We start from the raw sequence: 57671 nt of genomic DNA on the forward strand, positions 1-57671 counted from the left end.
GGCCCGCGACCGCCGGCACCCCGGCCGCCATCGCCTCCGCCTCACCGACCCGGCTGTGGAACGCCAGCACCCGACGGAACCGCTCCTCCACCGCCGCGCGCATCAACCCCGCCTGAACCGCCGCCAGTCGGGCCCCGCGCACGGCTGCTGACCCGGTGTCCTCGCTTGTCAGGGCGGCGTAGAGGTCCGGGTCACGGATGTCCAGGCACAGCACCTGGTACGGCGCGACGAGCCCGAGCCGGATCGCTTCCGTCAGCCGCAGCTTGTACGCCACCGGCCCGAACACGGGGGAGTCCTCATCCATGCTCGCCACCAGCCGCGGGCTCTCCCCCTCCGCCTCCCAGATACGGGCGGTGGCGGTCATGTAGAGCCGGCGCACCGCCGGAATCTGCTGCTGGTCATGGACTGCCGCCCAAGGGCGGCCAGCATCACCACTGACGCGGTGGGCCTCATCAACGACCATCTGGTCCCAAACCGGCAGGCCAGCCTCGTGCGCACGCTGCAACACCCCCTGGCCGACCGACGCATACGTCGCGAACACCGTCACCGGATCCGGCCCCGACGTCCACGCCACCAACTCGCCGGGATCCGTCGTACACGGCACACCCTGACTCTCCTCAGCACGCAGAGAGCACACCCCGACCATCGCCCCACGCCGACCACCAGCACGCCACGCGCCGGCCATCTGCATCAGCAGGTCCAGCGTCGGCACCAACACCAGCACACGACGCGCAGAAAGACGATTCGCAGACTCCACACCGATCAGCGTCTTACCGGAACCAGTCGCCGCAATTACCTGTGTTCGCAAACCCGGGTCTTCGAAGTTAGGCGGGGTGGGTGAGCCTTCGTCCTCCGGGGTTCTCACGGAGGGTAAGCGTGGGGGTGGTCGGCTCGTGGGTGCAGGGCGTCCGTGGTCATCGGCGATCATGACTGTTCTCCGGCAGTTTGATCACCAGAAACCACGGGCTTGGACAACGATACGGCGGTGCTGCTCGACTTGGACGGCCTTGCCGTCGAGAGCGTTGAGCGGCTGATGGACGGCACCCGGCGGGTGCATCTGACCACAGCGGACGAAGCCGCCCGGGCCTGTCCCTCCTGCGGCGTGTTCGCGTCACATGTGAAGGGCCTCGTGTACACCCGTCCACGTGATCTTCCTTACGGAGAACGGGGATTGGAGTTCGTGTGGTGCAAGCGGCGTTGGTATTGCCGGGAGTCCGGATGCGAGCGGAAGTCGTTCACCGAGCAGGTTCGGCAGATACCGGCCGGGGCCCGGATCACCGGCCGGCTGCGCCGGGCTGCCGCCCTGCGGGTGCGGGATGCTGCTTCCACCGTGGTCCAGGCCGCCCGTGACCTGCACGTGTCCTGGCCGACGGTGATGGACGCCTTCCGCGCGGCCGCCCGCGAGGTCACCGAGGCGCCGCTGCCGGAAGTGGAGGTGCTGGGCGTCGACGAGACCCGGCGCGGACGGCCGCGCTGGGAACAGGATGCGGACACCGGCAAGTGGCACCTGGTGCGCGAGAGGTGGCACACCGGGTTCGTCGACGCGCTCGGGGCCGGTGGCCTGCTCGGGCAGGTCGAGGGCCGTGCCGCCGCCGACGTCCTGGCCTGGCTGTCCACCACCCCTTTGGAGTGGAGAAAGAACATCCGCTACGTCGCCATCGACATGTCAGCCACCTACCGGGCCGCGATCCGCACCGGCCTGCCCGATGCCATCGTGGTCGTTGACCACTTCCACATCGTCCAGCTCGCGAACAAGATGCTCTCTGCTGTACGGCGTCGCACCACCGCCGAGATCCGGGGCCGGCGTGGACGCGCCACCGACCCGGAATGGAAGGCCCGTCGACGGCTGCTGCGCAACCGTGAGGACCTCACCGACCAGCAGTTCGCCACGATGTGGAACGCGCTGCTGGACGAGGGGCCGATCGGGCAGACGCTGCTGACCGCCTGGATCGCCAAGGAGAGCCTGCGCACCCTCCTCGCCCTGGCCCGAACCGGCGCCGACCGCGAAGAAGTAGGCCACGCCCGATGGAAGTTCCTCACCTGGTGCGCGGACTCAGACATCCCCGAAGCCTGCACCCTCGCCACCACCGTCGACCGCTGGTGGCCCGAGATCGCCGGGTTCATCGACACCGGCCACAGCAACGCCAAGAGCGAAGGCATCAACCGCGTCATCAAGCTCGTCGCCCGCAACGCATTCGGCTTCCGCAATGCCGACAGCCAGCGCCTACGCACACGCTGCGTCACCACCCGCCGAGCCCGCGGACACCTCAACCCCGCCTAACTTCGAAGACCCCCATTACAGGGGCTTCATCACTACTACGAGCCGGTCCGCCGGCGTGCCTGGCATCGGTACTCAGTCCCTCACGGCTTCGGACCGCCCGGGACGCTCCCTTCCCCCGCTCACCAGCGGAGACGTATCCAGACCCGCCTTCTCCTGTTCCGCACGAAGGCCGCAGACCGGGCTCGCGTCGCCTGCATGCCGGACACCGCCTGGCCAATAAACGGGCACCCGCCAGACTCCTCCCGGGACTGCCTTGACACCCCGGTTCTGATGTCAACTCTACTTTTCGACACGTCAGCAGCGATTCACTTGCGTTCGCCTTCCCGATCCCCACCTGACACCGTTTTCCGGCGCCTTTTCCTCATCGTTCACCACGGCAGTCTTCAGCTAGCGCAGCATGAGGTGGTTTAAATCCTCCCCCCGCAGGGCGAATTTGAAGGGCCAAACCTTCATCCTCCGTACAGCATCGCTACACGAAGAGTTCCTACATGCTTCTCCCTTTCGCGTTCAGGACACAACAAGGCCGGGTAGTTAGCGTTTTCGCAGGTCACGCAAGCCAGTTGAAGGACTCCCGACGCAGAGCAACGGAGCTCGTTGGTACAGGCAGTCGACCAGGACAGCTTGTCCCGAAGGAGCTCCGTTGCCCCGTCATTGTGTCCTGCCGTCTCCGCTGACGGCCATCACCCGAACGGTCACCGTGGCTGCGGGCCGGTTCGCTCCAGGGCATCTGGGGGAACTGACCGCCGTCGTGCCGTTCGAGCTGGTGGACGCGGTCCTTGCGGAGACGAGGACGGTGCAGCAGCGGCTGCGTGATCTCCCGTCGCGGGTCGGGGTCTACTTCTTGCTGGCGATGTGCCTGTTCCCCGAGGTCGGCTATCGCCTCGTCTGGGACAAGCTGACCGCGGGTCTGTCCGGGATGCCAGTGGCCTGTCCGTCGGCGAAGGCGTTACGTGACCTGCGCCGGCGGATCGGCAGCGCGCCGATGCGGGCGTTGTTCGAGGTACTGGCCGGGTTGCTGGCCCGTCCGACGACGCCAGGTGTGCGTTTCGGTCCGTACCGGACGGTGTCGTTCGACGGCTGCAGTTCGCTGAGGGTGCCCGATTCCGAACGGAACCGGGCCTGGCTGGGCAGGACTTCGCATCATGGCTATCCGACACTGGAGTTGATGACGCTGGTCGAGACCGGCACCCGGGCCCTGGTCGGCGCGGTGTTCGGCCCCACCGCCGAGGGCGAGACGAGCTACGCCGGCCGGCTGCTGCATCTGCTGCGGCCGGACATGCTGGTGCTGTGGGACAAAGGATTCGACAGCAACGCCTTCCTCGCTCAGGTCACCGACACCGGCGCCCAGGTCCTGGGCCGGCTCCGCAGCAACCGGCGCACGCCGGTCCTCACCCGCCTCGCTGACGGCTCCTACCTGTCGGTGATCGGCACCGTGAAAGTGCGGATCATCGACGCACAGATCGCCGTGACCTGCGCGGACGGCACATCCTTCACCGGGTCCTACCGACTGGTCACCACCCTGACCGACGCCCGCCGTCACCCCGCCACCGCCCTGGTGGGTCTCTATCACCAGCGGTGGGAACACGAATCCGCGTACTACGCGCTCCGCCACACGATCATGAACGGCAGCAACCTCCGCTCGGGCGACCCGGCAGGCATCGAGCAGGAGACGTGGGCCTTGCTCACCCTCTACCAAGCCTTACGCACCATGATGGTCGAGGCCGCAGAGTCGCTGCCTGGCACCGATCCGGACCGCTGCTGCTTCACCGTCGCCCTCACTCCAATGCGTCGGGGGAAGGATGAGGCTCATGACCTTCTTCTGGAAGATTCCGCCGTGGGAGCGCTACGAGGACTGCAAGTACCTGGCAGTGACGTTGACGGACGCCGGTGCTGGCCAGTTCAGATTCACCTCGGAGGGAGTGCGAGGCGATGACCCGATCGAGGCGCTGGCGGATCTGCTGATGACTCCCGGATCTCTGCTGGGGCTCATGCCGTCGTATTCGGCACTCATCGGCGTTGTGGTGAGGCGCGGGATCAGCTCGGACTGGATCGCGGAGCCGCCCGTCGAGGTGGGCCGGGACGACCGTCGGCCGGTGGCAGGTCGCCATCACCGAATCCGACCTGCCGGATGTCACCGTGTTCACGCCGACGGAAATCACTGGTCTGGTCAGCCGTCTGCAGTCCCAGTACGGCCGTACCCATTGAGGCACGCTCACCAGCGACGTTCCCGAGGACTGTCGTGCACCGACCACCACCCGCATCACAGGGAGACGACTTGAACGCTATTGAGGTGCCGCTGCGTACGGATGAGCTCATGCGCGCGGGCTTTGCCTGCCACGGGGCCAGGCGATAGGGATCCGGATCGCTGACCCGGGCCGGAACTGGGCAGCCCCGCCCCGGCCCCCTTGCCGCTCCTCCGCCCTGTTCTGCCCCCGCCTCTTTTCTCAGGGGGCAGGGCAGGTTGGAGGAGCGTCAGAGGGTCGCCGGGGAGCCTGGTCGGGGCTGGTCAAGGGGTCTGACCTGGACAGATCGCACACGACCAGGTGGGGGTGCCGGTAGGGGACTTGGTAGGGGAATCGGCACCCCTTGACCCCTGCTGGCGGGCCAGGCCGGCCGGGTCGATGTCCACCGGGAACGGCGCAGCGATGTGGGTGGTGGTGCCGGCGAGGGCGGTGACCGTTTCGACGTACCGGCCGCCCTGCAGTTCGCTGACGATCAGAAGCTGTTGTCTTTTCGATCTTGAGAGATGCGCTTCGAACGGGAGTCTCGATCGGGTGATTGCGGTCGGCGCCGGGCATGAGAGCAGGGCCTCTTGGTAGCTCAGAGGGTGTCTATGCCAACGAGCGATCCAGGAGGCCCTAATTCCTTGTTAACAGCTCCAGCAGCGGGGACCGCCCGCGCCGGACTGTTCGAGTGCGGGACCGTGACGCCTTTCTGGACCCTGGCCGATGAGGCCTCCACTGAGAGCGGCGCGCGACCGTACTCGTGAGCATCTGGAGCACGACGCCTTACGTCTTCCTGGCTGCGAGCCCTCCAGGGAGAGCGGTGAGGGCCAATGATCATGGTGGTGGTCACGTGGGCGCCGGACGGACGCCTCAGCCCGGATCCACCGGCTGATGCCTGTGGATAGTTCTTCCGGATACGAAGAAGTGCCTTGTGACCTGCGATGATGGGGTTTCTCTAGGACCACATCAGGCACGATCGGCAAGGCACTTCCGAGATGCGATCTTCCCATGCCGCGGCGGCGGTCTCATCCGCGTTTGATGATCCGAACCTGATCGCGTACGGCGGGCTGGAGCCGGTGGTGCGGCTGGCCGAGCGGTGCGGTCTGCCGGCTCTGGCCGGGGAGCACATCCGTCTGCCGGCCTCGAAGGACGGCACCGGTGCCTTCCCCGCGGCGAAGCTGATGTCGCTGGTGGGCGGCATGGTCGCGGGCGCCGACAGCGTCGAGGACATGGACCGGCTGCGGCACGGCGCGATGGGCCGCCTGTTCTGCGGAGTGCGGGCCCCCTCCACGCTGGGGTCGTTCCTGCGCTCCTTCACGCACGGGCATGTGAAGCAACTGCACGCCGTGGCCCGCCGGTTCCTGCCCGAACTGGCCCGTCACACCCCACTGCTGCCCGGCGCGGACCAGGCCGCCTACGTGGACATCGACGACACCATCCGCCGCACCTACGGCTACGCCAAACAAGGCACCGGGTACGGATACAGCAAGGTCAAGGGCCTGAACGCACTGCTCGGTATCGTCTCCACACCCCTGTCCGCCCCCGTGATCGCCGCCACCAGGCTGCGCAAAGGGCCCTCGAACTCCGCACGCGGGGCGGCGGCGTTCGTGGCCGAGACCATCCGCACCGCCCGTGCCTGCGGCGCCAGTGGCCTGCTGGTGATGCGCGCGGACTCCGCGTTCTACGGCGCCGACGTCATCAATGCCTGCCGGACGCTGGGCGCCCGTTTCTCGGTCACGGTGCGGATGAACGCTTCCGTCAAGGCCGCCATCGCCCGCATCGACGAGGACGCCTGGACGCCGATTAATGGTGGAGTCGGGTATTGGAACCGTCCGAATACCCTCCCGGCGGGGAGGCGGGAACGGATCACAGCGGCGCCAGGATCATGAGGATCTCGTCGCGGTCGTCATCTGGAGCGAGCCGAAGGGCGCCAGGCCATCGTCCGATCTCCTTCCAGCCGAGACGGCCGTAGAAGTCTTCGAGCCCGACCCCGCCCCGTGCAGCGAGGTGCAGCTGCTTGAGGTTCATCTCGTCGCGGGCGATCTCACGGGCCCGGTTCATCAGCGCAGTGCCGATAGAGCGACCGCGGAAACTGGTGTGGCTCTGGAGGTGGTTGATGGTGCCCCAGTGCGCGACGACCGGGCTTATGTCGCGGCGGATGTTCAGCCAGCCAGCGAGGCTGCCGTCGATGACGGCGCGGAACCTGTCAAAGCGATCAAGGCAGGTAGATCGTTTTAACGCTGTGCTGGGATCAGTGGGCCGTCTGGTGCCGGCTGGTTGATCCAGGCCGCTGCGGGGAGCTTGGGGGGCTCGGGTGGTTTGCGGACGAAGCGTTCGGGGTGCTTCGCGTAGACCGCCTGGAGGACGTCGGCACGCATCTCGCGGAGCTGCTCGGCGAGACCGAAGTGCACGTCGTAGGGCGTGTGCAGGCCGATTCCGGAGTGCCGATGCTCCTCGTTGTACCAGGTGAAGAAGTGGGTGCACCACGCCCGGGCGTCCTCGAGGGATCCGAAACGCTCGGGAAAGTCGTGCCGGTATTTCAGGGTCTTGTACTGGCTCTCGCTGTACGGGTTGTCGTTCGACGTCTTCGGCCGCGAATGCGACTTGGTGACGCCGAGACCGGCCATCATCTGGGCAACGTTCTGCGCGACCATCGGGGACCCGCGGTCCGAGTGGATCGTCAACTGTCCTGGTTCGATACCGTACTTGGCGATCGACTCGGACAGGAACCGCTCCGCGAGGTCCTTGTTCTCGTGCGCGGCGATCATCCAGCCGACCGTGTAGCGGCTGAAGATGTCGATGACCGTGTAGAGGCAGTAGTAGACGCCCTTGACCGGCCCCTTCAGCTTCGTGATGTCCCAACTCCACACCCGGTTCGGGCCCTCGGCGACCAGCTCGGGAACGGTCCGGGGCGGGTGGACGGCCTGGCGGCGGCGTTCACGGACCTCGCCGTGCCGTCGCAGGAGCCGGTACATCGTCGACTCCGAGCACAGGTAGACACCCCGGTCCAGGAGCACCGCGTAGATCTCGGCGGGCGCCATGTCGGCGAACTCCGGGCAATGGAGCACATCGAGGACCCGTATCTCCTCCTCGGGCGCGAGAGCGCGGGGGTGTCGGCGCCGTTCTGGCCGCGGCTTGGCCGGGGCGGGGCTTCGGCGGTGTCGGCGGTAGTAGGTGGCACGGCTCACGCCGAGCGCGGCGCATGCCTGGACGCGTCCGACCAGCCCGGTGAGCTCTTCAAGAGCCTGGTTGCGGGCGGTGTTGAACGCCACGGCCGCGAACTGGGCCCCGGTCACCGGTTCTTCTCGCCGTTCCTGTTCGGGGCGCTGTCCGTGGCGAACTGGTCGAGCAGCGCGGAGAGTTTTCCCTGGACCTCGATGACGGTGCGGGCCTTCGCGAGGTCGGCTTCCAGGCGGGCCTTCTCCGCCTTCAGCTTCGCGATCTCCTTGTCCCTCGGGTCCGCCTTCGGCCGTCCGGCCGACGCGGCGAGCGCGTCCCGGGCGCCCTTGTCCCGTTGCTGCCGCCACGTCGTGATCAACGACGAGTACAGACCCTCCCGCCGCAGCAGAGCGCCCTTGTCCTTCTTGTCCAACGTCTCGTACTCCGCGAGGATTCTCGCCTTGTACTCCGCGGTATACCGGCGCGGACCGGTCGAACGGGCTTCTACCTGCGGATCAGGGGTCCCGTGGTCATTCGTGCTGGCCACCCGGGCACTACTCCTTCTCCGCCCTCGACTCAATGAATCATCCAGTATGCCTGACTCGATCTACTTTGACAGAGAGGGGCGAGGAGGAGTCGGCTGCTATCGGGATCGAGGTCGGCGATGAGCCGGTCGGCGACGGGAGTGACGTGGTCTGTGTCGACGGGCGGGAAGGGGAACCCGGCGGCCCCGCCGGCGTTGGTGACCGTGATCCAGCAGTCGATCAGTTCGCGTTTCAGTTCTGCTGTGATCTCGTGCGGGCGGACGATCTGGTGAAAGACAGGGGTGTTCGTACTGGTCATAACGGGAAGTCTCGCTTTCGGGTCGGTCAAGGTTGGGCTTTCGAGTTGTGCTGGTCACGGTTCCGCTGGGCGACGTCTGAGGCGTAGGCGGCCCAGTCCCCGGCTGATGCTTGCTGCCATTGGACGGCGACTTTGATGTGGACTCCGAGCATCCGGGCGAGGATCGCGGCGGGGACTTCGGTGGCGAGAGTGAACAGCGCGGTGGAACGGTCCTGTTTGGGCCGGATCCCAATTCGGTGAAGGCGTTTGCCGATCTGGCTGTCGGTGAGGGGGAGCCCTGGATGGCCGCCCGGGAACAGCCAGGGAACGTCGTCCGGGGTGCCGATCTTGGCCTTGCCGCGGCGGGTCGTGACGAGCTCGCGGACCAGGCTGGCCAGTGGTGTGGGGAGGACGACTGGCGAGGTGCCGAAGGTGATGGAGACGGTGTCCCCGTCGATGTGGACGTCGTCGACGGTGAGTTGGCTGATGGTGGCGATCTTCTGTGCGTAGAGGATCAGCAGCAGTCCGGCGACGCGGTCTGGGGTCGGCAGTGTGTCGTCGTTGAGGAGGCGCCGGGCGTCGGCCCAGCGTTTCTCGCTGTCGATGACGCCCTGTGGGCCTGTCCAGCGGAGGGTGCCGTAGGTGAGTCCGCGGGCATGCCGGTGCTGTACCGACCAGCGCACGAAGTGGCCGGTCTCGTCGCGGTAGCTGACCGTGGCATCGGCCATCCAACGTTCCAGGTCCGGCTGGGTGCAGGTCCCCAGCGTGAGCCCTTCGCTGTTGAGCCAGGTGAGGAAGCTGTCGGCTGCGGTGACGTGGCAGCGAACGTTCAGATCCTGGAGTCGAGTCGCGTGGCCTTCGCCGAGGCGTCGTCGGAGCCGACGCATGTGGTGCCAGACCGCGTAGCCGTGCAGGATCCGGCGCTCGGCGAGATCGGTGCGGGCCTGGACTGTCTCGGCGATCCATTTCTCGAGGGCGATAAGCCGTTCGTCACGAGGCGGGAGGGTGCCGGTCGCGACCAGGACACTGCGCAGGTGGGCCAGCACTTTGCCTGGGGGGAGTTCGTCGAGGACCTCGTGGGTGACGGGCCTTTCGTCGCGTCCTATGCGCTCGAGGAGGTCGCGGGCCTTCGAGCGGGAGACCCAGGCGATGGCGACGTCCGGGCGCTCGGCACTCGTCAATGCCTCGCGAAACGGGGCGAGTTCGGGACGGAGGGCTCCGGTGGCGTTGCCGAGGAGGTCGCGTACTTGCTGGTCGAGGACGCATCGCTGACAGGGGCGGGGACTGAGCTGCCAGGTGGTGGTGCAGACCCGGTTCGCGACCGGCATGCGTCGGCGGCAGCCGACGCACTCCTCCAGGTTGTCGGGCTGTCTGATCATGCAGTTCGGACACAGCGGCCGGCCCTCGGAGTCGCGGGTGGCGGGCTCACGCACGGCGCCGCAGCCGGAACACGGGACGGCCGCGTGGCGGGCGAAGCAGGCCCGGCAGATCCTCTTGCCCTCCAGCAGTTTGGACAGTGCCTTCACCCCGTAACAGCGCGGGCAGGCCGGCCGGACGACCTTGGTCGCCCCGGCCGCGACGAGCTCATCGATGAACCGCAGGGCAGCAGGAGTAGGGGCTTCGTAACCGGCCCCGGTCAGCAGCTCGGGGCGGGCGACGACGGCCCAGGCCAGGCGGCGCTGCCCGGCGGGCCGGACGGTGGCGCATCCGAGCGCGGTCAGGATCGCGTCGGCATCGAGTGCGGGATCGAGGTTCGTTATGAGTTCGGTGAGTTCCCGAATCGGATCGCCGTCGGTGTCGGGGCAGTTCTGGCAACGGGGCTCGCCGTTGCGGTCCCGGCTGACGACGCGTCGTTCTTCGTGGCAGCCCGCGCAGATGGCTGGCTTGTCGAAGCAGGGTGAGCAGCCCCATCGTCCTCCGGTGCTGCTGCCGACGTAGCGGCATGCGCGGCCGCACTCGCCGCAGCGGGGCAGTGCGACGTCCTGGGCGCCGGCGTCGTGCAGGGACATCAGTAGTTTTGCGACGCAGTAGGGCGCCGGTGGCTGGCCGGTCCGCAGCAGCGACGGGTCGTCGTGCAGGGCCTGGGCGAGGCTGCGGCGGCCCGCTCGTGCGCGTACGACTGTGAGGACGATGTCGCGGACACGCTCGGCGGGCAGGTGCTTTTCGACGTTCCCGACCAGCCGCACGACCAGGCCGACCGGATCCGCGACGACCTCCTCGGCAAGACCGGTCACCGGTCGACTCCGCTGATCCGGGCCCGCCGGGGCCGCAGATCGCCTACTCCTTCGGAGACCGACGTCCCGCCTGCGGCAGCCTTCTTCGGCTTCGTCGCGGAGCCGGCAGCGGCGATGGGTTCGATGAGGTCGTCCATGGTGCAGTCGAGGATGTCGAGCAGGGCCATGAGGATCTTCAGGCTGAGGCGTTCGGGCCGCTCGACGACGAGCCGGTAGACCTGGCTCGACGACAGCGTGATGCCGCGTTCCTTCAGCGGCGGGATGAGGTCGGTGGTGGAGAACATCCCGCGGTCCGCCATGACCTTGCGCAGGTGCCAGTGATAGTCGAGCTTGGCGGCCATCATCAGGTCCTTCCTCGTCAGACGCCGGCGAACGCCGGGGCCAGGGCCTTGCTCAGGGCAGTGTTCATGAAGTCGTCGCTGACGTGCGTGTAGATGGCCGTGGAGCTGTCGCACTCGTGACCGACTTGCTGCTGGATGAAGCGTCGGTCCACCCCGTCCTCGGTCAGATGCGTGACGTAAGAATGACGAATTGAGTGCGGAACTAGATCTTTTGGGAGCTTTAGGGCGTCCCGGTATGCCTCGAACCGGTCGTTGATGGAACTGGGCTGTAGGCGTCCCCCGCGTTCGGTGATCCACAGTGCTGGGTGATCGGGGAAACCGAAGCGCGGCCGGACGTTCTCGACGTAGTCCTCGACCGCCTCGACGGCCCAGTCCATCACCGACAGCACGTTCCGCCGACGTGGCGGCTGACCCTTCTTTGCCTTGCCGTAGCGGACGTTGAGCGTGCCGTACCGGCCGAACTGGCGAGCCTTCGGGTTCCGTCCGAAGTCGACCACGTCCAGCTTCGATGTCTCGGTCCGGCGGAGGCCCCAGCCGTAGATGACCTTGAAGAGGGTGGCGTCGCGGTAGGCGGCGAGGGCGCCCTTGCGCTTGGACTTCACGGCGCGTGCGACCTGGTCGTCGGCGTAGTCGAGGAACCGCTGCAGCTCTTCGCGGCTGAACGGCCGTGCTTCTGGGTCGCCTTCGTAGTCCTGCAGGTGGGGCAGGGTGTTCCACTCGTGTGCGACCGCCACAGGGTGGGCGCCGAAGGCTTCCTCGCAGGCGGGGCCCCAGCCGTAGCGGCCATCGATGAGGAACTCGGTGAACAGCCGAATGTCGCCCTGGTAGCTGCGGAGCGTGGACGGCGCCAAATGCTTCTCGCTCGTCAACGAGGCAGACCACTCGTCCATGTGGGCCGGCGTCCACTGCCACGGGTAGTCGTTCGCGAACTCGAGGAACCGGCGGACGAGCCGTTCCCTGGGGTCGATCGTCTCGTCCTTCAGCCCTCGCGACTTCTGCTGAGCCCGCCAGCCCCGCAGCATCGCGTCGAACATCGCGTCCTCCGGACGCAGCTGAACCACCCCGGACACGAGCTCCATGCGAGCCGACCCGGCCAGGACCACCTTCTGCTGATGCACCACTCCAGACCATCCCTTCTGGAGGGCAGATCATGCATCAAACGGGATGGCCTCGGCAACATGCCTGCTCAGACCGCTAGTTCGTAGTAACGTCGGAGACCGCGAAGCCGTCGCTGTGAGCTGGCGACCTGCGACTTCTCGCCCGTCTGATGCAATTCCCGAGGGTCCAAATACCCCAAGGCGGTCTGGGACGAGGAGGGCCAGTGCTGGATCTCCGACGCCGAGATAGCCGAGGTCCCCTACACCGCCTTCACTTCCAAACCGAAGAAGCAGCAGGTCACCGCCCGTCTGATCGTACGCCGCGTCAAACGCCTGAACGCCGGTGGCGTCCCCGCCGGGCAGGGCACGCTCTTCGATACCTGGCGCTACCACGCCGCGTTCACCGACTCCCCACTCTCCTTGGCCGATGCCGAGCGCGATCACCGACGGCACGCTGTCGTCGAGCAGGTGATCGCCGATGTCAAGAACAGCGCCTTCGCCCACGCGCCGTCCGGTCATTTCCAGGCCAATGCCGCCTGGCTCGCCCTGGCAGCCCTGGCACACAACCTCACCCGCGCCGCCGGCGCCCTGGCCTCCACGTTCCACGCCAAAGCGACCACCGCCACCATCCGTGACCACCTGATCAACGTGCCCGCCCGCCTGGCCCGCTCCGCCCGCCGCCTCACCCTGCACCTGCCCGAACGCTGGCCCTGGAGGGAGGACTTCGCCCAGCTCTTCAGCATCGTGCACGCACCACCAGTCCTCTGACGCTCCCTGACCGACCTGCCCGAATGGGCCCGAGACCCGTGGACAAAGTGGAAAGGCTGGGCAGACCAGCGGCCGCCCCATGCCCGAATCCGCAACTCAGCCCCGACACAGCCTGCACGACCCCGAAACGATCAACCCGGAATCAAGCCGGTGGATCCGGGCTCAGGAGGCCCTGGCGTCGACGTCTCACAACAGAGCGGCGGCGTTCGGCGTCCTCGCGGCCTCCACCATCGTCAACACTGCTTGCTTGATCACTCGTTGGTGCTGGTGGTGCGAGCCCACTACACGGAGACCTCTCGATACGCCCGAGCGCCCGAGCTCCCGCATAGACCGAGGCCCGCGTGGTGCGCTGGTGCCACGAACGGCTAGTGAGGTGGCGGACCAGCCCGATGGGCCGAGTCCTGGAATTAGGTCGCTGCGTGGCCCGCATGTGCTCGTGACCAGCACAGATACCCGTGCCATGAGGAGGGAACATCTTGATCTACTGCGGAATCGACTGGGCTGAGAAGACCCACGACGTCGCTTTGGTCGACGACAGCGGCGAGTTACGGGCCAAGCGTCACATCACCGACGACGCGGCCGGCTACAAGCTCCTGCTGGACCTGCTCGCCGAGCACGGCGATACCGAGGAGAACCCGATTCCGGTCGCCATCGAGACCTCTCGCGGCCTGCTGGTCGCGGTGCTGCGACAGGGCAAACGCCAGGTGTTCGCGATCAATCCGCTGGCCGCCGCCCGCTACCGCGACCGGCACAGCGTCTCGCGCAAGAAGTCAGACCCCGGCGACGCCCTGGTCCTGGCGAACATCCTGCGCACCGACATGCACGCCCACCGGCCGCTGTCGAACGACACCGACCTCGCCCGCGCGATCGCCGTCCTGGCCCGCGCCCAACAGGACGCCACCTGGAACCGCCAGCAGATGGCCAACCAGCTCCGCTCCCTGCTGCGCGAGTACTACCCCGCCGCCCTGGACGCCTTCGCGGCCTGGCAGAACGGCCTGTGCCGGCCTGAAGCCCGCGAGCTCCTCAAGGCCGCACCGACCCCGGTCAAGGCCGCGAAAATGACCCGTACGCAGATCGACGGCGCACTCAGGCGGGCCGGACGCAAACGCGGCATCGAGGCCGAGGCCGAGCGGATCCGTGAAGTCTTCCGCGGCGACTTCGCCCACCAGCCACCCCTGCTGGAGGACGCGCTCGGCCAGCAGATGCTCGCCCTCCTGCGCCAACTGGAGGCCGCCTGCACCGCCACCGACGACCTCGCCAAGGCGGTGGCGGAGACTTTCCCCGAGCACCCGGACGCTGACGTGATCCTGAGCTTCCCCGGGCTTGGCACCCAGCTCGGCGCCCGGGTCCTCGCCGAGATCGGGGACGACCCCACACGATTCGCCGACGCCCGCGGCCTCAAGGCGTATGCGGGCTCCTCGCCCATCACCCGGGCCTCCGGCAAGAAGTCGAGCATCACCCGTCGATGGGTCAAGAACGACCGGCTCAACCACGTCGGCTACCTCTGGGCGTTCTCCGCCATCACCGCCTCGCCCGGCGCCAAAGCGCACTACCGGCGGCGTCGTGACGACCACGGAGACTGGCACGCAGCCGCCCAGCGCAATCTCTTTAACCGAATGATCGGCCAGCTCTACCACTGCCTCCAGAAACACGAACTGTTCGACGAACAGACCGCGTTCCCAGTCCAACTTGCCCCCGCGGCTTGACACTTAGCCGCGTGAGGTGTCTGTTGTCGCAGTTCTACGCGACCGCCGAGACGGAGTCCACCCCGGTCACCCTCGCGTGTGACTGTCTGGCTCACCGGTTCGGAAACGCCACCGACAACGGGATGCGCGAGCGCCGTTACCCGACCGACATGACCGACGGGGAGTGGGCCAAGGTCCGGCCGCTGCTGCCGGTGCCGGGCTGGATGCGCGGTCGCGGCGGGCAGCCGGAGGCGTACTGCCACCGGGCGATATTGGACGCGATCCGCTACCTCGTTGACAACGGAATCAAGTGGCGCGCCATGCCGGCCGACTTCCCGCCGTGGGACCGGGTATACGCCTTCTTCCGCCGCTGGCGCGACCACGGCCTGGTCAAGGAGTTCCACGACCGGCTACGTGCGCAGGTCCGCGAGAAGGCGGGCCGCGACACGGAGCCGACGGCCGGAGTGATCGACTCGCAGTCGGTGAAGGCGGACGCGGTCGTCGGCTCCGACAGCCGCGGCTTCGACGGCGGCAAGCTGATCAACGGCCGTAAGCGGCATGTCGTGGTCGACACCCTCGGACTGCTGCTCGCGGTGATGGTCACCGCCGCGGATGTCGGCGACCGCGCCGCCGCCCAGGTCCTGCTGCGCCAAGTCGCTGACGCGCACCACCGGCTGGCCCTGGTCTGGGCGGATGGCGGCTACACCGGCAGTCTCGTCGAGCACTGCCTGGCCACGCTCGCCCTGGTCCTGGCGATCGTCAAGCGCAGCGACGACATGCGTGGCTTCGTGGTGCTGCCCAAGCGGTGGATCGTCGAGCGCCTTTTCGCCCACCTGATGCGCACCCGCCGCCTGGTGCGCGACTTCGAGCGCCGCACCACCAGCGCCGAGGCGATGGTCTACTGGTCGATGACCCTGCTCATGACCCGCCGCCTGGCCCGGTCACATTCTGCGCGAGCGTGAAGCGGCCCGGCTGCTGTTCGGCCAGCCAGCCGCGCGCGACCAGGCGTTTCGCCTTCGACCGCAGCGCCTCCACCTTCGCCGGCACCGCGTCCAGGCCGAACAAGACGGCCATCTCCTGGCAGGTCAGCGGCCCTTGATGGAGGCGATGCCGGTCCGCAAGGGCCTGCAGGATGCGCTGGTAGTCGATCGATAGCACAGACCAGGCCAGTCCCTCGCGCCACATGGGCACCTGTGACTTCGGCTTCGCGGCCCTCGATGCCGATGATGCCTCCTCGGCCGGTCCCTCGGCCGGCCTCGCCCGCTCGGTCCGGGCGTGATCTTCGGTCTCGTCCACCGGCGCCAACACCTCGCCGACCCGCGAGCGGGCGATGACCCACTCCTTCCAATCCCGCTCGGCCACAGCCAGCTCGGCCTGGACGCGGTCGGCTTCCTCCCGCAGCTCGTCCACACGACGGCGAGCACCCAGCTCACGCTGTTCCAACAGCCCAACCACCGATGGCATCCACGACCTCCCGGGCAGCGACAGCACGACAGGCCACTACTCCCACGGGATCGTCGACCCTATGCCCGACCAGCGAAAACGCAGTCTTCAACTCCGGAAAGACTGTGAGGATGATCTGGTGCCGCTTCGAGCGGTGGTCTGACTCGCGGAAAGACTGGCTTTGGTGCCTTTCTGTTGATCTGTCGGCCACCGCGCGGAGCGGCATCAGCTGCCGCCGGGCAGGGGATGTGTCCCGATAGGGGCCTTCGCGACAGGCACCGTCACAGTCTTGACCTCCCCGGCCCGGCGACGGCCACCGGTTCCGAGGCGATCAGGAGACAGGCGACCTTGCCCAGCATCACGCAGCCAGCTGCCCCGTGTCACATCCCGGCCGACACCGACGAAGAGATCCTTCTCGGCGTCGACACCCACAAGGACTTCCACGCAGCGGCCATCGTCACCGTCCTCGGCGCCGCCCTGGATGGCCGCACCTTCCCGGCCACCACCGAGGGCTATCGCCAACTCGTCGCCTGGGCACGCTCGTTCGGCGCCCTGCGCCGGGCCGGGGTGGAGTGCACCGGCTCCTACGGTGCAGCGCTCGCTCGCCTCCTGCGCGCCGAGGGCATTGAGGTGACCGAGGTCAACCAGCCCGACAAGGCGGCACGCCGACGACGTGGCAAGACCGACGCCGTCGACGCGGAAGCGGCGGCCTGCGCCGTGCTGTCCGGTCGCGCGACCGCGACCGCGAAGACGAGCGACGGCCCTGTCGAAGCGCTGCGGCTGCTCAAGCTCGCGAAAGGGTCCGCGATCAAGTCCAGGACCCAGGCCATCAACCAGCTCAAGAGCGTCCTGGTCTCGGCCGACGCCGCCTTGCGCGAGTCGCTGGCCGGGCTGAGCAATCCGCACCTGTTCAGGCGGTGTGCTGAGCTGAACGACTCGCAGGAAGACGGGCCAGCAGACACTGCCCGACACGTGCTGAAGCTCCTCGCCGGCCGCATCCAGCACCTGACCGGGGAAATCGACAACCTCAACAAGCGGATAGCCGCGGGCGTCGAAGCACACTTCCCCGGCCTGCTCGACACGCACGGCGTCGGCCCGGACAGCGCCGCCACCCTGCTGATCTCGGCCGGCGACAACCCCGATCGCCTCAGCAGCGAGGCGTCCTTCGCCGCCCTGTGCGGCACCAGCCCCGTCGAGGCATCCTCCGGCAAGACCCAACGACGGCGGCTCAACCGTGGCGGCGACCGCCAGGCCAACGCGGCCCTCTACCGGATCGTCCTCAGCCGCCTGCGCTGGGACGACCGCACCCAGGATTACCTGCGGCGACGCCTCGCCGAGGGCAAGACCCGCCGGGAGATCATCAGGTGCCTGAAGCGATACGTCGCACGCGAAATCTACCGACTCATCGCCCCCATCAGGACAGCCGCATGCCCTGCAGCACCCAACGGAACCGCAAGTTGACATCCATAGGGGCATCAACGGCTTCTCAGGCGCGGGGCGGGGTCGAACTCCAGGCGCCAGAAGTGCGGGATCGCGGCTTCGGCGTAGAGCAAGGGCTTGAGCTTTCGGTCCATCGTCTTGTTGCCCGGGGAGACGAGTTCGATGGCGAGCTGCACGGCGTCCGCGTCCGCGTCCACGCTGACGGTGTCCTGGGCAGTGGCGCCCGCGTCGGTGACCACGAGGTCGGGGACGACCAGGCCGGAGGGCAAGGTGACTTGATGGCTTCGAGGACTTCCACCGGGGCGCCGGCTGCGCGGGCGGCTGTGTCGAGGATGGCGTGGAGCCGGAAGCTCGCCCGCTGGTGACGGACTCCGGGCGCGGGCGACACTCTCCCAGCAGCTCATAGCGGGTCGTACGGTCCTCGGGCAGCGCCAGGGCGTCGGCCAGGGTCCAGGGTCCGGCGTGATCCGTGGCAACGCTCACCTGCTCCACCTCCTTCGCTGCGAACGCCATTCCCAGTGTGGCCCAGGCCGGGGCCGGCTGTCGCGCGTCAGGAGGTCTGGTCCCCGTCCAGAGGCCGGACCATGTACGGGTACTCATCAGAGTGGCGCTGCAGCCGCGCCATCATCCACGCCGTGCCTGCGTCCATGCCGGGGCCGAAGTCGGCGGCGATGCGCCGGGCCTGCCACGTCGTACGCGGAGCGAGGATCCAGCGCTCCATCGGAAAACTGACGCGCGCCGGCGCGGTCTTCGGCAGGCCGGGATTGCGAAGGGGTTCGGGGTCGCTCACGTGGCGAGTGTCGCGGCGGAAGATCTTGGAACGAGGACAACTTGCCTGCTCACCGCCCTGATGAGGGGTTCAGGACCCGCCTCGTTGACAGCACCGGGCATCGCCCGGCGCGAGGGCGGGCTGTCTTCTGCTCGTCTTGTCTCACACGGGGGTGGGATCCGTTTGCTACGAGGCCTCGTCCGACGCTCGCAACGAGGCTGAGGCATCCAGTCCCGCGAACGGACCTGTGCGTCCCGCCCTCCCCGCATCGGCGCATTTGGGCGGGCTACCCGCGGCAGTGACCAACCGGCATACTCAGGTGACTTTCAGTGATCCGAAGGGGTGGGCGTGTTCAAGGCGTGGCGCGAGGAATACCGAGCCAACCAGGCAGTGAAGCGGCAGATCGAGCTGGAGCGGTGGCAGCAGGAAAAGCAGTGGCGTGAGGACGATCGCGCGGCACGGCTCAAGATCGCGGCTGACAACGCCCCGGCCTTGGCCGAGCACAACGGCCACATGAAAACGGCCGCCGGGGTCTCGTACTTGACGCTGATTTGCCATGAGGACACGTGGACGTTCATGGCTCAACGCGCCTTCGGGCAGTGGGAGCCAGCCTGGACCCAAAGTACGAAGCCGACGAGCATGGCCCAGATTCACGAAGCCCCTGGCAGCGTCGACTCGACGAGGTTCACCGTCGATCCGAACTTGCCACCGGGGCGGATCAGGAAACTCGGAGCTGCCTCGGGCCGCAGTGGGCTCCAAGAAGTGCTCCTGTCCGGCCACAATCTCACGCAGCTTCTGGGCGTGCTGTACGAAGGAATCAAGGAGGATGACGCTGCGGCCTCCGCCCGATGCAGCCGCCTCTACAACAAGCTCGCCGACTTCGTAGAGCTGGTCGACCCGGATGCCGAGGCCGGCCAGACGACAGGAGTCTCGTTCCGCATCGACGACAGCCTCGACGCGGCGCACGTCACGCAGTAGACCGCTCTGCAGCTCGCGCCCCCGCTCAAGGCAAGGACGATCGTCCTTGCCTTGAGCGGGGTTCAGCGGCCCCACCCCGCCGAGGTGTTCTGGCCCCACCCTTCGAACGATTAGGCGACCGTCCGCTCGGGCCCCCGGCGGCCTCTTCTCGCCAGCTGCGCCTGTGTGCCGACCACCTACCGGCCCGGCACTCGAACGCTTGGCGGAGCCGCTTCTCACCGTTTCGGTTGTGCCGGAACTGCCCGTTGCAGACACCCGCCGTTTGATGCGGTGAGGCTGGGAATCTCTGCCACATGTGGCAGAGATTCCCAGCCCAATGTCTTAGAGGTCGCGCGGATAGGCGTGCGGTCACGGCCGGCGGTTCGGGCGTTCGTCCCAGCGGTGTGTTGTCCATGCCCGTCGAATCAGGCTACGCACGGTGATGATGGTGTCGGCGAGGTCGAAGAATGCGTCGATGACAGTGGCGCGCCGCTCGTAGCAGCGGGCGAGCCGGTAGAAGGCGTTCTGCCAGGCATGGGTGCGTTCGACGTGCCAGCGCCTGCTGGCCTGGATGGGCGCCTTCTCCCCCTTGTGTGCGATGCGGCCGTGCAGGCCGCGTTCGCTGAGCAGCTCGCGGGTCTTGTCCGAGTCGTAGCCGGCGTCCAGGTGCACGGTGATGTCGTCGGGTAACGGCCCCAGGTCGTCCAGGCGGTCCAGGGTCGGGGCGAGCAACGGGGAGTCGTGGCGGTTGGCGCCGGCCAGGACACGGCCCAGGGGAATGCCGTACCCGTCCGTCATGCCTGAGCGTTTCAGGCCCTGTTTGCCGCGGTCGACTGGTGAGCGACCGGCTGCCTCGCCGCCTCCGGGCGCCTTGGTGATGGAGCCGTCCACGGCGATCTGGTCGAGGACGAGGCCGACGATCCGGTCGTAGGAGTCCAGCGCGATCTTCTTGAGCTGGGCGAACACGCCGAGTTGTATCCACTCGTCGCGGCGGGTGCGGATCGTGGTGGCCGAGCAGGCCGTGTCGGCGATCGCCTCGTAGGAGCAGCCGAAGCGCAGCAGTTGCAGCATCTTGTCGAAGATGATCCGGTCACTGATGCGCCGCCGATGGCAGCCGAGTGGATGGTCCGGATGGAACTCCGGCCGCTTGGGCAGCAGAGCCACGAATTGGTCCCAGAGCGGTTCGGTGAGCCATGATGGCAGCGCGGGCACAGGTCTCCTCAGTGGTCACAGAGCGTCGCAACTCCATGATCATCGGGACCTGTGCCCGTTCTGTTGTCGGGGTCCCCAACCGCGCCTATCCGCGCGACCTCTTACGCGGCGAATCCGACGTTCGTCACGTACTCGTACTGGCCCCACTGCGAGCCGAGGTCGATGACCTGCTCCACCCACGCGTCGTCCAGCTCCTGGTCCGCGCCGGCCGCCCACGCGGCGACGATGCGGTCCCAGCGGCGCACGTTCATGTGGCGCAGGCCCATCTCGCGCTGGCGGGGCCGGTTCACCTGGGACTGGTTGAGCGGGTGGATCTCCACCCGCGTCCCGCGGCCCTCGCGGTTGAGGCGGGCGAGCAGGTAGCGGGCGACGTTCTCCCGCCGGACCGTGCGGTAGACCCGCTCGATGCGTTCCAGGGTGGCGCGGCGCGGGGTGACGCTGCCGTCCCGCCAGCTCTTCAACTGCGCCTTGGTCGGGGTGAAACCAAGGGCGGCCGCGGCGGCGCGGGCGTGGGCGGTGCGGGTCAGGTAGGTGAGGCGGGCGGCGAGGCCGCGTCGGGCGGTGATCGGGGTGGCGATGTAGCCGGCGAGGTTGTCGAGCTGGCGGGCGACGGCCTCGTGGCCTTTGATGCCGCGGGCTCCGAATTTCCCGAAGTCGATGTTGCGCTCAGGCATGGTCTCTTCCGATTCCTCAAGTCTGCGATCACTGTACGGGCTTCTGCGGGCCGATGGGCCGCCCCGGCGGGGGAATTGACGCCGGGTCAGGTGATCGGCTCTAGCCTCGCCGTTTCGGTTGGGCTGAGGCGGCGTCGCTGATCGCCAACTGTTGGGTGGCCGATGTGATTTCGGTGCTTGGGCAGGTCGGAGTCCCGGCGCGGTGGTCGGGTTCTCCGGGTTCTTTCGGGTCGTGGGCGGACGGGGGTTTGCTGGTCAGCTGGCGGGTCGGGGCAGTGCGGCGAGGCGGTGGAAGGCCGTGGCCAGTTCGTGTCTCCAGGGCCAGGTCGCCGATATTCGCAGGTGGAGGCGTCGGCCGCCGCGGGTGAGGCGGGCCGTGACGTGCAGTAGCCGGTAGCGGAGTTTCTTCGGCTCGGCGGTGGCCAGCTCCCCGTCCAGGAGGAGGACACGGGTCCAGGCGAGCAGGTCGATCGCGGCGAGGCTGAGTTCGAGCCAGACGGCGTTGACGGCGAAGTCGCGGGAGGGGAAGCGGCCGAAGCCGGTGGTCTTGCCGCACCGGATGTGGTCCTCGACAGTGGCATGTCCGCGGTGGCGGACCTCCAGGAACTGGGCGGAACCGCCACCGGAGTACGGGGTGTCGGTGAGGAACACCTGATGCCGCAGGCCCTCGTCCTGGTCGAACAGGGACAGCTGGGCTCCGGGGTGCGGCCGCTCCCGGCGCACGATGATGCGGGTGCCGGCCGGGTAGCCGTCCAGATCGACCATGCCGGTCAGCTCGGCGACCTCGGCGCCATCACGCAGAGTCCCGTCCTGGTCCAGGGCGGGATGCCAGAGGCGGTCGGGCATGGCCCGAATGGCTCGGCGGACCGGCTCGGTGATGGCGTATCCGACCGAGAAGAAGGTACGGATTCCTCGTTTCCGCACGTCGCGGACGTGGGCGAGGAATGCTTTCGCGGATCCGGCACTGTCGGTGCGGACGAGGATGTCGGTGCCGTGAAGTTGCGCGTCGGGGATCTGCGCGAGTGCCTGGTCGAACACCGTGATGTGGTCGCTCGCGGTGTTGGCACCGGCGTTTCCGGGACGGAGTCGGCCCGCCAGTGCCTCGCCGGTGTTGGCCAGGAAGCACAGCAGCGGGTGGAAGCCGAAGCCGCCTTTATAGGTGGGTGCGGCCTGCTCCTTCTCGGAGTGGCAGGTGATCAGCGTGGCGTCGAGGTCCAGGACCAGCCCGGGCAGAATGCGTCCCGCGGCCCGGACTGCGGGTATGCCCTCGCCTTGCTCGGCGGCCTGCATCCAGGCGACTTCCCGAGCTTGGGCACGCGCCGCGCGCAGAGAAGCCAGTGTCCTCTCGTCGGTGTCGGCGAGCAGTCGCCAGGCCGTCGGTGCCGAGGCGACCGAACCGAACACCCCTGCCTGGTCCCGCAGTACGGCCAGGTCCGCGATGGCCTCACCGCCGTCGGCGAGCATCACCGCCAGGTCGGTGGCGATCCGGCCCGGATCATGCCCGGTCCCGCGCGGCCGAAGTGGCCTGAGCGCGGTGGAGTACGCGGCGGTCAGCCCGGTGGCATCAGCGAGATCGGCCAGTAACCGTGCCCCGGCATGCCCGACCACCCCCGAACCATCTGCACTGACCTGGATCTTGGGACGCAACCCGATAGCCTGCACGTAGAAAGTGCCCTCCGCCTGGACCGACAGAACTCCTCAGCAAGGTTCATCGTCCCAGGTCAGGAAGGCACTTTCGCATTTCCGCCCCAAAGCCAGCCGTACCCAAGTGAAACGGCGAGGCTAGGAGGGGCCGTCAGGGGCGTTCTTGGCCTGCCGTGGATCATCGGTGTCGCTGCCGAAGGTGTAGACGTCTTTGACCTTCACCTCGGTGACGCCGCGGCCCTCGGGGAAGACGGCCCGCCAGTCGCCGATGACGTGGAGTTCGTCGGTGCCCATGGCGCGGACCACCATGAGGCCTTCGTCGTAGGCCTTGAACGCTTTCGTCCACAGGTTGGCGAAAGCCTGGGAGCGGATGAGGTGCATCCAGTCGGTGCGGTAGAGCTCGCGGTTGTAGTTCGACTCCCCCAGCGTGGACACGAACTTGGAGTACATCGCCTTCACGTACTCCAGCGTCACCACGTCGTCGTCGGCGATCGCCCGGTCGCGTGCGTCCTTGAGCGCGGTGCGGAATTTCTCCAGCAGGCCCTCTGTCGCACCGGACGTCCACGACTCGTGGATCTCCGGCGGGTCGCACAGCCCGTACTTCGGACCCGACACCCGCAGCAGAAGCCGCAGCGTCGGCTCGGTCACCCACAGCGGGCCGGGCTCGTCACGCTGGCCGACCGGGTTGGGCAGGACCGCATCGTGCTCCCAGACCGGCGGGGTGATCAGGTGCAGGCCAGAACGCTTCCTGTCGTGGTGGTTGCCCTCGCTGTGTTCGAGCTGTCCGAGCGGCAGGTGGGTCTTGAGGGCGGACAGGTAGGCGCCGTTGATGTCCAGCGCGGTCACCTCGTGTGCGCCGGCCGGGAGTTCGGCCCGTGTCCATTTGGGGCGTGCTTCCCAGACCTGGTCGGCGCCGCGTGCGGTCTGCTTGCGCAGGATGTCCGGCAGCCACGGGTGCGCGACGATGTCGTAGCGGCCGCCCTTGCGGGTGTGGTCGAGCAAGGCCATCGCGTCCGGGATCGCCCGCTTCACGAGCGCGGCGGTCGCCGCCTCCACATCACCGCCGTGCTCCGCCAGGGCACCATCGACTGCGGACCGGATCGGGTCGGGCATGTCCGCAGCGGCCTGCACGCGACGACCGACCGGAGCAACCTTCACACCGCGGCCGCCACCCCGAGCACCCTGCCAACCGCCCCGGCCAGAGCGGTCCGCCTGTGCCGGACGCTGCGGCGGGACCGCCCGCGCCGGGCGGGCAGCCCGCTCGGGCGCAGCAGGCGCGGCGGCCGGTGCGGGCGCAGCAGGCGCGGCGGCCGGTGCGGGCTGGGCGAGGCCTGCGTCGACCGTGGGTGCGGCAACGGGTGCCGGTGCGGCGGCCGTGCAGTCGCCGGGGTCCAGGTGCTGGGGGAATCCTTCGACCTGGTGGCGGGCGGGCTGTCCGCACAGCACGCACGGCTGCGGTGCGGCCAGCTCGTCGACGTCGTCCAGGACGTCGGCCTGGCCCTCGCTGACAGCCGCGTCGGCGGAGGTGTCACCGGCCGTCGAGGGATCCGCGGGCTTGGCGGCGTTCAGCTTCAGCACGGCGCCCTCGAGGAAGTACGCGTACTTCTTCCGCACCTCACCGCCCGGCTCCCGGCCCGTCTCCCAGCCGCCGACTGTCGACGCGCTGACCTTGAGCGCGGCAGCGACCTGGGCACGCGAGAGGTGGAGTTCCTCGCGCAGCCGGCGCCGTTCCTCGGCGGGTGGCAGCGGGATCTGCTCGATGGTCGCGGTGGCGAGGAGGGCGTCGATCGCAGCGTTGTCGTCCATCGTCAGTCCTTCCCGGCCGGTCACGTCTGGGCCATGTTGACGAAGCGGGAGTAGTGCATCTGTGCGGCTGCGGAGACCGTTGCGCGGGGGCCGAAGCGGTTCTTTTCGATCACGAGGTCGACCTCACCGGCGCGCGGGGATTCGGGTTCGTTCATGTCGGGGCGCTCGATTTTGATCACGACGCTTGCGTCGTTCTTGATGGCCCTCGACTCGCGCATCATGCCGTCCTCGTTCAGCTGCGAGAGGGCGATGACGTGGCAGTCGAGCTGCACGGACAGGTTTTTGAGGCCGCGTGAGACGGCGGCAACGGCCTGTTCCCGGGTGATGTTGCGAGCCTGTTCGATCTCCACCAGTTGGAGATAGTCCACGACCAGGAGGTCCAGGCCGTCGGCGCGGACGCAGGCGCGGGCCGCGGATTCGATGTCGTGCAGGGCTGCGCTGTCGGGCCGGTACACCCGTAGCGGCAGCGTCCGAAACAGCTCCCGTCCGAGGCGTTCGACTGTTTTCCAGTCGTCGGCGGTGAGGCCGCCCTGCTGGGTGAGGTGGTGCATGGGCAGCCTGCCCTCGGCTGCGGCGATCTTCTGCATCAGCTCGGTGCTGCTCATCTCCAGCGAGGAGAACATCACCTGCGCGCCGGCCTTGGCGGCAGTGACCGCCGCGTTCAGGGCCAGCGTGGACTTCCCCACGCCGGAAGCAGCCGCGATGATCGTGACGTTGCCGGGGCGCATGCCGCAGGTAACGGCGTCCAGGTCGCTGATCCCGTAGGGCAGGCCGATCTTCCGACCGTCCTGGATCTCTTCCAGCTCGGCCACGAAGTCCAGGTACAGGTCATCCACGACCGGCGGGGCGGCGTGCAGGCCCGGCATACCGGCGACGATCGCGGTGAACTCCTGCTCGACGAGGCTGCGGACGTCGTCCTCGTCGCCTTCCTCGCTGTAGGCGTACTGGAGAACCTTCTGAGCCGACTCGATCGCCGCGCGCCGGTAGGCCTTGGCGCGGACGATCTCCGCGTAGTGCGCGCCGTTCGCGACCGTGGGCACGGCCTCGACACAGGCGTGCAGGTACGCGGCTCCGCCGGCCTTGGCCAGCTCGCCGCGCTCGGTGAGCCGCGCGGCAACGGTGACCGGGTCCACCACCTCGGTCTCCTGGTGAAGGTCGCAGATGGCCCGGTGGATCGTGGTGTGGGCGGGCCAGTAGTACTCCCCGGCGGTGATGCCGGTCTCCAGGGTCTCCGCGAAATACCGTGCGGCGGCCCCGGTGCTGGACATCAGGGTGCCCAGGACGGCCTGCTCGGCTTCGAGGTTGTGCGGCGGCGTGCGCAGAACCTCACGGCTCCGGTTGGCACCGCCCTGCTCGCTGATGTCGGGCGGTGCGGAGCGGCTCTGTGCGGGAAGGTCCCGGGTGCTGGACACTGGGGGTCTCCTGTTCGGATGCGTCGGGCAGGGGATACGGGTCGGACCGTTGCAGCGGTCCGGCCCGCCGTGTTTTAGGCCGTGATGCAGGGAATGCAGCGATTCCCCGCCCGGTAGGTCGGGTGCTTGGGGCACATGCCGTCCGTTGTCGCGCCCGGCGGTCGCGCGGCTTCCGCCTCAGCCGCAACGACGGCGTAGCGGGGCAGATTCGGGATGCGGTCACCCGCCAGCAGCCGGTACGGGTTGCTGACCTTGTGCGGATTCTTCGTCAGCTGCCGGATCAGCAAGCCGCGATCAACCACACCGATCTCCGGCCAGCCCTGAGCAGCCATCACCGTCAGCAGCTTCGGCGCCAGCTTGCCCGCGTTCAACCTGCCCTGCGTCCACGGCGCAGGAAGCAGCTCCAACACGTCCGCCGCAACCCGAAGGTCGTCCTCGGAGCAGACAGCTCCCTCCCCCTCCTCCCGTGGTGACGGCAACCCCGTGGGACCCCCGGTGTTCGTGAGGGGGTAGGGGGAGGAGGTAGTTACCTCCTCCGGGGGGTGTGGGGGGGGAGAAGCGGATCGCGGGTTTTCCGCGTTTCGGCTCTGACCTGGCGAAACGCGGGTTTCCAGATCGCGGGTTTCCCGCGATTCGCTTCCGGACTGCGGGTTTTCCGCGTTTCGGCTCTGACCTGGCGAAACGCGGGTTTCCCGCAGTCCGTGGGGGAGGGGATCGCGGTTTTCCCGCACTTCGGCGTTGACCTGCACAGATGCCGCGATGCCCAGGTCGACGTACTGAGTGTTGTTGGCAGGGTTCCGGTACACCCGGGTGACCCACGTAGGGCGACTGGTGGCCTCGTCGAAAGCGGGGACACGAGCGAGGTGGCCGGCGTCCGTCAGACGTTTCGAGATGGCGTTGTACCGGTCCTTGCCCATCTTCCAGCCTTGCGCCTGGAGGTCCCGGCGGATTGCTTCCATGGTCGACGGCAGGCGGGGGTCGCGCAGCAGAAGTTCCGCAAGGACACCGAGATCCTCAGGCTGCAGACCGGGCGTGCGGACAAGCTCACGGCGAAGGACCACCTCTTCAGGCGCCTCCCAGGCGCGCTCGAGGTAGCTGGAACCGAAGTCATCGGTGCTCATGCAGCACCGTCCAGGGTGACGAGGTCCTGGGTATGCAGGAAGTCCAAGGCGCGGCGTACGTCATCGATACGGACAGGCAAGCCGTCATCGCCGCGCATCGACTTGTTAGTCAGGAACGAGTACAGCGCCTCGGCGTCGCGAGGCTGGCCATCCAGCTCGTGGGCCCGGAAGGCCAGAAGCACCACCAGGCGCAGCGGCTCCTGGCCGCAGACCGAGAGTTCCTCGTACGAGATAGGGATGCCACCCTCGGCTGGCGGCTCGAAAGCAAGGGTGTACTCGGTCTCATCGTCGATGTTGAGACCGTCGGACATGGATGAGTCGAGCGGGTTGTGCTGGCTGTGCACTGGGTCATCTCCCCAGGTAGGGGAGCCGCGAAGGGCGCTGTGACCTACTTCTGAACCCGGAATAGTGGCGTTGCGCAGATTCCTGCGCATACTCTGGGTATAGGTGACCACGCGAGCCCAAGGGCTCACGGGTATCACCCGGCAGACGAGGTCACCTCGCTGCTACACGACTCAAGGACTTGTCAGGGTGCTGAGTCGGACGCTGTGAAGCGGTCCCCCGTTGTGGCGACGGAGGGGCCGCTTCGGCGTTTCAGCAGAGGTTTCGGTCGGTGTCAGTCCTGGCGGGTGCCCTCCAACTTTGCTGCGAGTCCGGCAAGGAGCCGCGCGTACGTCTGTCGGTGCGGCTGCCGAGGCTCCGCCCTGCCGGTCTCCCAGCGGGCCACCTGGACCCGATGGACGCCGAGGGCGTCGGCTACTTCGGCCTGCGTCAGATTTCCGGCGAGTCGCAGCCGGGCCCTCTCGGCGGGAGCCGGAAGGGCAACGGCCCTGTTCAAAAGGGACTCAACGGGCGCGGGAAGATCGTGCGTGGTCGACATGCGCCTCCCATCAGTAACTGGCGTCCTGAACGCTACACGAAAGAGATCGACTGTGGGGCCTACGCGAGGACTTGACGGCGTGTCGAGCCCGAGGAGGCCAGCATGCTTAGGCTTGCACCCATGCGGCTCGCCCTTTTCGATCTCGACAACACCCTGGTCAGTCGCACAACTGCTCTTCGCACAGCCATCGATGACCTGTGCAGCGACCGTGGGTACGGTCAGGATGTCGAGGCCTGGCTGCTGACGGAACTGGCTGAGCGAGCTGCTCCCGCTACCTTCTCCCGGCTGGTCACGACGTTCCGGCTGGCTGGCGACGGGCCGCAGCTGTGGGGCGCGTACGTCGATCGCATGGCGGCCGCCGTCACCTGCCGTCCCGAAGTACTTGAGAGCTTGGCGCGCTTGCGCGCGGCCGCATGGACGATCGGTGTCATCACCAACGGGGCCAGCGACATCCAGCGCGCCAAACTCGCCGCGACAGGCCTCACTGACTTGGTCGACGGCATCGCAGTCTCGGGCGATCTGGAGATCCGCAAACCTGACCTGCGCCTGTTCGAACTTGCGGCCGCCAACTGCGGTGTCAGTCTCGCGAACGGCGGCTGGATGGTCGGCGACAACCCGGCCGGAGACATCGGCGGCGGACACCAAGCCGGTCTGCGCACCATCTGGTTGCGTGGCCGCCCCTGGCCCGACGGACTCCCCGCTGCGAACCACGTCATTGATGACGTCACCGACGCCATCACCATCCTGCTCAACGAGACGGAGTAGCCCTGTGACCGTGGACCAGCCGACCGTCGGCATTCTCCACCCCGGCAGCATGGGCGCCGCGGTTGCCGCCTGCGCCTCAACCAACGCGGCCGCGGTCCTGTGGTGCGCGACCGGGCGCAGCCCCGCGTCCGTCGAGCGCGCTGCCCAGTTCGGGCTCGCGCCCGTGGCCACGCTGGCCGAACTGCTGGACCGCAGCGACATTGTCATCAGCCTCTGCCCGCCGGCCGCTGCCGAGGACCTGGCCCGCGACGTCGCCGGGCATCGCTTCGCCGGGGTGTACGTCGAGGCGAACGCGATCAGCCCCGAGCGCACGAATCGGATCGCCGCGCTGCTTGAACCTGACGCGACCATCGTGGACGGAGGGGTCGTCGGTTCCCCGCCGGTCGGCGGCAAGACGCCGACCCTGTACCTGTCCGGCCCCGCCTCCGCGACCGAGCACATTGAGGCTCTGTTCGCGCGCACCGACGTCCGGACGACGGTGCTGGGCCCGGAGGTCGGAAAAGCTTCCGCGCTGAAGCTGGCGTACGCGTCGTTCCAGAAGACGAGCCGGGTGCTGGTCGCGCTCGCGGTCGGCATGGCACGCGAGCACGGCGTCGACCAGGAGCTCGTCGACATCGCTTCCCGGCGCACCGACTCGTACCTCGCGGAACCCACGTACGTTGCCAAGGCCGCAGCCCGCGCCTGGCGCTGGGGGCCGGAGCTGGAGGAAGCCGCCGGCATGCTCGCGGCCGCCGGCCTCCCGCAGGAGATGCTGCGCGCGGCCGCGTCCACGCTGGCACGGTGGAACGACGTCAAGGACGACAGCGAACTCACGCTCACCGACGCCCTGGACCGACTCGCCCACCCATAGCCCGCCCTCATGCCGTCGCTGCCCCCGCCTGCTGCGCCAGCAGTTCGTCGACGAGCTGCGCCGTGTACTGCGGAGACGCCGACGTGGTGTCCACAGTCAGATCCCAGGTCATGTCGGGGTGCGCGTCCAGGTCGTCGCGGGTCGCTTCCCACGCCGTCAGGCGTGCTGCGGTGTCGCTGTCACCACGTTCCGCGGACCGCCGCGCGGTCACATTGCGTGGGCACCACAACAGCACCGCCAGCCAGTCGGCCGCGTAGCCGTCGACCAGCGCCTGGACGCCGTCCACCTGTCCGAGGTGCGCCACCGGCACACCGGCCGCGAATGCATCGTCCAGGCCGGGACGGTCGATGACGTATGTGTTGCCGTACCGGGTGTTCGCGTATACGACGTCGCCCGTGGCTTCGAGATCTCCCAGCTGCTCGGCTGTGCCCATCCGGTAGCCAGCAGACTTGCCCGTCCCGACCTTCAGCCGCATGAACTGCGCGTACTTGGAGTCGAGTTCGCTGAGCGCGGCGGTGACGGTGTCCTTGCCCGATGCTGGCGGGCCGTAAAGGATCACTCCCTGAGACAGGCGGCGATCTGGCTCTTGAGCGCTCACAGCGGCATCGCCCCGATCGCCTGCCGGGCCTGATCGGCGAGCGAGATGGCCGTGCCCAGCCTGTTATCCACCACCAGATGGGGGACTGCGGGACGCAAGTCCACGTCGATGGTCTGCAGGTACTCCTCCCAGCGTTCCAGCTTCCACGCATCCCGAGCAGCTCCGCGATGCGAGATGTACTCGTGCATCGACTCCACGTCGCACCGCACCCAGATCGGAGCGACATCCACACCCTGAGCTGAGCACTTGTTGATCAGCCTCTGCATCCACTCCTCATCGGCCAGTTCTGCGATGAAGGGGGCAGTCACGACAGTGGAGATACCGCAGTTCACATTCGAGTACAGGGCCTGCATCAGAGCTGCATATTCGGCTGGACGCACCTTCTGGCGGTAGATATCCGTGTGCCGATCATGTGCCTGCGATCCCAGTGACAACAGGAGGGGCTCCACCAGCGGGCGGGTCAGCGGGTCCTTGTCTACGAGCGGCCATCCGGTGAGATGCGTCAGGAACCGCGCGAACTCGGTCTTCCCACTGCCGGCGAAGCCGCCCACGAGCACGACACACGGCCTATGCGGGTCACCGCCGGTACGGCGCCGTTTCCACGCCTCCATCACCCGCTGCTGCCACTGGTAGCTGTCGAAGCCCCCGCCATCGGCAATCCGGGTCAACGCTCGTTCCACCGCGATGACATGGGAGCCGTTTCTCTGCTCCGGCAGCGGCGTCACATCGAACTGCGAGGTCTCTTCGCCCGGCAATGCTGGCCGGAACCCCAATGAGGGCTCCGTCGCGCGATAGAGGAGGCAGTAGACCCGCCGGTACGGGGGGCCCGGATAGCTCTCACCCGTCTCGTGCATGCTCAGCGTCTGAGGATTCGCAGCTGGCACCTCCAGCCCCGCTTCTTCCGCGATGAGACGTAGCCGCTCCCCAGTCTCCTCGAGTGTCAAGCCGTGAGCGGAGCGATGCTCGCGCAGCTTGTCCGGACGCCACCCCGCGCGTCGTCGTCCCACCCCTTGACCCTCCGTAAGCACCATGCTCGGGACCCTAAGTGCGAGGCCCCAAATCCCGTGTGTACGTACTCGTTGAAAACGCGTTGAGGAACTTCTGCACGGACTTGACGAGCTATCCGTGATGTTCTCCGACGCCTATTGCCGATGTGATGACCCCCACACAGCAACCAACTGGAGGGGAAGGTGGAAGTCAATGTGGACCGCCACCTGCGGGACGGGCTCGGTGAAGCTGCGCAAGTACGTGCTCCGTGTTTCCGTCGTACACGATGTGCGGTTCATCGTGGGCTGGAGGATGGAAGCGCCCTGCATGTCGAAGCAGATCTTCCTCGCTGAACGAGATGCTGTTCGCGTCAACCAGCGACTTCGCGTTGCGTTCACGGATGCGCTCCCAGCGCACCTCGTGAGGTGCGGGCAAGTAGATGAGCACGGGATCACCGCCAGCCTCCATCACGGTAGCCGCCCAAAGGGCACGTTCTTCTGGAGTCCAGAATCCGTGGTCGACTACGACCTCGTGACCGGCCGCCAGGAGCTGTTGTACCTCAAGGGCGATGTCCTTGAGAACGGGCGCCTCCCGGACGAGGAACTCGCCGCGAGGAAAGTCACGACCGTAGTGCCCGTAGCGGCGGAACATCTCCTCATCAGGACAAAGACGCGTGAACCCCGCCTTCTCCAAGGCGCGTGCCAGGGTCGTTTTCCCGGCACCCTGCAGGCCTGTCATGAGGATCCCGCGGGGCGCCGGCCCCGGCCGTCCGGCCAGAGCTTCGGAAATGCGGCTGATCTCGAATCGTCCTTCCAGAGTCAGGGTGTCATTGCATTCTGCCCGCATGAGTTCTCCGAGGCGGCGTTCAAGGCAGCGCACGAGGGCGTCGTCCAGAAGGACGGTGTCGCCCGCGCTCACTGGGTGACCTCGGTGAGGGCCCGACGGGTGCGGCCTGGCGCGCCTAGGTCCACGCCGTACTCCAGCAGTTCACCGTCGGCATCCAGGAATTGCGACGTCAATACGAGGATCGCGGCCACGGTGTCGGACTCCAGCTCAAGAAGCTCGAGGTCCCGGGCCGTTGCGATGCGGGCCCCTTCTTCGTCCGCCCGCTTCACTGCGTGGCGCCCGGTAGCCCGAGCGATCAGGTCGAGCGACAGCCCACCTTTGAGGCGCTCGCTCCGGATCAGCTCGGGGAGCACCTGCGCGAATTCAGCAGGGATCCAAGATGTGGAGTGGGAGACGATCCCATGAGCGTCACGGTATACACGGCTACGGCGAATCACGTCGTCACCGGGCGAAATGCCGAGCACGTGGGCAACATCCTCTGGGGCTCTGAGTATGCCGGCCGTGTGGCCGGACGATTTCTCGCCGACCCCCCATGCCGACTGAGTCTTGCCGCTTCGATTGTGGCGCTCCGAACCCGAAGCCAACGAAATGGGGCGGCCCACCACTTCAGTGCCGACACCCGGGATGCCTTGCACGAGTTTTTCTTCACGCAGCACTCGCATCGCTCGGTCGGCGGTCGCTGTGCTGACCTCCCATTCGGTGGACAGCGCCTTGATGCTGGGCAAGAGGTCACCCGGCGAGAGTTCCCCGGAGCTGATCAGGTCGCGGTAGTGGCCCGCGATGCGCGCGTAAGGCGGCCGGTTGTCGGCTCTGGGTGGCCCTGGCATGTGCCTTCGCCCTCCTTCAACTCTCTCTGGGTGCCTCACTATACCGCTTGACACCTGAGGGTACCTGATGCAACCTGATGCATGTCAGGCCTCGGCGATCCTCCGGGACACCGAGTAAGCACCACCGCTTAGCCGCAGGAAGCACTTCCCCCTGAAGAGGGGGAGGGCCAGGGTCGATGCACTACCAAATCCCCTGGGCCGGTCACCTGGCCGGATGCCTCCTTTGCACGTCGCAGCGCTGATGCGCTGTCCGATCAACCAGGCGCCGGCCTCGGTCGCGCCTGGTGGTCGGAGAGCACACCCGCGACGCAGCCCGCCCGCCTGCACCACGAGGAGCCCCCATGTCTGCGACTCTCGCGACCACCGAACAACCGACTGCGCGTAAGCGCCGCCGTAAGCCCCGCACCAAGGCAGTCAGCCCGTTGCCGGCGATCGTCGCGTCTGACCTTCCGCACGCCGAGATTGATCTGACGCCGGGCCGGGAGCACCTCGTGTGCCCCGACTGCAAGCGGTGGACGCCGATCACCGGCGTCCTGGGCACTCCCAAGCTCGTTCCCCACCACACTGAACGAGCGAAGTCCCGCACCGAGACGCTGCGCCGCTGCAGCGGTACCAACCGCAAGGTCGTCATCGACATCGCCATCGAGGACTGGCACAGCGAACGCACTCAGGCGGTAGCGATCGCGGAGGCGACCGCCGCCACCCGCCGCGCCACCAAGGTGCTGCCCAAGAAGTCCGCCGTCGTGCCGACGCCGGTGCAGCGCCTGGCGTCCATGCCCGCACCGAGCAGCCGTCTGCTGGCGGCGCAGGCCATGGCCCGGACCGCCGTGAATGAGCACCGCGCCAAGTGCAAGGTGTGCCGGACCGGTCAGACTCGCTGCCCTGACGGCCGGGAGCTGGAAATCCGGATGGGACACACGGACGGCTCGGTGCGACTGGCCATCGAGCAGCACGAGAGCGCGCTGCGAGCAGCTGCCGCGCCGTCGATTCCGCGCACCCAGCAGTGGCGCCGGGTCGACTCCCGGGTATCCCGCGTCGACACCCGCCGTCACGCACTGCCCGCTGAGATCACACCGCTCACCGACTTCCGTGGCCCCGACGTCCCGCTACTGCCTCAGGACCCGGACGCCCACGACCGGCGGCAGGCCGAACTCGGCATGAACCACGCCCGCAAGGCCGCGGCTCCGTCGGCCTGACCCACACCGAGACACAGGGAGACCACATGGACGACGTCACGTTCGAGGAGATGTGCGCCGACTACGAGGCCATGGACGACAAGGAATACGAGCAGGTCATGGCGGAGCTGGACGCCAGCAACGCCCGCCAGAACGACTAAGACGCAGCCTGCGCTGCGCGCCGCGTACCTCCACGACACGGGAGGTGCGCGGCGCAGTGCGCAGGACGCACTCCCCGCCCCGATCGGTGGCGGGGTCGCAACGCGACGAACCCCCAGGGGGCCATCCCTGGGGGTTCTTTGTCGCAGGTCCCTTCGCGAAAGGACTGACCTGCATGCCCAGCATGACAGCACTGATCAACCCTGCCGGGGCCGCCTCCCGTCCGGAGCTGCCGCGCCGTCCGATTCCGCACGAGCGGACGCCGGACCGGCTGACCCCGTCCGGTGGCCGACCGCACCCGCGCACCGCCCACGCGGCTGACCCGACGATCCTGGAGGCCCTGCGCCAGGTCGTCGAGCAGCAGATCGGCCCCCGCGAGCCGGGAGCGATCTACCAGAACAGCGATGGCGCGTTCGAGGTTCTCTCCGTCACCCGCAGCCCCGAGCGTGCCCGGGGTCTGCTCAACCGACGCTGTGCGCAGTGGGCGGTGATCGTCCGTGACGTGTTGCGCGCGGATGCTCAGCCGTTCGCGGTCGGGTCGGTGTGGACGTCCAGTGATCGTCTGGTCCGGTCGGCCACGGCGAGTCGGGCCCGGATGGCGGGTGACGCCTGCGGGTTGTGCGGGCGTTGGAGCTGCGACCCGAGCACCTGCCCGCCCTCGTCTGTCGTGCCGGCGACCGCCGCGCCCACGATGAGCGGCAACTTTCAGTGCGACATGTGTGGCGGTTGGTTCGGCGTCACCGGCGCCAGCCCTCAGGTCGGTGTGGTCACCGCCTGGACCTGCGGGGCCTGCCAGCGCAATCAGGCCTGAGGTTGTCGCACCTCATACGGGCGGCCCGGACGGCACAGCACCACGCCGCGCGGGCCGCCCGCTCTCTCGGCCCAGCTCACCCGGTCGCCCGCCGTCTCCTCGCTGTCGCCGCGGTGACGGCTGTTGGGGCCTGGGAGGCCGGCCACCTGGTCCACGACATCCACCCCCGCACGAAAGACCGCCGTGCCTGACGATCTGTACCGCCGCTACCAGGACGCGCACACCGCGCACCAGGAGCACGCCCGCACCTGCACCACCTGCACCGACACCAGCCACTGCCCCACCGGACAGCGCCTGTACGAGGCGTTCACCCGTCTCCAGGACGCCTACCTCAACCGTCAGCGCGCTCAACGGCGTTGACGATGCCCGGCCTGGCACCGCCACCTCTGCCAGGCCACCGACCCGCCGGCCCGGCCCCCGCGCGCAGCGTGCAGGGGCCGGGCCGGACGGTGTCCCGGAGCCAACTCACCCTGCCCTTTCCTCCGGAGGACTGCATGCGCACGATCCCGCTACAGGCCGCGCTGGACGACACCGGCCTGCACCACCGCCAGCCCCCGGCCCTGTGCCGTCACACCCCGGCCTGCCCGGCCGCCGACAGCAGCGACCGCGAGGCCGCCCGCACCGTGGCCGGCCACCCCGGCTGGAGTCTGCTGTGCAACGGCGTCCTGCTCTTCGACACCGGCGAGCTGCTCCCCACCGGGCAGATCATCGCCCCGCACCGGCCCGCCCCCGTCTACGACGTGCCGCCCCCGCGCCTGCAGCGTGAGGACTACGCCCGTGTCTGACGACTTTCAGGACCGTATGTTCCTGGCCAGCCAGGCCGTCTACGAGGCCATCGAGCGCGGCGAGGTCACCGACGTGGAGGCCGCGCTGATGGACGCCCACGCCGCGGCGTCCGAGGAATGACCGCTTCGCCGCGCACCCCTGCAGGGCGATACCGCCCTGCTCCCCACACATCCCGTACGGACAACGGAGACACCATGAACAAGGAGCAAGAGAAGGAAAAGTGGTACCGCCGGCGGCCCACCTCGCGTGGGCTGGTGCTCAGCATCCTGGGGATCGTCACCCTGGGAGTGGCCATCCTGTCGGTGGCGGTCAGCTACCAGATCCTCGAACCGCGGTTCGGAGGATGGGCGGTGCCGACCGTGGGCGCCCTGGACGCGCTGTGGGTGGTGTTCCAGGCAACGGAAATCCTGTCCGGCAACAACCGCAGCCGCGCCCGGCGCGTGCAGGTCGCCGGGCTGGCCCTGACCGTGGTCAACGCCGCCATCCCCACCGCCGATCTGATCCTGTCCAGGTCCGGCGCGTTCGATCTCGCGATGGTCCTCACGCCGATCGCCATCGTCGCGACCAAGGGCGCCTGGTGGATCGCGCTGCCCTCGCTCGGACGGAAGGTGTCGGCCGACACCCTGCAGGCCATCGCGACCAAGCGCCAGCAGGTCTCCGACCGCCTGGAGGCGATGGAGGCGGAGGCCGCGCACCGGATCGAGCTGCTCGAGCTCGCGACCACGCTGGAAGAGCGGGTGGCGAAGGCGGAGACGGCCTACCGCAAGTCGCAGCTCAAGACGCAGCAGACCATGACCGAGGAACTGCACGGCCAGGCAGAGGCCACGGCGAAGACCGTCGCGGACAAGGTGCTGCCCGCCACGGTCGCGGCGATCGAGCTGCCGGAACTCGGCACGTGGACGCCCACGGCGCCCGCGCTGCCCGTCACGGCAGGCCGTGACGCCTCCGGCCGTCAGCTGCCTGCCCTGCCGGGCGGGCGTGACGGATCCGGCACAGCCGGGACCGGCAGTCACGCTGGTCACGGCGATCCGGACGGAAACCGTCACGGTGTGGGTCACGGCGGGCGGGACACCGGCCGTGACGCCGTCACGGCCGCGCACCTTGCGCAGCTCGCGGCCGTCACGGGCGTGCCCACCCCCGAGCCCGGCGAGACGCTCACCGACGGACAGATGGACGTCGTGCTGCGGCACCTGCGCTACCGGGACGACCCGCCGGCCTCCTACCGCCAGGCCGTCGGCGACTACCGCGAATTGGGTTTCGTGGGCAGTGAGAAGCGGATCCGGCACGCCTGGGGAGCGCTGCTCTCCGCAGAGGAGACCGACACTCCGGCCGATGTCCCCGCCGACACCGAAACCGAAGAGGCCAAGGAGGAAGAGCCCGAGGACGCCGCCTGACCAGCCGTCCGGCACCACCAGTGAGGGCCAGCCCGTGATGTGCGGGCTGGCCCTTGCTGCGACTGCCGGAACCACAGCAGCACGCAGTCGACGCGGTGCAGACCCGGTGAGTGAACCGGCGAGCGAGACCACCAAGGTCTCGCAGACCCGGCAAGCAGACCCGGCGAGCACTGCCGAAAAACACAGGAAATCGAATACGCGTGCGAGTAATCTCGCATGTTCGCGATCATGGAATGGGGCGGGATGGGAAAGGGAAAACAGCAGGCCAGTGGCACCAGCGACGACACGTGGGGGCAGGCCGCGGGTGCGATCGGCACCCTCGTGATCGCGTTCGGCGTGCTCGCCGCGATCAAGGACAAGCTAGGCCTGTCCTGGCCGGCAACAGTTCTGGTCACCGGCGGATTTTTGGTCGCCATCGGCTACGCGGCCTGGCGCGTGCGGGTCCTCCTGCTGACCTGGAAGGCAGGCGGGAAGCCCGCAGCAGCCGAGAAGAGGCCCGCGGCCGCCATGGCGCAGGAAGCACCGGGCGGCGCCCAGGAGATGCCCACAGCGATGGGCCGGCTCCTTCAGCGCCTCGAAGTGCCCGTGGAGAGCGTGGAGTCTGTCCCGCACCCCACGGGTGAGGGGCACCTGGTCCGTGTCGCTGCACCGCACACGACCGCGTCTGTCACCCGGCTGAGGGAGTCCATCGCCTCAGAGCTGGACCTCACCCAGGAGCAGGTGAATTTCGCAGCGGTCGAAGGCAGCATCCGCAACGTACGGATGCTGATCGGCACCCCGTACACGCACATTCCGGAGCTGCCCGACCTGACAGCCCTGGACCTGGACGCCGACATTCCCCTCGGCTACGACCTGTGGGGAAACATCCTCACGATGCCGTCCCCTATCGGCAAGCACTTCCTGGTCGCAGGGGAGACCGAGGGCGGCAAAACATCGTTCCTGAAGTTCCTGGCCTACCTGTTTCTTCAGGCCGGGGGCCGCCTGGTCATCGTCGACGGAAAGCCCGACGCCGATTACGAAGATTTCCGGGAAGCCTGCGACTACTACGACAATTCCATGACGCATAAGGGTGTCATGGGCGCCCTGGACTATGTCCGGGAAGTCGCGGAACGCCGGGGCCGGTCGAAGCGTGACGGAGGCCGCCCGGAACCGATGCTCGTCATCATCGACGAAATCCTCACGTTCAAAGAGGATCCGGTCGAGGGACGGGAATTCGAGAGCGCGCTGAAAATCACCGCTTCCCAGGTCCGGTCGGCCCGCATTCTCGTCGCGTGCGCCACACAGCATCCCCGTGACGACGTCATTTCCACCGTCATCAAGAACAACCTGACGGTGCAGGTCGCGTTCAAGGTCATGTCGCAGGCGGCATCGCGCATGATTCTCGGCACCGTTCCGGACGGAGTGAACGCTGAACTCCTGCCCGCGTCCGCGCGAGGAACGTTCATCATCAAGGACCCGCGCGGAGTCCGCGAAATGCGAGGCCTGTTCATCACCGACCACATGATCCAGCAGGCCGTAAAGGTCCGCGTGGATGCAGTGGAGCCGAACGAGCACGCAAAAGCGGTTCTCGCCGCCTACGGGCAAGCCGATTTCCTGTCGACGGAAGAACTCGCACAAGCTCTCCGCGAGTGCGGATACGACATTCCTGACGGGTCGCAATCGATGGGCGTAGCTGTCCGCGACGTGATCGTCAGCGGGTTCGGAGCGGCACCGGACGTCGTGCAGACAGGCCCCGCCGGCGCCCGCCGCAGGGGACGTCACAAGGCAGATCTGCTCGCTCTGCTTGCTCGTGCATGACCTCGCCACCTGCTCGTGCACCACTCGCACACATCGAGCGAGTGCACGAGCGGTGCACGAGCCCTGCACAAGCACCTGCACGAGCACTGACCAGCGAAAACACCCACAACCGCAAGAAGGGGGGATCCGCCCTTGAGAGCCTCGGTAGCGGTCACGGTGGGGGTCGGGGCAACCGCGGCCGTCGTGGTGGCCGCGCTCGTCCAGGCCGCCGGCGACGACCCCGTCATGGGAGCAGCCCTCAGCCTGTCCATCCCATCCCAATACCGCTCCCTCGTACAGGACGCAGGAAACACCTGCCCCGAGGTCACACCCAATCTCCTCGGCGCCCTGCTCACACAGGAATCCGGCTTCAACCCGAAAGCACACTCGCCCGTCGGAGCGGAGGGTGTCGCGCAGTTCATGCCGTCCACGTGGGAAACCCACGGAATCGACGGCAACGGCGACGGAAAACGCGACGTATGGGATCCCGAAGACGCGATCCCCTCCGCCGCGAAATACCTGTGCGATATCGCCAAGGACGTCAAAGACGTCCCCGGCGATGCGCAGAACAACATGCTCGCCGCCTACAACGCGGGATCCGGAGCCGTCAAAAAGTACGGCGGCGTCCCTCCGTACAAGGACAGGGCGGCTGCAAGTTCCGGGGTGGTGAGGGTTGGCCGGGCTGTCGTCGGTTGGGGTGGATAGCAGGGCAGGCACGGGTTTCGTGATCATTGTGGTTCCTACGCCCGATGATCACGAGGTGGCCCGTGCCTGCTGCCATATCTTCTCCGGTCCCTGCCGTGCTGATGAGGCTGGGTCCGCTGGACGCCGGTCAGGTCGCCGATCTGCGTTCCTACCTCGATGCGGTGCCCGATCCGCGCTCGCGGCGGGGCCGTTGGTACTCACTGACCGCGATCTTGCTGGTGTGCGCCTGTGCGGCCGTGTCGGGAGCGAGGAGCATCGAGGAACTCGCCGAGTGGGGCCAGCGCGCCTCGAACGCACTCCTGGTAGTGATCGGGATCCGGCGTCACCTGCTCGGCTGGCGACGCACTCCGTCACCGGCCACGATCGGCCGGGTGCTGGGGACCGTTGACGGTGACGCCCTGGACCGGGCGGTGGGCGCCTACCTCGCCGACCGGCACCGCGTCGCCACCGAGCCGGCCCACAGGCCATCGCCCTCGGCGTCCGGGCGGCCGTGTGTGATCGCTGTCGACGGCAAGACACTCAAGGGATCAGCCCGTCTGACCGCGAAGCGCCGGCATCTGCTCTCCGCGGTCACCCACGCCCCGGTCGTCACCCTCGCGCAGGTGGAAGTGGGCGCGAAGACGAACGAAACCACACATTTCCAACCGCTCCTGGCACCGCTGGACCTGGCCGGCACCGTCGTCACCTTCGACGCGCTGCACTCGGTCAAGGCGAACGTCTCCTGGCTGGTCGAGACGAAGAAGGCCCACTACATCGCCGTGATCAAGACCAACCAGCCGACCGCCCACAGCCAGCTCGCGGACCTGCCGTGGCGCGATATTCCCGTCCAGCACACCGCCTCCACCACCGGGCACGGCAGGCGCGAGTCCCGCTCGATCAAGACCTGCGCCGTCCCGGACGAACTCGGCGGGATCTCCTTCCCCCACGGCCGCCTGGCCATCCGTGTCCACCGCCGCCGCAAGCAAACCGGCCAGCGCGAGACCCGGGAGAGCCTCTACGCCGTCACCAGCCTCGACGCCCACCAGACCGGCCCCGCCGGCCTTGCCACCGCGATCCGCGGGCACTGGGGGATCGAGAACTCCTCACACCACATCAGGGACGTCACCTTCGCCGAAGACGCCTCCACCGTCCACACCGGCACCGCACCCCGCGCCATGGCAACCCTCCGCAACCTCGCCATCGGTGTCCTGAAGACCCTCGGATCCGACAACATCGCCAAAACCACCCGAGCGATTCGAAACGAACCCGAACGAGCACTTCACATCCTGGGCATCACAACCGAACCAGACACCTACGGAACTTGATCAAGCCCTGGTACAAGGAGACACAGAACTACGTCTCCTCGATCTCCGCACTCGCCAACACTCCCGCCCCTAGCGGCGGAAAGAAAGCCACCACCACACAGGCCGCCACCGCCATCCAGATAGCGGCCCAGATGATCGGCAAGCCGTATTCGTGGGGAGGCGGCACCGCACACGGACCGAGCACCGGCGTGTGCTGCTCCCCCAACGGCCATTCCGGCACGAGCATCACCGGTTTCGACTGCTCGGGACTCACGCTCTACGCCTACGCGAAAGCGGGCATCGGCCTGCCTCGCACGGCAGCCCAGCAGTACGCCGCATCCGAGCCGGTAAAGCCCGGCGATGTCCGGCCAGGGGACCTCGTTTTCTACGGCACAAGCGCCGCCAGCATTCACCACGTCGGAATTGCCATCGGGGGCGGCTGGATTATCGACGCCCCGAGGCCCGGCACGAAAGTCCGCATCGACCCCATGGACACGATGACCGATCTGTTCGCCGTCGCACGTCCCGTCGCTCACCACACCAAGGAGATCTGAACCATGGCTGCCAAGTTCCTCAACCTCGCCAAGCCCGTCGACATGTCCACCGGCTTCAAGGACTTCTTCGACACCATCGGCCTGACCGGCGGAGGTCTGGTCACCAAGGCCATCGCCGCCATCATCGCGGTGATCGCGGTCAAGATGCTCTTCACCCTCGCCAACGACCCCAAGGGCGCCCTCCGCAAGGGATCGTTCGCGCTCGGCACCCTGTTCGTCGCCGTCGTCCTGGCCCTCTACGGCGACACCCTGTTCTCCACGGTCACCCAGGCCAAGGGCTGACCGCGATGGCCGACAAGGACGACCCGTGCGACCTCCTGAAAGGAACGCCGGGATACGAGTTCTGCCGGAGTGACAACCAGGGTGGTGGTCACTCCGGCCACGGCGCCGGCGGAAGCGGACTCACCGGCGGAGCCGCCGACAACGTCAAGGATCTGGCCGATGGCCTGATCAAGAAGATCACTTCTCTGATCGCGCCCAAAAATGCATGGGCGCCGGAGAAGGCTGACAACGCCGTCTATGCGCAGTTCCTCTGGCTCGGTCAGCACCTCACCATCGCGATTTTCGTCTGCGTCGTGGTCGTGTGCGCTCTCACCGCCTGGCAGGGTGCGCCGCGTATGCGGCAGATGGGCGCCTCGACCGGATGGGCCCTCGCGGCGGTTGCCGCAATGGCGTCCGTCCCCGGGGCGGTGATGCTGCTGAACAGGGCGATCAGCGAAGCGTTCACAGCGATGTTCGCCAGCAACGAGACGACGCTCTTTGGCGCCATCAGCGAGGACATGGGAAAGGGCGCCGACGCGAACCCGGTCGGGAAACTGGTGATGATCGCCGCTCTCGTCGTCGCGTTGGCGTTCGCAGCGCTGGTGTTCATGGCCCGCCAAATCGGCATCCTGGCGTTCGTGTGCATGGCGCCTCTCGTGCTGGCGTCGCTGGCGCGCGGGGGCGACACGTCGGCAGTCAAGGCGTGGGCAACTCGCCTGCTGGGCTTGATGTTCGCGCCGTTCGCCCTACTGCTGCTTTCACCGTTCGTGCAGATGGCCAAGGGGTCGCTCGCAGTTGACGGAGTGCTCCTGGTCGCCGCCGACGCGCTGATGCTGCGGATGATTTTCCACGGCGTTCCCTGGTTCGGCCCGAGGGTCGCCCGCGGAGCCCGTTCGTTCGTGGAGAACCGCACCGATAACCGGCTGGCCCACGCGGTGGTGCGGGCCGGGGCACCGGCCGTATACGAGCGGGAGAACTCACCCGCCCACCTGCGCACCATCGATACCCCGGGCCGCGCGATCCATCAGGACCGCGGCGTACTGCTCGGTGCGTACGGCGTCCCGCAGCGCACGCGAGAGAGCCAGCTCACCACGGCGTCCACCATCACCCAGGTCCGCGAACGCGCGGCCCGCACCACTGCACTCACCGCAGAGCGCAAGCGGATCCGGGAAGCCGCCGCACCACCGGCCGACAACCCACCCGAACCGGCCGCCAGCCCGCCCGGCCCGGCTGTGACCATCCAGCGCACGGCCCCGGCCGCGCGCCGGCCCGGCCCGCGCCGAACCCCGAACCCGCCGGGTTCGGGTCAGACCCCCAACCCCTAACCCCTGGCCCCTTCCGTTTTCCGGGCTGGGCGCTCACCCCTACGCAGGGGTGAGCGCCCAGCCCGGTGCCCGGATGGTTCCCCCCAGCTCGAAGGAGAGCACGTGTACTCCCTGACTCCCGGCTACCGGGTTCCCGCTCTCCAGCGGGGACTCAGCCCTGTCGAGACCCTGCTGACGAAAGCCAACGCCGGGATCGGCGGGGCAGTCCTGATGTCAGCCATGCTGACCCCGCCTCCCGCCTGGACGTTCGGCGCGGTCGGCGCGACCGCCGCGCTGCTGAATGTGGCCCCCGGCCCACGCTCAATCGCCCGCTGGGCTTCCGTCGGCTACCGGCACCTGCGTGAACGCACCGCGCCCGAGACCGCGTTTAGCCGCCCTGGCGCGATGGCGACGTGGGCCTTGTACCCGGACCACGGGACCATGCAGGACCACCAGCGCCGCGCCAGCTTCCATGAGGCGTTCGGCCGCGCCCTCGTGTTCGCCGGCGGGCAGGCCCGCAGCGCGGGAGTCCAGGTCCACGTCACCCACCACGCCACCACCGGCGAACACGTGGACCACGCACAGACCGTCTCCGTCCACGTTCCCAAGGGCCTCGCCGGAGAGCCCGCCCGCGTCCTGGACACGCTCGCCGCAGAGTTCGCCTCCCTCGGAGCGCTCACCCCGCTCACCCCTGAACCGATCCCCACCGTCGTTGAGCGCGGACCAGGGTGGGCCGCCTTCGAAGACGGCCGGTACGCATCGACCGCCCGGATCACGGCCTGGCCCGAGGAGACCGGCGGCGACCTCATGCCGAACCTGCTCCTGGGCAACGTCGCTGATCGCTCGCTCGCGGTGCTCTACCGGCCGCTGCCGATCGGCCAGTCCCGCCGCTCCGCGAAGTGGCAGCGCGCCGCGAGCGAGGCGTTCACCACTGACAAGGTGAAGCAGGATGCGCAGGATCTCGCGTCCGGCACCGCGCACGGCGCACTCGTGCAGGGCGCCACGCTCGTCGATGTCGATGCCTACCTCACGGTGTGGGGCGACAGCCCCGAAGCAGTCACCGACGGCCGCTATCAGACCTCGCTCACTGCCGACCGGTACCGAATCCGGCTCGACTGGCTGCCCGGCCAGCAGCACCGCGCGCACGTGATGACCAGCCCGCACGGAGCCTCCACCGCGAAAGGGGCGATCCTCTGATGATCCGCCTGCCCTCCAACCACGCAGCCATCACCGCCCCGCTCGTCGCGTCCAACACCCGTTTTCCCGGCATCCCGATCGGGCGTTCCCTGCTCGATGGCCGGCCCTTTCACCTCTCCCCCGTCCAGACCGATGACAGGTTCCTGGCCGCCACGAACGTACTCGCGCTCGGTGGTCTTGGCTCCGGCAAAAGCACCACAGCAAAGGCACGTATCCGGCGCGAGGTCCTCTCGTACGGCCACCAGGCCGTTGTCATCGACTCTTTCGGTGAGCACAGCACTGGCGGTGAATGGGCGCCGCTGGTCCGCTCGTTGGGAGGACGAGTCATTGAGGCCGGCAGCTTCACCTTGAACCCGCTCAGCCCCCTGTTCCCTGTCGAGGTCCGGCAGGAACTGCTACACATGCTGATCTCCGCCGTCGAGTCCGGCGCGCTCAGCCAGCACACCAAGCACGCCCTCCAGCACGCCCTCAACCATCCCAAGGCGACCTCGCTGAACGGTCTGGTCGACGCGCTGATCAGTCCCGAGGACGGCCGATGGCCAGCCGCGAAACTCGCCGACTGGGGAGAAGACGCGGCGATGGCTCTGTCCCGCTACACCGAAGGCAGCCTCAGGGGCCTGTTCGACGGACAGGACGCTGGCCTGCCCGAGACCAACCTGCCCATCATCAGCTTCGACGTCTCCAAGCTGGACCGAAACAGCCCGGCGATCCCGGCTCTGATGGCGGCAATCTCGTGCTGGGTGGAGCAGGTGTGGCTGCCGCAGTCGACTGCTGTGCACCGGCATCTGGTCCTCGAGGAGGCGTGGCAGATCCTGCTGTCGCCCGCCACGAGTGAGCTGATCCAGCGGCTGCTCAAGAACAGCCGCAAGGCTGCGCTGAGTCTGGACGTTGTGATGCACACGCTGTCCGACCTCGGCGAGGGCCGGGCGCAGGACCTGGCGCGGTTGGTCGAGATCGCCCACATTGGCCGCCTCGGCCCCGAAGAGGCCGCGATTGTCGGATCCCTGCTGGGGCTGCCCGCCTGGGTCGTGGCACGCATTCCGACGCTCGAGCGCGGACAAGCGGTGTGGAAAGTCGCGGACTACGTCGACATCATCCAGACCATCCTGAGCGATGAGGAAGCCGCACTCACGGATACATCCTCCCGGCGCCGCAAGGCACAGCAGGCCGGAGCCGTCGACGTCGTAGCCGTGGAAACCGACGCAACCGTCGACGACGACCAGGCGCCGGCTGAGGCCGAGTCCGTCGACGACAGCGTGTATGCCCGGCTGAATGAGGACCAGAGCGCTCTGCCAGCGCCGCGCGAGACCGACGATGCTGGGTGGAGCTGGGACATGCCGCCCAACGTCATCGACACCCGGCACAGTGACGTCATCCAAGCCGCGGCGGAGGGCCGGTACAGCGAGGCCGCGCAACTGGCAGTGATCGGGGAGCGGGAGGACATCAACGCGTACGGCATCCATTCCGACCAGGCTGCGGCGTGGATGTCGACCCGGGCCCGGGTGGCGGATGTGTCCGGAAGGCCGGACCAGGCAAGGGAGTTGCGCGCTACCGTCGCCCGCATGGGCAAAGACGACGCGCAATGGTTCGAGAGCACCGACAGTCCGGCTCCCGCCTGGCACAGCGTTCCCCCGCAGCCTGTAGTGGAGACGAAGCACGGGGACGATCAGCCCGCAGCGTCGCGCCGTCGGGTGTGGCCAGTCGTCGCCACCGTTGCCGCTCTCTCGCTCACGGGTGCAGGCGTTTGGCAGCACGCTCACGACCAGCAGGACGCCAAGGACCGTGAACAGAAGGCCGCCGCCTACAAGGGACGGTCGGGAGCAGCGCTCGACATTGATGGTGTCCACGCTCACGTCGTGGCTCACTGGAACAGTGACCGGGACAGAGTGGTCGTGGAGCTCCGCTCCTACTTCGACCGTAACGCGCAGTACTTGCGGATCGACGCCTCAGGAAAGAGCGCCCAAAGTACCCGCGGCGATGACAACTGGTACCCGAAAACACCGGAGATCGCCCTGCCGGTGACGGATTCGCTTGCCGACGTGACCGTGCGGATAGCGGTGGGTGGAAAGACCTGGAAGAGCGGCACCCGAGCTCAGTCGCGGAACGTTCGCCTGTCTCCAAACGGTGTCGCCTATGACGCTGAGACCGGCGAAAAGCTTCCGCCGGACCTCGGCTGACTTCGAGCTACACACCATCGCTGATGGCTCGCACCCCACAGGGGTGCGAGCCATCAGTCTTTCCGGGATGCTCCGCCCGGTCCTCGCACCGCCAAGCGGTGCCGCGAGGACTGGCCAGGCCACCCGGCCGCAGCACCAACCCCCTCAACTTCCTGAAGGAGAGATCTCGCGTGGCCAAGGGCCCTGCCGTCATAGGCATTCTGACCGAGCCCCCGAAGCCGACCTGGTGGCGGGCGAATCGGCACAAGGTGCTCCTCGTGACCGGTCTACTGGTCGGCTACTGGGTGGGCCTGCACCTGCACGGTGAACCGGTGAGCCCGCCAGCCCCGCGCCCGGGCCACAGCAGCCCCGGCCCGCTGCACATCACGCCCCGCTCCACCTGACCCGCACCCGCTGCTGTCCTGCGCCCCGTCCGCCGCATCCCGGCAGGCGGGGCGCAGGCCTGCCCCGCTCCCCGCGTTCTGGAGGACCTGCTGATGCTCATCCCCCGCCCGCGCCGCCGGATCGGCCGGCCCCGCCCTCAGCGTCCCGGCCCCCGCTACCCTCACCGCCCCGCCCGCATCACCCCGGCCTGGACCCGGTGATGGACTCCCGGATCCTCGACGGGAACCCGCTGTTAGAGGAGTACGACTGGGGGACCGCACCGGAAGGCCTCGCCACCCGCCGCCAGCTGCGCGCCAAAGGCCTGCGTCCGGCCGGGCAGACGCCGATCGTGCTGCGCTGCCGCAAGTGCCGGAACTACCCGGAGCGCGTCTGCACGCGGCCGACGTTCCTGTACCGGATCGATCGTGCCCTCCCGGTGCGGCCGATGACCCTCGCGCAGGAACGCGCCCTGGACCGTGCGATGGAGGCCCGGCAGCGGTGTCCCCGGTGCTGCCGCAGGTATCACCACGTCATCCCGCTGCGCCGGTTCGGATCCTGCCTGGAATGCCACGACGGTACGCCCGCGGACCCCTCGACCTACCTCGCACCCGCTGCCCACGGCCACGGACTTGCCGCCTGAGAGGCCCCGTATAGCCCAGGGACGGCCACCTCTCTCACCCACTCAAGATTTGGAGAACTCAGCATGACCCGTCATCTCACCACCGAGCGTCTCGCCCTCTTCGGCACCCTGTTGGCCACGTTCGGTGAGCTGCATCCTGCCTGTGACCACTGGGTCCAGGGCAGCAAGACAGCGTCTCGGAAGCGGCTCTACGGAGAGGACCTGGTCCACGCCGACGGCTCCCCCGCCACGTCAGACTCCACCCGCCCGACGATGACCACCAGCACTCTTGGCAGGCGCGCGGTGGCCTGTCACGTCGCGTCTTACACCGTCGTGCAGCTCGCCGCGTCCGTAGGCGTCACCCGCGCGTTCGGCTACCGCGTCACCCCGACCGCGTTCCTCGCCGGCGCGGCCATCAACGCCTCCACGCACGCCGCGATCGACCGTGGGGCCTTACTGCTGTGGCTGGCGAGGAAGACCGGCAAGACCGGCTACATCGAGCACTGCAAGGCCGCCCGCGTTGACGACGACGGCAACGCCACCTCCGAGCTCACCGGGCCCGGCAGTGCGTGGATGGAGCTGGACGCCGCCCTGCACCGGGCCCTCGGTATCGGTGCCGCAGCAGTCACGACCTGGCTCACCACCCGCCCCGGGCGCCGCCGCTGATCCGCACCCGCCGCCAGCGCTCACACGACCCGGGCGTGCGCTCCGGCCGGGCTGAGTTGTATCCGCAGAGCGCGCAGACGCGCTGGCTGGCGCCTGGGACGGTCGGCAGCATCGGCTAAGGCGCAGTGACCGCCCCGGGGGTGCTCCCCATCCCCGTCACAGGACGGAAGCCCTGTCCAGCATGCCTGACCTGCCGTGCAGGTCGGAAACGAATGATCACGACAAGAGGCGCACCCCCAATGCTTGCACAGCTCGGGGTGCGCCTCTCTGATGCCCGCCTCGAGGGGCGAGAACGGAGACCATGATGCCCGCTGCCACCCTGTTACGGCAGCCTGTCCGCACATTGATCGTCGCCGCGGCGGTGCCGCTCGCGCTGGCCGCGATAGCTGATGACGTCCGCATGCGCCGACGCTACGAGGCCGCCCGCCGCTGCCCCCTCACCGGCCTGCACGGCCGGGACGTCCTGGTCGAGCACATCGACCGCCAGCTGTGCACCGGCCGCGGCGACGACGTCCACGTCCTGGTCCTGGACGGCCTGAAGGCAGTGAACGACACCTATGGGCATGCGGCCGGGGACGCGCTCATCCGCGTGTACGGCCGGCGCCTGGCCCGCTGGACGTCCGGCCGCCCGGGCGCCTGCGCAGCACGTCTTGGCGGTGACGAATTCGGTGTCGCCGTACGGCTTCCCGCACAGGCCGCCCTCGAGGAACTGGCGGCGCTGCGCGAGCAGCTGCAGCAGCCCCTCGCCCTCGATGACGGCCGTCTCCTCCACCCGACCGTATCCATCGGCTTTGCGCGGGCAGGCGACCTGCCCGGCGAGGACGCCAGCGGACTCCTGCGCGGCGCGGACAAGGCGATGTACGAGGTCAAGACGGGGCGCCAGGTGTTCCCGTACCGGGCGACGTACGCCGACGCCTACGCGGAGACCGTGAACGGCCGCCGCGCCGGTCGCGAGGGTGCGCACCTTCCCGCGGGTGACCTATGAGCAGCACCGCCTTGCCTAAGAGGGACGGGATTCGCGGGATCACGATCCGTCAGCCGTGGGCGGCGTGCATCGTCCACGGCGGCAAGCGGATCGAGAACCGGCCCCGCCCGTGGGCGCCCGGCTGGTACCTCTTGCACGCCGCGGCCCGCATCGACCAGGCCGCACTGCGCGACCCTCTCGCGGCCCACACGATCGCCGGCCAAGCCCTTCCTACCCGGGCCGTCGTCGGCATCGTGCGCATCACCGGCTCCCACCGCTGCGACGGTGCGTGCAGCCCATGGGCGCAGCCCGCCGCAGTCCATCACGTCCTGGATGGCGTGCACCCGCTACCCGAGCCCGTCCCCTGCACCGGACAGCTCGGACCCTGGCGCGTCCCACCGACCGTGTACGCGCGCGTCCTGGCCCAACTCCCCCACCCCGAAACGTTCTCCACGGAGGCCCTGTCATGAGCGGTGTCGTCAAGGTCAGCAACGATCACCTCCCCACCGATCCCCGCTTTCCCTTCCCCGCCGCGCAGACCCGCTGCCAGTCCGAGCCGCACCAGTTCGACTTCGCCAACGGCGACCGGACCGCCGGCGGCGAGGAGACCCGGCAGCGGATCGAAGCGGCTCGCGCTGCCTGCAGCGGCTGCCCGGCGGCCACGGACTGCCTGCTGTGGGCCCTGGTCAATCAGCGGGCGAGCCGCGTCGGGATCTGGGCAGCCACCACCCCACGAGAGCGCAACACGTTGCGCAAGCGCATCGCGGACCGGCTCGGACCCGACTGGATCGACGTCCTCGCCGACCAGATCAAGGCCCGCCGCGAACGGACCGCTGCCGCCCGCACCACCCCGCTCACCGTCGCACAGGCACGCATCGTGCGCCTGGACAACGAAATGAACGGACCCATGCCGCGCCCGATGACGCCCACTCGTCAGCGCCGCAACCGCGCCCGGCTCGCCGCGGCCACGAAGGCGTCCCGCAGGACTCGCACTATGGCGCAGGCATCCTGACCAACCCCCACCAAGCGGCGGGCAGGCGCGCCGGCCCCTGAATAGGGCCGCTCCGGGCCGCTTGCACAATTGTGCAAGTTCGATCTTGGTCGGGGGAGACGCCTCGGCTCGTCGTCCTACTCCCCTGACTTCAGGCAACCGTTCCGGACCACCCGACAGCGCCCCCAGCCGCCCCCCGGCGGCCGGGGGCGCTGTTCTGTCCGCGCCTTCCGCCTCCCCGCTGTCCGTACTCATGCGACGAAGGAACCCACCCTGATGAAGCTCACCATCGACACCGGCCGTCTCGCCGAAGCGGCGCAATGGGCGCTGCGCGCTGTCCCTCAAACGCCGCCCGCCCCGGTTCTGGCCGGGCTGCTGATCGAAGCCCGCGACGACACCCTGACCCTGTCCGGCTTCGACTACTACCGGTCCGCCGGCGCCCGCGAGGACTGCGACATCGAGGAGCCCGGCGTGGTCCTGGTCGGAGGCCGCGTCTTCACCGACCTCGTCAAGGGCTTCCCCAAGTCCAGGGCGACCACGCTGGTCCTGGACGGCAGCACGCTCACGCTGTCCTGCGGCACCGCCCACATCAACCTGCCCACCCTGCCGCTGGACGAATATCCGGCGCTGCCCCCGGTCCCCGCCCCGAGCGGCACCGTCACCGGCACCGTGCTCGCCGACGCCGCCACCCACGTCGCTGCCGCCGCCAGCACCGATGACACCCTCCCCATGCTGACCGGCGTCCAGTTCGCCCTCGGCACCGACACCCTGACCCTGTCCGCTACCGACCGGTACCGCTTCCACGTCGCCGAGGTGCCCTGGACACCCGCCCCTGCACGTAAGGGCAAGCGCAAGACCGACCCGGAGCCCCACACCGAGGGCTTCTCGTTGGTGCCGGCCGACATCCTGCGTGATGCCGCCCGCGTCCTTGCCGACACGGACCAGGCCCAGATCACCTTCACCGACGGCCAGTTCGCGGTCAGCGTGCCCGGCAGGTGGGCGACCGGCCGCGTCCTCGACGGCCGGCTGCCCGACTACCAGTTCCCCACCGAGGACGACTTCGAGTCCGTCGTCACCGTCTCCACCGAGGCCCTGGCCGACGCGATCAAGCACGTTCAGCCCCTGCTGGGCAAAAGCGACCCGATCGTTCTGGACATCACCGGCGACCGGATCACCGTGCGCGCCGGGACCGACGACAAGGGCCGCGGCAGCGACCAGGTCCCCGCCGACCTCACCGGCCCGACCCTCGACCCCGCCTTCAACCCGGGCTACTTCCTGCAGGCCCTCCAGCAGGTCGACGCACCCCACGTGCAGCTCAACTTCGCCAGCCCCACCAAACCCTGCCTCCTGCACGCCCCCGACCAGGCCCACATCTTCAAGGCCCTGCTCATGCCCATCCGCGTCACCCCACCCAGCACCGGCTCCGAGAGCTGACGTCACCGCCGGTCGATGAAGCCCACGAGGAGTTCGCCGAAGCCAACTGCTACGAGACCGCTGCCGGCCCTGAAGACCACGGACACGACCGGGGCACCGTCACCCTCATCGACCCTCAAGGCCGCACCTGGAAAGAAGACGCCCGCCCCGCCCATGACGCAGTCCGCATGGGCCGCGTTGGCAAGAAGCACGCCGGACGCCTCCTGGCTGGCCGCCTCCACAACGCCCTGCCCACCCGCACCCAGACGGGACTCCCCCACCCATGACGACCACGTACGAGATCGCGACGCGCGAAGCGGACGACGGAACGACCGAGCCCGCCGAACACCTCTGGACCCCCTGCGCCGACGGCACAGCCGGGCACGGGTTCATCGACTACCGCGGCCTGCTCGTCACCGGCCTGGACTCCACCTCTGGGGACGACGCCCTCTACCCGGCCGGCTTCATCATCCTGGGACACCAGACGTGGGCCGACACCATCGAAGCCGCCGCCGCCTACATGGCACGAGTCCACGGCTGGCGCAGCCTCCACCTCTACCCCGGCGACGACCCCGCCGTACTCATCCCCCGCATCCCGCGCGCCGTCCACGTCCACGGCGCGTTCCTCTATCACCCCCACCCCGACCATCCATGCAACTGCGAGTGGGACGACACCTGGCGTATGGCATGGGCCCCCGACTATGAAGCCGACGTCGTACCGATCACCGCCATGCGCCACCCCGCAGCTGCGCTGAAGGCGGTGAACATCCCCAACCCGGACCACGACCTGTTTGGCAAGTGGGCCACTTGAGGCCCGAGCTGCTGTCACGAGAGGGCCTGTACTCAGCGAATTCGCTGAGTACAGGCCCTCTTTGCGTTGCGGCCACGAACCACGAGTCACGGGGGTGCTTACGCCGTAAGCACCCTCGGCGGCAGCAGCTAACGCCAATCAGAGTGAAAAGGACGGCATGCCGGGCATGTATGCGCCACGTGCGGCAGTATGCTGCCGCGCATGGCATCTCCGACTTCGGGAGGTGAGCGGGAAAAGCTCGTGTCGAAGCTGCCCGCCTCCCTCCGGCAAGCCCTCAAAGTCAGGGCAGCGCAGCTCAGTACCGACGTTCAGGACGCTGTCACATCTGGCATCCAGGCCTGGCGTGAGCATCCCGAACCCCTCCCCGTAGTCGATACGGCAGGAGCCGAGTCCTTCGGTACCTGGCTACCCGAAGGCCTCTACGACGACTTCAAGCGGGACTGTGCAACCCGCAACGTCTCCTACATCCAAGGGCTTGCCCAGGCAGTAGCCCTGTGGCTTGACCAGAATCCCGCAGCCCTCGAATCCGCTCCGCCGCGTCGCATCATCGTCTGTAACCAAAAGGGCGGCGTAGGCAAGACCGCCGTCACGGCCGGCCTTGCCCAGGCGCTGGCCGAAGACCCCACGCTATGGACGGACAAGGCCAGTAGCTCAGAAGACCTCGCGCGCTGGGCAGCCCGACTCGGACTGCGCGTCCTGATGGTCGACTACGACCCCCAAGGACACCTCTCCCATCAGCTAGGCCTTAAAGCGATCCCTGCTGGCGGCGAGAGCCTCATCACGCACATGCTCAACCGCGAGCAGGTCCGTAGCCCCCTCATTGATCTCACCGTCGCCATAGACGAACCGCGCTTCGGTGACCGGCTGCGAATCCTGCCCGCAGCCTTCGATGCCTTCTTGCTCGACTCCGGGCTCACCATGTTCCGTGGCCCGCGGCACGCAGCTCTCGAGCGAGCACTTTCCCCGTTGGAAGAGCACTTCGATGTCATCGTCATCGATTCGCCACCCAGCCTAGGGCTGGCCATGGACGCGGCCATCTACTATGGCCGCCGCCGCGACGGGGAAAGGACCGGCGCCTCCGGCCTCGTCATCCCGGTCGAGGCAGAAGACACCTCCGCGCAGGCCTACGGCATGCTCATCAACCAAGTCGGGTCTCTGACTGGTGACTACGACATCGAGGTCGAGCAACTCGGACTCGTGGTCAACAAGTACGACTCGCGGCGCGGCTTCATCGCGACGTCCTCACTGGACAAATGGAAGAGCCTCGGCTCGCCTCCTGTCCTTGCCGTCATCGGTGACCTGAAGGAACAGCGCGAAGCCGTGCGGCTGCAGCGAGCTCTGCTGGCCTACTCTCCCGAATCCGACCAGGCCCATCACATGCGAGAGATCGCTCGGAGACTGACATGAGCAAAGCCGACGCCCTCGGCGGATCCGCCACCTTTGACGCCGTAACCCAGCCCATGAGCAGTCGAGCCGCCAGCTTTGCTGCGTTCGCCGGACAGTCCGGTCCTCCCCCCGCAGAACCCCTTGAGGTGCCGCGCGAGAGCCCTCGCGTCTCGGTTGGCCGACTCGCGCCCAACCCGTACAACCCCCGCGTGACTCTCGCGGCCATAGAAGAAATGGCAGACAGTCTCGCCAGCAGGGGAATCATCCAGCCCCTCACCGTCGTCAGCCGCGACGCGTTCCTATCAGCTCACCCTGATCACGCGCAGGACATCGCCAAGGCGGAGTACGTCGTCATCGACGGCAACCGGCGTCTCGCCGGGGCCAACCTTGCCGGACTCGATGATCTTCCCGTCTACGTGGACGACTCGCTTGCCTGCGATGCGGACACCATCCTGGAGACGGCCCTCACGGCGGCTGTGCAACACGAAGATCTCGAACCGCTCGATGAAGCGCGAGCCCTTCAGAGGCTTGTCGAAGTGCATGGCTCGCAGCGAGCGGTCGCCAGGTCGCTGGGCAAGTCCAGTGGATGGGTCACCCAGCGGCTTGCTTTGCTCAACCTCACCCCCGAGCTCAAGCAGGCCGTCTCCGAGAAGTCCTTGCCTCTCGACATTGCCCGCACTGTCGGCCAACTGCCCGAGCAGCAACAACAGAACGCCGCTGATGAGGTACTGAAAGAACGGGCTGCCAAGAAGCGTCTGCAACCGAAGAGGACAGCGAAGACGGCACCGGCCCTGGCGGCGGGCAGCGGCGAACCGAGCGGCGCGACCGTCGAGAACCCCCAGCCAGACCCGGTCGACGAGCTCCAGTCGATTGCCAACGAGCTTCGCGTCCGTCTCAGCCCCGAGCAGGTGGAGCAACTGATCGAACTCCTCATGGCGTAGCTAGAGAGGTGCTTACGCCGTAAGCACCCACAGGGTGTTCGAGGAGTCCGGGGGTGGGGTGCTTACGCCGTAAGCACCCCACCCCTCTCGGCTCCGCGCGTGGCATGAATGCCGGTCCCGCTGCCACGTCCTCGGGGTGCGGCGGTCGGGCTGATCCCCGAGGGTGGCGCCATGGAGATCGTCGTGACGCGCGAACTGAGCAAGACTCTTTTCCAGGGCTTCGGGCCGGACGTGCCTGCCGTCGGCATCAAGGCGGTACACGCGGCACCCGCTGACGACGGGGACCCTCATGGTCTGCCAGGCAGCCGGACGTGTTGCGGCGAGCCGACCGCGGACATGGAACTGCTGGCCTACCGTCCCGGACCGGGCGCATCGTGGCTGCCGCCCACCATGGCCCAATGGGAGTGCCCAAGCTGTGCGAACGTGCTCCGATCGGCGAAGTCCCCCTCCTCATCGGGGCTCGATGTGGGGGACGTCGGAGGGGGAGAGGTCGGTGCGGGGGCGGTGCCAGCGGACGGGGTGGCGCCAGCGGCCGGCGCTGTCGCGGGCGACGTCGACACCGACCTCCCCGACCACGTCCGGCTGTACGAGGGTGACGTCCAGGGTGTCGCGGCTGCCCCACCCAGCTGAGAACGTCCAGCCCGTCCGGGGATGTTCATCGGATGACACAGTGAGCAGGGGAGCGATGCTGCCGCTCGCGGCTGCGGTCAGGGTGGTGGTGCGGCCGACGTACTGCCGATTGCCGCTGGTGTCGTGCCGGGCGAGTAGCAAGGTGCGGGGCGTCGCGAGGGGGCCGGTGATCGCGCCGACGATGGCTTCCGTCGTCTCGCGCGGCTTGTATTTCAACCAGGCTCTGGCTCCGGGTCGATACGGCTCGGTGAGTCTTTTGTAGATCACGCCTTCCATGCCGACGGCTCCCCAGGTGAGCCATTCGTTCACGACGTCCTGGTCGGTGGTCGATGGACAGAGCGTCCAGGGGGCGGTGAGCCGGCGGGCGGAGAAGACGGATTCGAGGGCGGTCCTGCGGCGCCGGTAGGGCCAGCTGGTGATGTCGTTGCCGTTCAGGCGCAGGAGGTCGAAGGCGACGAAGTGCGCCGACCGCTCGCCTGCTGCCCATTCAGCTGTGGTCCCCCGTCGTTGCAGGCGGTGCTGGAGGCGTTCGAAGGCCAGCCGGCCCTTCTCCCACACGACCAGTTCGCCATCAAGGGCGGTGCCGTCGCGCAGCTGCGCGGTACCTGACACGATTTCCGGAAACGCTGCGCGCAGGTCTGTGCCTCGCCGTGAACGGAGCTCCACCTTTCCTTCGTCGACGGAGAGCAGCGCTCGGTAGCCATCCCACTTAGGCTCACCCGCCATCCCCGGCGGCAGGTCAGGCCGGGGGGTGGGAGTGCTCAGCATGGGTTCGGGCAGCGTCCAGGTCACGCGATATCCCTTCCACGCGTGCTGCTCTCACCTTCGCCGTCACGGGGGCGATTCCTGCGGAGGGCCCTCGTTCCCGGAGTCGGCGGCCGCGGCCTGGCCCTGCACCGTGCCCTGGACACTGTTGTGCCGTACCCGCTCAAGGTGCTGCAGGCCGACCAGCGGGTCGACGAGCGCCAGGAGCCGGTCCTCGTGTCTGATCCACATGGAGTCACGGCGTGAAGCGGTCCAGGCGGCACAGCCCTGCGTCATGAAGTGGGCCAGTGCCATCAGCAGGCGGGGGAGCAGAACGAAGACTGCGATCCATGACGAGAGCGCGCCGATCGCGGCCAGAGTGCCGCCCGTCAAGGTGCTGAAAGCGTCGTGGAGGGTGGGTCGTTCCATCGTGAGACTCCAGAAAGGGTGAGAGGGCAGAGCGGGGTGCCTTCACCCGTTGGTTCGCAGGGGTGGGGCAGGACAGCAACAGGGGCCGTCCAGATCTTTGGCGGCACTCTGACGGACAGCGCAGCAAGCAGCGCAAGTCCTCGAAACTGCCAGCCGGGCCAGGCGCATTCGAGGGCCTAGCCTCGCCGTTTCGGTTGGGCTGAGGCGGCGTCGCTGATCGCCAACTGTTGGGTGGCCGATGTGATTTCGGTGCTTGGGCAGGTCGGAGTCCCGGCGCGGTGGTCGGGTTCTCCGGGTTCTTTCGGGTCGTGGGCGGACGGGGGTTTGCTGGTCAGCTGGCGGGTCGGGGCAGTGCGGCGAGGCGGTGGAAGGCCGTGGCCAGTTCGTGTCTCCAGGGCCAGGTCGCCGATATTCGCAGGTGGAGGCGTCGGCCGCCGCGGGTGAGGCGGGCCGTGACGTGCAGTAGCCGGTAGCGGAGTTTCTTCGGCTCGGCGGTGGCCAGCTCCCCGTCCAGGAGGAGGACACGGGTCCAGGCGAGCAGGTCGATCGCGGCGAGGCTGAGTTCGAGCCAGACGGCGTTGACGGCGAAGTCGCGGGAGGGGAAGCGGCCGAAGCCGGTGGTTTTGCCGCACCGGATGTGGTCCTCGACAGTGGCATGTCCGCGGTGGCGGACCTCGAGGAACTGGGCGGAACCGCCACCGGAGTACGGGGTGTCGGTGAGGAACACCTGATGCCGTAGGCCCTCGTCCTGGTCGAACAGGGACAGCTGGGCTCCGGGGTGCGGCCGCTCTCGGCGCACGATGATGCGGGTGCCGGCCGGGTAGCCGTCCAGATCGACCATGCCGGTCAGCTCGGCGACCTCGGCGCCATCACGCAGAGTCCCGTCCTGGTCCAGGGCGGGATGCCAGAGGCGGTCGGGCATGGCCCGAATGGCTCGGCGGACCGGCTCGGTGATGGCGTATCCGACCGAGAAGAAGGTACGGATTCCTCGTTTCCGCACGTCGCGGACGTGGGCGAGGAATGCTTTCGCGGATCCGGCACTGTCGGTGCGGACGAGGATGTCGGTGCCGTGAAGTTGCGCGTCGGGGATCTGCGCGAGTGCCTGGTCGAACACCGTGATGTGGTCGCTCGCGGTGTTGGCACCGGCGTTTCCGGGACGCAGTCGGCCCGACAGTGCCTCGCCGGTGTTGGCCAGGAAGCACAGCAGCGGGTGGAAGCCGAAGCCGCCTTTATAGGTAGGTGCGGCCTGCTCCTTCTCGGAGTGGCAGGTGATCAGCGTGGCGTCGAGG

At 68.1% G+C, this 57671-nt stretch carries 57 protein-coding genes and 3 pseudogenes (1 of these 60 running past the window's edge); 34 read left to right on the top strand and 26 right to left on the bottom strand.

Annotated features, from left to right (window positions below):
- A partial coding sequence (locus OHB41_RS50590) for a DEAD/DEAH box helicase family protein (protein WP_266709372.1) occupies positions 1-865 on the bottom strand: 865 nt, incomplete at its 3' end.
- A 102-nt stretch (positions 866-967) separates the two neighbouring features.
- Here OHB41_RS50590 and OHB41_RS50595 point away from each other — a divergent pair.
- From OHB41_RS50595 to OHB41_RS50605, 3 genes and pseudogenes are all read left to right on the top strand, one after another.
- Positions 968-2281 (top strand): ISL3 family transposase, encoded by a 1314-nt coding sequence (locus OHB41_RS50595; protein ID WP_266696430.1) that lies wholly within the window; start codon positions 968-970, stop codon positions 2279-2281.
- 640 nt (positions 2282-2921) lie between these two features.
- Positions 2922-4058: pseudogene (locus OHB41_RS50600) on the top strand (IS4 family transposase); the annotation flags it as partial.
- 1443 nt (positions 4059-5501) lie between these two features.
- Positions 5502-6395, top strand: coding sequence for an IS1380 family transposase (locus tag OHB41_RS50605; protein WP_266709374.1), 894 nt, complete (start codon positions 5502-5504; stop codon positions 6393-6395).
- On the opposite strand, the gene OHB41_RS50610 is transcribed toward OHB41_RS50605, so the two are convergent.
- From OHB41_RS50610 to OHB41_RS50640, 6 genes and pseudogenes are all read right to left on the bottom strand, one after another.
- Positions 6373-6792: a GNAT family N-acetyltransferase gene (locus OHB41_RS50610; protein ID WP_526025039.1), complete on the bottom strand. Its 420-nt coding sequence runs from the start codon at positions 6790-6792 to the stop codon at positions 6373-6375. The genes OHB41_RS50605 and OHB41_RS50610 overlap by 23 nt on opposite strands.
- A pseudogene (locus OHB41_RS50615) lies at positions 6741-8212 on the bottom strand (IS3 family transposase). Before OHB41_RS50615 ends, OHB41_RS50610 begins: the two are co-directional and overlap by 52 nt.
- Positions 8213-8241: 29 nt before the next feature.
- A complete protein-coding gene (locus OHB41_RS50625; protein WP_266697516.1) occupies positions 8242-8508 on the bottom strand; it encodes a hypothetical protein in 267 nt (88 codons plus the stop codon).
- 26 nt (positions 8509-8534) lie between these two features.
- Positions 8535-10721, bottom strand: coding sequence for a site-specific integrase (locus OHB41_RS50630; protein WP_266709376.1), 2187 nt, complete (start codon positions 10719-10721; stop codon positions 8535-8537).
- Positions 10718-11065, bottom strand: a complete 348-nt coding sequence (locus OHB41_RS50635) for a helix-turn-helix domain-containing protein (protein WP_526024906.1) — start codon at positions 11063-11065, stop codon at positions 10718-10720. The genes OHB41_RS50630 and OHB41_RS50635 overlap by 4 nt, the downstream gene beginning before the upstream one ends.
- Before the next feature lie 14 nt (positions 11066-11079).
- Positions 11080-12183 (bottom strand): tyrosine-type recombinase/integrase, encoded by a 1104-nt coding sequence (locus OHB41_RS50640; RefSeq protein WP_266697518.1) that lies wholly within the window; start codon positions 12181-12183, stop codon positions 11080-11082.
- 309 nt (positions 12184-12492) lie between these two features.
- Between OHB41_RS50640 and OHB41_RS50645 the strand changes: the two genes are divergently transcribed.
- From OHB41_RS50645 to OHB41_RS50655, 3 genes are all read left to right on the top strand, one after another.
- Positions 12493-12927, top strand: a complete 435-nt coding sequence (locus OHB41_RS50645; protein WP_266706462.1) for a transposase — start codon at positions 12493-12495, stop codon at positions 12925-12927.
- A gap of 476 nt (positions 12928-13403) precedes the next feature.
- The gene (locus tag OHB41_RS50650; protein ID WP_266709378.1) at positions 13404-14633 is read left to right on the top strand and encodes an IS110 family RNA-guided transposase; all 1230 of its coding nucleotides are present in this window, start codon (positions 13404-13406) and stop codon (positions 14631-14633) included.
- 11 nt (positions 14634-14644) lie between these two features.
- Complete coding sequence (locus tag OHB41_RS50655) at positions 14645-15574, top strand: IS5 family transposase (protein WP_266709380.1); 930 nt, start codon at positions 14645-14647, stop codon at positions 15572-15574.
- Here the strand turns inward: OHB41_RS50655 and OHB41_RS50660 are convergent.
- A complete protein-coding gene (locus OHB41_RS50660) occupies positions 15531-16076 on the bottom strand; it encodes a hypothetical protein (protein ID WP_266709477.1) in 546 nt (181 codons plus the stop codon). The genes OHB41_RS50655 and OHB41_RS50660 overlap by 44 nt on opposite strands.
- 327 nt (positions 16077-16403) lie before the next feature.
- On the opposite strand from OHB41_RS50660, the gene OHB41_RS50665 reads away from it, so the two are divergent.
- Entirely contained in the window at positions 16404-17516 is a 1113-nt protein-coding gene (locus OHB41_RS50665) for an IS110 family RNA-guided transposase (protein ID WP_526025127.1), read from the top strand.
- 14 nt (positions 17517-17530) lie between these two features.
- Here OHB41_RS50665 and OHB41_RS50670 read toward each other — a convergent pair whose 3' ends face one another.
- Together OHB41_RS50670 and OHB41_RS50675 are read right to left on the bottom strand one after the other, a co-directional pair.
- Complete coding sequence (locus OHB41_RS50670; protein WP_266709382.1) at positions 17531-17764, bottom strand: Uma2 family endonuclease; 234 nt, start codon at positions 17762-17764, stop codon at positions 17531-17533.
- Positions 17765-18045: 281 nt separating this feature from the next.
- Positions 18046-18285, bottom strand: coding sequence for a hypothetical protein (locus tag OHB41_RS50675; RefSeq protein ID WP_266709384.1), 240 nt, complete (start codon positions 18283-18285; stop codon positions 18046-18048).
- Between the two features lie 327 nt (positions 18286-18612).
- On the opposite strand from OHB41_RS50675, the gene OHB41_RS50680 reads away from it, so the two are divergent.
- Positions 18613-19242 carry a hypothetical protein gene (locus tag OHB41_RS50680; protein WP_266709386.1) on the top strand — a complete coding sequence of 210 codons (630 nt, stop codon included), beginning with the start codon at positions 18613-18615 and terminating at the stop codon, positions 19240-19242.
- Positions 19243-19590: 348 nt separating this feature from the next.
- Here OHB41_RS50680 and OHB41_RS50685 read toward each other — a convergent pair whose 3' ends face one another.
- The 8 genes from OHB41_RS50685 to OHB41_RS50720 form a co-directional block, all read right to left on the bottom strand.
- Positions 19591-20433, bottom strand: coding sequence for an IS5 family transposase (locus OHB41_RS50685; protein WP_266709223.1), 843 nt, complete (start codon positions 20431-20433; stop codon positions 19591-19593).
- A gap of 101 nt (positions 20434-20534) precedes the next feature.
- Positions 20535-21107, bottom strand: a complete 573-nt coding sequence (locus OHB41_RS50690; protein ID WP_266709388.1) for a transcriptional regulator — start codon at positions 21105-21107, stop codon at positions 20535-20537.
- 255 nt (positions 21108-21362) lie between these two features.
- The gene (locus tag OHB41_RS50695; RefSeq protein ID WP_266705751.1) at positions 21363-22799 is read right to left on the bottom strand and encodes an IS1380 family transposase; all 1437 of its coding nucleotides are present in this window, start codon (positions 22797-22799) and stop codon (positions 21363-21365) included.
- Between the two features lie 90 nt (positions 22800-22889).
- Positions 22890-24557, bottom strand: coding sequence for a helix-turn-helix domain-containing protein (locus OHB41_RS50700; RefSeq protein ID WP_266709390.1), 1668 nt, complete (start codon positions 24555-24557; stop codon positions 22890-22892).
- A 20-nt stretch (positions 24558-24577) separates the two neighbouring features.
- A complete protein-coding gene (locus OHB41_RS50705; RefSeq protein WP_266709392.1) occupies positions 24578-25969 on the bottom strand; it encodes a replicative DNA helicase in 1392 nt (463 codons plus the stop codon).
- Positions 25970-26043: 74 nt separating this feature from the next.
- Positions 26044-27090, bottom strand: coding sequence for a hypothetical protein (locus tag OHB41_RS50710; RefSeq protein ID WP_266709394.1), 1047 nt, complete (start codon positions 27088-27090; stop codon positions 26044-26046).
- Positions 27087-27434, bottom strand: a complete 348-nt coding sequence (locus OHB41_RS50715; RefSeq protein ID WP_266709396.1) for a hypothetical protein — start codon at positions 27432-27434, stop codon at positions 27087-27089. Before OHB41_RS50715 ends, OHB41_RS50710 begins: the two co-directional genes overlap by 4 nt.
- Positions 27435-27706: 272 nt before the next feature.
- Entirely contained in the window at positions 27707-27970 is a 264-nt protein-coding gene (locus OHB41_RS50720; RefSeq protein ID WP_266709398.1) for a helix-turn-helix transcriptional regulator, read from the bottom strand.
- 120 nt (positions 27971-28090) lie between these two features.
- Here OHB41_RS50720 and OHB41_RS50725 point away from each other — a divergent pair, with 120 nt between their 5' ends.
- Positions 28091-28735, top strand: a complete 645-nt coding sequence (locus tag OHB41_RS50725; RefSeq protein ID WP_266709400.1) for an HAD family hydrolase — start codon at positions 28091-28093, stop codon at positions 28733-28735.
- A gap of 10 nt (positions 28736-28745) precedes the next feature.
- Positions 28746-29585, top strand: coding sequence for a DUF1932 domain-containing protein (locus OHB41_RS50730; protein WP_266709481.1), 840 nt, complete (start codon positions 28746-28748; stop codon positions 29583-29585).
- A 7-nt stretch (positions 29586-29592) separates the two neighbouring features.
- Here the strand turns inward: OHB41_RS50730 and OHB41_RS50735 are convergent, their stop codons facing one another.
- The 4 genes from OHB41_RS50735 to OHB41_RS50750 form a co-directional block, all read right to left on the bottom strand.
- Positions 29593-30144, bottom strand: coding sequence for a phosphotransferase-like protein (locus OHB41_RS50735; RefSeq protein WP_266709402.1), 552 nt, complete (start codon positions 30142-30144; stop codon positions 29593-29595).
- Positions 30145-30179: 35 nt separating this feature from the next.
- Positions 30180-31190, bottom strand: coding sequence for a P-loop nucleotide/nucleoside kinase family protein (locus OHB41_RS50740; RefSeq protein ID WP_526025128.1), 1011 nt, complete (start codon positions 31188-31190; stop codon positions 30180-30182).
- 190 nt (positions 31191-31380) lie between these two features.
- A complete protein-coding gene (locus tag OHB41_RS50745; RefSeq protein WP_266709406.1) occupies positions 31381-32088 on the bottom strand; it encodes a P-loop nucleotide/nucleoside kinase family protein in 708 nt (235 codons plus the stop codon).
- A complete protein-coding gene (locus OHB41_RS50750) occupies positions 32085-32843 on the bottom strand; it encodes a GntR family transcriptional regulator (protein ID WP_266709408.1) in 759 nt (252 codons plus the stop codon). The genes OHB41_RS50745 and OHB41_RS50750 overlap by 4 nt, the downstream gene beginning before the upstream one ends.
- A 341-nt stretch (positions 32844-33184) precedes the next feature.
- Here OHB41_RS50750 and OHB41_RS50755 point away from each other — a divergent pair, with 341 nt between their 5' ends.
- The 21 genes and pseudogenes from OHB41_RS50755 (at position 33185) to dnaN (ending at position 51462) form a co-directional block, all read left to right on the top strand.
- Positions 33185-34039, top strand: a complete 855-nt coding sequence (locus OHB41_RS50755) for a hypothetical protein (RefSeq protein WP_266709410.1) — start codon at positions 33185-33187, stop codon at positions 34037-34039.
- Between the two features lie 313 nt (positions 34040-34352).
- Positions 34353-34988 carry a hypothetical protein gene (locus tag OHB41_RS50760; RefSeq protein WP_266709412.1) on the top strand — a complete coding sequence of 212 codons (636 nt, stop codon included), beginning with the start codon at positions 34353-34355 and terminating at the stop codon, positions 34986-34988.
- 183 nt (positions 34989-35171) lie between these two features.
- On the top strand, positions 35172-35348 hold the full coding sequence (locus OHB41_RS50765; RefSeq protein WP_266709414.1) for a hypothetical protein: 177 nt from the start codon (positions 35172-35174) through the stop codon (positions 35346-35348).
- Between the two features lie 200 nt (positions 35349-35548).
- Positions 35549-35773: a DUF5999 family protein gene (locus tag OHB41_RS50770; RefSeq protein WP_323138646.1), complete on the top strand. Its 225-nt coding sequence runs from the start codon at positions 35549-35551 to the stop codon at positions 35771-35773.
- Positions 35766-35894, top strand: a complete 129-nt coding sequence (locus OHB41_RS50775; protein ID WP_266709418.1) for a hypothetical protein — start codon at positions 35766-35768, stop codon at positions 35892-35894. Before OHB41_RS50770 ends, OHB41_RS50775 begins: the two co-directional genes overlap by 8 nt.
- A 74-nt stretch (positions 35895-35968) precedes the next feature.
- Positions 35969-37168 (top strand): hypothetical protein, encoded by a 1200-nt coding sequence (locus tag OHB41_RS50780; RefSeq protein ID WP_266709420.1) that lies wholly within the window; start codon positions 35969-35971, stop codon positions 37166-37168.
- A 216-nt stretch (positions 37169-37384) separates the two neighbouring features.
- Positions 37385-38965 carry a hypothetical protein gene (locus OHB41_RS50785; RefSeq protein WP_266709422.1) on the top strand — a complete coding sequence of 527 codons (1581 nt, stop codon included), beginning with the start codon at positions 37385-37387 and terminating at the stop codon, positions 38963-38965.
- 132 nt (positions 38966-39097) lie between these two features.
- Positions 39098-39586 (top strand): annotated as a pseudogene (locus OHB41_RS50790) (lytic transglycosylase domain-containing protein); the annotation flags it as partial.
- 164 nt (positions 39587-39750) lie between these two features.
- Complete coding sequence (locus tag OHB41_RS50795) at positions 39751-40953, top strand: ISAs1 family transposase (RefSeq protein WP_266705556.1); 1203 nt, start codon at positions 39751-39753, stop codon at positions 40951-40953.
- Positions 40950-41486, top strand: coding sequence for a C40 family peptidase (locus OHB41_RS50800; RefSeq protein WP_266709424.1), 537 nt, complete (start codon positions 40950-40952; stop codon positions 41484-41486). Before OHB41_RS50795 ends, OHB41_RS50800 begins: the two co-directional genes overlap by 4 nt.
- A 3-nt stretch (positions 41487-41489) precedes the next feature.
- The gene (locus tag OHB41_RS50805; protein WP_266709426.1) at positions 41490-41768 is read left to right on the top strand and encodes a hypothetical protein; all 279 of its coding nucleotides are present in this window, start codon (positions 41490-41492) and stop codon (positions 41766-41768) included.
- A 5-nt stretch (positions 41769-41773) separates the two neighbouring features.
- Positions 41774-43072 (top strand): TrbL/VirB6 family protein, encoded by a 1299-nt coding sequence (locus OHB41_RS50810; RefSeq protein ID WP_266709428.1) that lies wholly within the window; start codon positions 41774-41776, stop codon positions 43070-43072.
- 102 nt (positions 43073-43174) lie between these two features.
- Positions 43175-44248 (top strand): hypothetical protein, encoded by a 1074-nt coding sequence (locus tag OHB41_RS50815; protein ID WP_266709430.1) that lies wholly within the window; start codon positions 43175-43177, stop codon positions 44246-44248.
- Positions 44248-46425, top strand: a complete 2178-nt coding sequence (locus OHB41_RS50820; RefSeq protein ID WP_266709432.1) for a putative type IV secretion/conjugal transfer ATPase — start codon at positions 44248-44250, stop codon at positions 46423-46425. Before OHB41_RS50815 ends, OHB41_RS50820 begins: the two co-directional genes overlap by 1 nt.
- Positions 46426-46595: 170 nt before the next feature.
- Positions 46596-46808: a hypothetical protein gene (locus OHB41_RS50825; protein WP_266709434.1), complete on the top strand. Its 213-nt coding sequence runs from the start codon at positions 46596-46598 to the stop codon at positions 46806-46808.
- A 200-nt stretch (positions 46809-47008) separates the two neighbouring features.
- Positions 47009-47428 carry an RRQRL motif-containing zinc-binding protein gene (locus tag OHB41_RS50830; RefSeq protein ID WP_266709436.1) on the top strand — a complete coding sequence of 140 codons (420 nt, stop codon included), beginning with the start codon at positions 47009-47011 and terminating at the stop codon, positions 47426-47428.
- 63 nt (positions 47429-47491) lie between these two features.
- Positions 47492-48073 carry a hypothetical protein gene (locus OHB41_RS50835; RefSeq protein ID WP_266709438.1) on the top strand — a complete coding sequence of 194 codons (582 nt, stop codon included), beginning with the start codon at positions 47492-47494 and terminating at the stop codon, positions 48071-48073.
- A gap of 301 nt (positions 48074-48374) precedes the next feature.
- Positions 48375-49058: a GGDEF domain-containing protein gene (locus OHB41_RS50840; protein WP_266709440.1), complete on the top strand. Its 684-nt coding sequence runs from the start codon at positions 48375-48377 to the stop codon at positions 49056-49058.
- On the top strand, positions 49055-49507 hold the full coding sequence (locus tag OHB41_RS50845) for an ASCH domain-containing protein (RefSeq protein WP_266709442.1): 453 nt from the start codon (positions 49055-49057) through the stop codon (positions 49505-49507). Before OHB41_RS50840 ends, OHB41_RS50845 begins: the two co-directional genes overlap by 4 nt.
- Positions 49504-50049 carry a WhiB family transcriptional regulator gene (locus OHB41_RS50850; protein WP_266709444.1) on the top strand — a complete coding sequence of 182 codons (546 nt, stop codon included), beginning with the start codon at positions 49504-49506 and terminating at the stop codon, positions 50047-50049. Before OHB41_RS50845 ends, OHB41_RS50850 begins: the two co-directional genes overlap by 4 nt.
- Before the next feature lie 255 nt (positions 50050-50304).
- Entirely contained in the window at positions 50305-51462 is a 1158-nt protein-coding gene (dnaN, locus tag OHB41_RS50855) for a DNA polymerase III subunit beta (protein ID WP_266709446.1), read from the top strand.
- A gap of 2 nt (positions 51463-51464) precedes the next feature.
- Here the strand turns inward: dnaN and OHB41_RS50860 are convergent, their stop codons facing one another.
- Positions 51465-51653: a hypothetical protein gene (locus OHB41_RS50860; protein WP_266709448.1), complete on the bottom strand. Its 189-nt coding sequence runs from the start codon at positions 51651-51653 to the stop codon at positions 51465-51467.
- 71 nt (positions 51654-51724) lie between these two features.
- On the opposite strand from OHB41_RS50860, the gene OHB41_RS50865 reads away from it, so the two are divergent.
- From OHB41_RS50865 to OHB41_RS50875, 3 genes are all read left to right on the top strand, one after another.
- Positions 51725-52252, top strand: a complete 528-nt coding sequence (locus tag OHB41_RS50865; protein ID WP_266709450.1) for a hypothetical protein — start codon at positions 51725-51727, stop codon at positions 52250-52252.
- A 201-nt stretch (positions 52253-52453) separates the two neighbouring features.
- A complete protein-coding gene (locus OHB41_RS50870) occupies positions 52454-53659 on the top strand; it encodes a ParA family protein (RefSeq protein WP_266709452.1) in 1206 nt (401 codons plus the stop codon).
- A complete protein-coding gene (locus OHB41_RS50875) occupies positions 53656-54579 on the top strand; it encodes a ParB/RepB/Spo0J family partition protein (RefSeq protein ID WP_266709454.1) in 924 nt (307 codons plus the stop codon). The genes OHB41_RS50870 and OHB41_RS50875 overlap by 4 nt, the downstream gene beginning before the upstream one ends.
- Before the next feature lie 450 nt (positions 54580-55029).
- Here the strand turns inward: OHB41_RS50875 and OHB41_RS50880 are convergent, their stop codons facing one another.
- The 3 genes from OHB41_RS50880 to OHB41_RS50890 all read right to left on the bottom strand — a co-directional run.
- Complete coding sequence (locus OHB41_RS50880) at positions 55030-55977, bottom strand: ATP-dependent DNA ligase (protein ID WP_266709483.1); 948 nt, start codon at positions 55975-55977, stop codon at positions 55030-55032.
- A gap of 63 nt (positions 55978-56040) precedes the next feature.
- Entirely contained in the window at positions 56041-56382 is a 342-nt protein-coding gene (locus OHB41_RS50885) for a hypothetical protein (protein WP_266709456.1), read from the bottom strand.
- Positions 56383-56713: 331 nt separating this feature from the next.
- Positions 56714-57671 carry the 3' portion of an IS1380 family transposase gene (locus OHB41_RS50890; protein WP_266709485.1) on the bottom strand. It continues 479 nt past the right edge of the window, so 958 of the gene's 1437 nt are visible here — the last part of the coding sequence; its start codon lies off the right edge, out of view; it ends in the stop codon at positions 56714-56716.

This window comes from Streptomyces sp. NBC_01571 (genome assembly GCF_026339875.1).
Taxonomy (GTDB): Bacteria; Actinomycetota; Actinomycetes; order Streptomycetales; family Streptomycetaceae; genus Streptomyces.

Bases quoted from the DNA above. Each gene is read 5' to 3' on its own strand.
- OHB41_RS50605 (WP_266709374.1), top strand. From the start codon at position 5,502: ATGCGATCTTCCCATGCCGCGGCGGCGGTCTCATCCGCGTTTGATGAT.
- OHB41_RS50625 (WP_266697516.1), bottom strand. From the start codon at position 8,508: ATGACCAGTACGAACACCCCTGTCTTTCACCAGATCGTCCGCCCGCAC.
- OHB41_RS50635 (WP_526024906.1), bottom strand. From the start codon at position 11,065: ATGATGGCCGCCAAGCTCGACTATCACTGGCACCTGCGCAAGGTCATG.
- OHB41_RS50660 (WP_266709477.1), bottom strand. From the start codon at position 16,076: ATGCCATCGGTGGTTGGGCTGTTGGAACAGCGTGAGCTGGGTGCTCGC.
- OHB41_RS50690 (WP_266709388.1), bottom strand. From the start codon at position 21,107: ATGCCTGAGCGCAACATCGACTTCGGGAAATTCGGAGCCCGCGGCATC.
- OHB41_RS50700 (WP_266709390.1), bottom strand. From the start codon at position 24,557: ATGGACGACAACGCTGCGATCGACGCCCTCCTCGCCACCGCGACCATC.
- OHB41_RS50710 (WP_266709394.1), bottom strand. From the start codon at position 27,090: ATGAGCACCGATGACTTCGGTTCCAGCTACCTCGAGCGCGCCTGGGAG.
- OHB41_RS50720 (WP_266709398.1), bottom strand. From the start codon at position 27,970: ATGTCGACCACGCACGATCTTCCCGCGCCCGTTGAGTCCCTTTTGAAC.
- OHB41_RS50725 (WP_266709400.1), top strand. From the start codon at position 28,091: ATGCGGCTCGCCCTTTTCGATCTCGACAACACCCTGGTCAGTCGCACA.
- OHB41_RS50750 (WP_266709408.1), bottom strand. From the start codon at position 32,843: ATGCCAGGGCCACCCAGAGCCGACAACCGGCCGCCTTACGCGCGCATC.
- OHB41_RS50755 (WP_266709410.1), top strand. From the start codon at position 33,185: ATGTCTGCGACTCTCGCGACCACCGAACAACCGACTGCGCGTAAGCGC.
- OHB41_RS50760 (WP_266709412.1), top strand. From the start codon at position 34,353: ATGCCCAGCATGACAGCACTGATCAACCCTGCCGGGGCCGCCTCCCGT.
- OHB41_RS50780 (WP_266709420.1), top strand. From the start codon at position 35,969: ATGAACAAGGAGCAAGAGAAGGAAAAGTGGTACCGCCGGCGGCCCACC.
- OHB41_RS50785 (WP_266709422.1), top strand. From the start codon at position 37,385: ATGTTCGCGATCATGGAATGGGGCGGGATGGGAAAGGGAAAACAGCAG.
- OHB41_RS50795 (WP_266705556.1), top strand. From the start codon at position 39,751: ATGAGGCTGGGTCCGCTGGACGCCGGTCAGGTCGCCGATCTGCGTTCC.
- OHB41_RS50805 (WP_266709426.1), top strand. From the start codon at position 41,490: ATGGCTGCCAAGTTCCTCAACCTCGCCAAGCCCGTCGACATGTCCACC.
- OHB41_RS50810 (WP_266709428.1), top strand. From the start codon at position 41,774: ATGGCCGACAAGGACGACCCGTGCGACCTCCTGAAAGGAACGCCGGGA.
- OHB41_RS50820 (WP_266709432.1), top strand. From the start codon at position 44,248: ATGATCCGCCTGCCCTCCAACCACGCAGCCATCACCGCCCCGCTCGTC.
- OHB41_RS50830 (WP_266709436.1), top strand. From the start codon at position 47,009: ATGGACTCCCGGATCCTCGACGGGAACCCGCTGTTAGAGGAGTACGAC.
- OHB41_RS50835 (WP_266709438.1), top strand. From the start codon at position 47,492: ATGACCCGTCATCTCACCACCGAGCGTCTCGCCCTCTTCGGCACCCTG.
- OHB41_RS50840 (WP_266709440.1), top strand. From the start codon at position 48,375: ATGATGCCCGCTGCCACCCTGTTACGGCAGCCTGTCCGCACATTGATC.
- OHB41_RS50845 (WP_266709442.1), top strand. From the start codon at position 49,055: ATGAGCAGCACCGCCTTGCCTAAGAGGGACGGGATTCGCGGGATCACG.
- OHB41_RS50850 (WP_266709444.1), top strand. From the start codon at position 49,504: ATGAGCGGTGTCGTCAAGGTCAGCAACGATCACCTCCCCACCGATCCC.
- dnaN (WP_266709446.1), top strand. From the start codon at position 50,305: ATGAAGCTCACCATCGACACCGGCCGTCTCGCCGAAGCGGCGCAATGG.
- OHB41_RS50865 (WP_266709450.1), top strand. From the start codon at position 51,725: ATGACGACCACGTACGAGATCGCGACGCGCGAAGCGGACGACGGAACG.
- OHB41_RS50870 (WP_266709452.1), top strand. From the start codon at position 52,454: ATGGCATCTCCGACTTCGGGAGGTGAGCGGGAAAAGCTCGTGTCGAAG.
- OHB41_RS50875 (WP_266709454.1), top strand. From the start codon at position 53,656: ATGAGCAAAGCCGACGCCCTCGGCGGATCCGCCACCTTTGACGCCGTA.
- OHB41_RS50880 (WP_266709483.1), bottom strand. From the start codon at position 55,977: ATGCTGAGCACTCCCACCCCCCGGCCTGACCTGCCGCCGGGGATGGCG.
- OHB41_RS50885 (WP_266709456.1), bottom strand. From the start codon at position 56,382: ATGGAACGACCCACCCTCCACGACGCTTTCAGCACCTTGACGGGCGGC.